The sequence below is a fragment of the Pseudomonas fluorescens genome, assembly GCF_000802965.1.
Classification (GTDB): domain Bacteria; phylum Pseudomonadota; class Gammaproteobacteria; order Pseudomonadales; family Pseudomonadaceae; genus Aquipseudomonas; species Aquipseudomonas fluorescens_A.
Genome location: NZ_JSAK01000008.1, coordinates 1 through 57671 on the forward strand (window position 1 = coordinate 1; position 57671 = coordinate 57671).

Here is a 57671-nt window from a genome sequence, read left to right on the forward strand (position 1 = left end):
AGTGGGGCGAATTATAGACACCTGAGATCTGCCGTCAACCCCTTATTTCAGGTTTATTCGGATTTGAGCGTAATACGCGCAAATGCCTTCTTGCCTGCCTGGCAAACATGGGTCGCGCCCAGCGCATATATAAAGGTGCGATCGACAACTTCACCATCAATACGCACACCGCCAGAACCGAGCAGATCTCGAGCCACAGCCGAGTTCTTTACCAAGCCTGCCTTATTAAGGACGGCAGCGATCGGCATATCTTCAGTAGCGGTCAATTCAATCTCAGGCAGATCGTCTGGCAGCTCGCCATCTTTCATACGGTTGCCCGCCGCACGATGGGCGTTGGCCGCTGCTTCTTCACCATGGAAGCGAGCAACAATCTCTTCGGCCAGCTTGATCTTGATGTCACGCGGATTGGCGCCCGCCTCCACATCAGCGCGGAATGCATTGATCTCATCCATGGAGCGGAAGCTGAGCAGTTCGAAGTAACGCCACATCAGCGCATCGGGAATGGAGACCAGCTTGCCGTACATCACGCCCGGCGCTTCCTGGATACCGACGTAGTTGCCCAACGACTTGGACATCTTCTTCACGCCATCCAGCCCTTCCAGCAACGGCATGGTCAGAATGCATTGAGCTTCCTGACCATAACCACGCTGCAGTTCACGCCCCATCAACAGGTTGAACTTCTGATCGGTACCACCTAACTCGACATCTGCACGCAAGGCGACGGAGTCATAGCCCTGAACCAGCGGATAGAGGAACTCGTGAATGGCGATTGGCTGATTGGTTGTGTAGCGCTTGTCGAAGTCATCGCGCTCGAGCATACGAGCCACGGTGTACTGCGAAGTCAGGCGAATGAAGTCGGCCGGCCCCATCTGATCCATCCAGGTGGAATTGAATGCCACTTCGGTCTTGGCCGGATCGAGAATCTTGAAAACCTGAGTCTTGTAGGTCTCTGCGTTCTCAAGAACCTGCTCGCGAGTCAGCGGAGGTCGCGTCGCACTCTTGCCGCTCGGATCGCCGATCATTCCTGTGAAATCGCCAATCAGGAAGATCACCTGGTGACCCAGCTCCTGGAACTGGCGCAGCTTATTAATAAGCACGGTGTGCCCAAGGTGCAAATCCGGGGCGGTCGGATCGAAGCCAGCCTTAATACGCAGCGGCTGGCCGCGTTTGAGCTTTTCGATCAGCTCGGACTCGACCAACAGTTCTTCCGCACCACGTTTAATCAGCGCTAGCTGCTCTTCAACCGACTTCATAACAGACCCGCAAGGCTCGAATTCAAAGGGGACCAACCATACAAGATCACGCGTCAAATACAAAGTTTGGTCGGCGCAATGACGCCAATCCGCTGGCAGAGTGTCCGCGGACTTGCTTCAGGGATGATTTGGTTATATTTTATACAGTTATTTCATCTTCATCATGTCATTCATCTTTTCCAATTCCTTTTTCAAAGTCAAAACACTACTTATGACCAAAGAATCGTCTAAAGCGCCTCCGCTTTACCCGAAGACCCACCTGCTCGCAGCGAGTGGCATCGCCGCGCTTCTGAGCCTGGCGCTTCTGGTATTCCCTTCCAGTGATGTTGAAGCCAAAAAGACAACCCTGAGCCTTGAACTGGAAAGTCCTGCTGAACAACTGACACAAGATCAAGACGCTGCTGAGGCCCTCCAAGCCACAAATGAGCCAGCAGCTTCTCCTTTCGCGCAGATCGACAACAGCGCAGAAGACACCCAGGAAACTGCTCAAGCAGCACCAACACCAGCCCCAACACCTGCGCCGGCCATCGAAGAAAAGAAGGCGCCAAACCACAGGGAAGTGATCGTCGCCAAGGGCGATACCCTCTCCACGCTGTTCGAGAAGGTCGGTCTTCCAGCCATTTCAGTGCATGACGTACTGGCCAGCGACAAGCAGGCCAAGCAGTTCAGCCAGCTCAAGCATGGGCAGAAACTCGAATTCGAATTGAGCCCCGACGGCCAGTTGGCCAATTTGCACAGCAAAGTCAGCGACCTCGAAACCATCACTCTGACCAAGAATGACAAGGGCTACTCGTTCAACCGCATTACCGCCAAACCGACCGTACGCTCCGCCTATGTTCATGGCGTGATCAACAGCTCGCTGTCGCAGTCTGCCGCTCGCGCCGGCCTGTCCCACAGCCTGACGATGGACATGGCCAGCGTGTTTGGCTATGACGTCGATTTCGCCCAGGACATTCGCCAGGGTGACGAATTTGATGTGATCTACGAACAGAAAGTCGTCAACGGCAAAGCGGTCGGCAATGGCCCGATCCTGTCCGCACGTTTCACCAACCGCGGCAAGACCTACACCGCTGTGCGTTATACCAACAAACAAGGCAACAGCAGCTACTACACCGCTGATGGCAACAGCATGCGCAAGGCGTTCATCCGTACTCCTGTGGATTTCGCTCGCATTAGCTCGAAGTTTTCCATGGGCCGCAAACACCCGATCCTGAACAAGATCCGTGCCCACAAAGGCGTTGACTACGCAGCACCACGCGGTACGCCAATCAAAGCCGCCGGTGACGGCAAAGTCTTGCTGGCCGGGCGCCGCGGTGGTTACGGCAACACTGTGATCATCCAGCATGGCAGCACCTACCGTACGCTGTACGGCCACATGCAGGGTTTTGCCAAAGGCGTGCAGACAGGCAGTAATGTCAAGCAAGGCCAGGTGATCGGTTATATCGGCACTACCGGACTTTCTACCGGCCCGCACTTGCACTACGAATTCCAGGTCAACGGCGTTCACGTCGACCCGCTGGGGCAGAAAGTGGCAATGGCCGATCCGATTTCCAAGGCTGAACGCGCTCGCTTCCTCGCACAGAGTCAGCCGCTGATGGCGCGCATGGATCAAGAGAAATCCACCATGCTGGCGTCGAAGCGCTAAGCCATGGCGCTCTATATAGGCGTGATGTCCGGAACCAGTCTCGATGGCCTGGACATCGCGCTGGTCGAGATAGCCCCGGCGATCAGGCTGATCGCCACCCATTACATCCCAATGCCCGAATCCCTGCGCACCGAGCTGCTTGGCTTGTGCGCCAGCGGTCCGGACGAGATTGCCCGCTCCGCCATCGCCCAGCAGAATTGGGTGAAGCTGGCAGCACAGGGCATTCACACCCTCCTTGATCGACAGCACCTCAAACCCGAAGACGTTCGCGCGATTGGCAGCCATGGCCAAACCATCCGCCATGAACCGGCGCGCGGGTTCACAGTGCAGATCGGTAATCCGGCGCTTCTGACCGAGTTGACCGGCATCACCGTGGTCAGCGACTTCCGCAGCCGTGATGTTGCGGCTGGCGGGCAAGGCGCCCCGCTGGTCCCTGCCTTTCACGAAGCCTTGTTTGAAGAGCGCATTGGCAACCGCGCCGTTCTGAACGTCGGCGGATTCAGCAACCTCAGCCTGATCGAACCCGGCCAACCTGTTGCCGGTTTCGACTGCGGGCCGGGGAACGTGCTGCTGGATGCATGGATTCACCAGCAACGCGGCGAAAACTTTGATCGTGATGGCCAATGGGCCGCCAGCGGCAAGGTTGAACCGGTTCTGTTGAAGGAATTGCTCAGCGATCCATTCTTCGTAACCAAAGGCCCGAAGAGTACCGGCCGGGAAGTGTTCAATCTGCCTTGGCTGACACACCACCTGGCACAGTTACCCAGCTTCGCCGCCGAAGACGTGCAGGCAACGCTACTGGAACTGACTGCACTGACCATCATTGAGTCACTGCAAAGCGCCCAATCGGACACTCAAGAACTGCTCGTCTGTGGTGGCGGCGCGCACAATGCCACGCTGATGAAGCGCCTGGCCGAATTGCTGCCGAACGCAGAAGTCAGCAGCACCGCGACGTACGGCGTAGACCCCGACTGGGTCGAAGCCATGGCCTTCGCCTGGCTGGCCCGCTGCTGCCTCGAAGGCATCGCCGCCAATCGCCCGAGCGTCACCGGCGCCCGCGGCTTGCGCGTACTCGGCGCCATCTACCCCGCATAAACGCCAGACAGCAAAACGCCGCAGGGCCCTGAAGCCATGCGGCGCTTGGTGAAGCAGGTGCGTTGATCAGATCGAGAACGACGAGCCGCAGCCACACGTGGTGGTTGCATTCGGGTTCTTGATGACGAAACGCGAACCTTCGAGACCTTCCTGATAATCCACCTCGGCACCGGCCAGGTACTGGAAGCTCATGGGGTCAACAACCAGACTTACACCTTCGCGCTCGACGATGGTGTCGTCATCGGCCACTTCTTCATCGAAGGTGAAGCCGTACTGAAAACCTGAACAACCGCCGCCCGTAACGAATACGCGCAGCTTCAAGCGATCATTCCCCTCTTCATCGACCAGGCTCTTCACCTTGTGCGCGGCACCGTGGGTGAATTGCAAAGCCGTGGGGGTGAAGGATTCGACGCTCATGCTGACTATCTCCCGGCGTTACGCCGTCATATTGCGTGATGACGCGCATTATCCGCTTCTCCTAGAAAAGCGGTCAACTATTGTTATGGTATATCAACCAACCCGTTCGCCGACCCAGAATGCAAAAAGGCCCGTTCTACGGGCCTTTTTGCCATGGGAAATAAACCGTTACGGCAGCATCCCAGCGTGGGACAGACCAAAGCGCTCATCCAACCCGAACAGGATGTTCATGTTCTGCACCGCCTGACCCGACGCGCCCTTGACCAGGTTATCGATCACCGACAACACCACCACCAGATCACCATCCTGCGGACGATGCACCGCAATACGGCACACGTTGGCGCCGCGCACGCTGCGGGTTTCCGGGTGGCTGCCGGCCGGCATGACGTCGACGAACGGTTCGCTGGCGTAACGCTTTTCAAACAGCGCTTGCAGATCCACCGAGCGATCCACAACAGTTGCGTACAGTGTCGAGTGGATACCCCGGATCATTGGCGTCAGGTGCGGAACGAAAGTCAGGCCGACATCCTTGCCCGCTGCGCGACGCAGACCCTGGCGAATTTCCGGCAAGTGACGGTGACCTTTGACGGCATAAGCCTTCATGCTTTCCGACGTCTCGGAGTACAACGAACCTACAGCTGCGCCACGACCCGCACCGCTGACACCGGATTTGCAGTCGGCAATCAAACGCGACGTATCGGCCAGACCGGCTTCAAGCAACGGCAGGAAACCCAGCTGCGTGGCAGTCGGATAGCAACCCGGAACAGCAATCAGGCGCGCCTTCTTGATTTGCTCGCGGTTAACTTCTGGCAGCCCGTAGACCGCTTCGTCCAACAGTTCCGGCGCGCCGTGCGGCTGGCCGTACCACTTGGCCCATTCATCTGCATCTTGCAGACGGAAGTCAGCCGACAGGTCGATGACCTTGGTCCCGGCCGCCAGCAGCTCACCTGCCAGGGCATGTGCAACGCCGTGCGGCGTGGCGAAGAACACCACGTCGCAGGCACCAAGGGTCTTGATGTCCGGAACGCTGAACGCCAGGCCATCGTAGTGGCCTCGCAGGTTCGGGTACATGTCGGCCACGGCCAGGCCAGCCTCGGATCGGGAAGTGATGACAACCACTTCTGCTTGCGGATGCTGTGCCAACAGACGCAGCAGTTCGACACCCGTGTAACCCGTGCCGCCGACGATACCGACCTTGACCATAAACCTGCCCTCAACGAACCCACTGGAAAGCCGTCGATAATAGGGGCCGCGCTCGCCTGCGACAACCGTCAAGGTGACGTGCGGGCGCTCAAGCCTCTACTATTCCCGCTACCGTGAATTGGGGAATAACTAAAAATGCTTTTTCTGTGGCTCAAAGCGCTTCACATCGTCAGCATCGTTTGCTGGTTTGCCGGCCTGTTTTACTTGCCGAGACTCTTCGTTTACCACGCACAAAGCGAAGACACCGTCAGCAAGGAACGTTTCAGTCTCATGGAGCGCAAGTTGTATCGCGGCATCATGGGGCCTTCGATGATCGCTACGCTGATTTTCGGCGGCTGGCTGATCAGCCTTAATCCGAGTGCCTATTTCGGCCAGGGCGGCTGGATGCATGCCAAGCTGACTTTGGTGGTCCTGCTGATCGGCTATCACCACATGTGCGGCGCACAGGTGAAGCGTTTTGCCCGTGGCGAAAACACCCGCAGCCATGTCTTTTTTCGCTGGTTCAATGAAGTGCCGGTTCTGATATTGCTGGCAATCGTAATTCTGGTCGTCGTTCGGCCGTTCTAAATCCAATAGACACCACTTACCGGGGTACTTCCAATGTCGCTGCCCGCTCTGCTTGAACAACGTTTGCGCTTGCCTGTTGTGGCGGCGCCGATGTTCCTGATTTCCAATCCGCAACTGGTGCTCGCCTGCTGTCGTAATGGCGTAGTCGGCAGTTTCCCCGCGCTGAATCAGCGCGAAAGCAGTGGCTTCAAGGCCTGGCTGGAAGAAATCGAAGCGGGACTGGCGACACTGGAGAACCCCGCGCCGTACGCGGTGAACCTGATCGTCCACAACAGCAATCCGCGACTGCAGGCGGACCTGGAGATCTGCATCGAGCACAAAGTGCCGATCGTGATCACCAGCCTCGGCGCCGTTAAGGAGCTGGTCGATGCGGTCCACAGCTACGGCGGCCTTGTATTCCATGACGTGACGACCCGTCGTCATGCCGAGAAAGCCGCCGAAGCCGGCGTGGATGGCTTGATTGCCGTCGCCGCCGGCGCGGGCGGGCATGCCGGAACCTGGAGCCCGTTCTCGCTGATCGCCGAGATCCGCCAGTTCTTCGACAAGACTTTGCTGCTGGCCGGTTGCCTGAACCATGGCCACGAAATTCTCGCCGCACAATTGCTCGGCGCGGATCTGGCCTACTTCGGCACGCGATTTATCGGCACCACCGAAAGTCATGCGCCTGACGCCTACAAAGAGATGCTGCTGACGGCCAGAGCGGCAGACATCATCCATACTCCAGCGGTATCGGGCGTACCGGCGAGTTTCATGCGCCAGAGCCTGGAGGCCGCCGGTTTCGACATGGCAGCCCTGCAAAACAAGGGTGAAGTCAATTTTGGCTCCAAGCTCAAACCCATCAGCGATGAAGCCAAAGCCTGGAAAACCGTGTGGTCCGCGGGCCAGGGCGTGGGTGAAATCGATGATCTGCCGAGCGTCGATCAACTGGTGGTGCGCCTCGACGCCGAATACCGCCAGGCACTGGAGCACGCGGCGCAACTGCCCAAGCGCTGGCCACGATGAAAGAAACTCGGGCCAGCCGCATCTGACTGGCCCTACACTCCGTAACTCAATACTCGCGACAAGGATGCCTCGGCAATGAGCGAAAACCGTTTCAAGATCGTCTTCGACGGCACGCTACTGCCAGGCGTTGATATCGCCACCGCCAAACTCAATCTCGCTGAGCTGTACAAGAGCGAAGTCGCCGCCGTCGAGCGACTATTCAGCGGCAAACCGGTCGCCCTCAAACGTGATTTGTCACAGGACGACGCACAGACCTACCTTCAAGCACTAAAGAAAACCGGCATCGATGCCCGTGTCGAGCCCGAGTCCTCGATCGATCTGAAGCTGTCCGATCTCCACGACCACACGCCAGCCGCGATCGCAGCGGAACCCGAATCCCCTTACGCACCGCCGCAAGCCAACGTTGGCGAACGCATGCCCGAGTACGCCACGCTCAAGCCCTTCGGCGTCGAAGGCCGCATCGGACGCCTGCGGTTCCTCGCATGGTCGATGGTGCTGAGCCTGGTGACGATTGCTGTGGTCGGTGTATTTGCCTTGGTCGGCCTGGCGCTCGTCAGCACCGATTCGACCGCCGGACTGATCTTCGGCGGCCTTCTGGCATTCATTCTGTGCGTTGTCTTCCTTATCGCCAGTATCCTGATCACTGTTCAGCGCCTGCATGATATCGGCTGGTCCGGCTGGCTATGGCTGCTGAACCTGGTGCCATTCGTTGGCAGTTTCTTCCCGCTGCTGTTGTTGCTCATACCGGGAACCCACCTTGCCAATCGCTATGGCGCCCCGCCACCGCCCAACAGCACGGCAGTCAAGGTGCTGTCGTCGTTGTGGATCGTGTTGATTGCGCTGCTTATCGTCGGTGCAATGGCCGGCGGTATCTCGGCCATTCAGGACGAATACGAAAACACCCTTGAAAGCAGTTACCAAAGTGGCTCGGTCACCACCGATGAGATCGACGTCGAGGTCGAACCCACACCAATTTCCGCCGACGATGCAGCCGAAGAAGCCCAGCCCCCTGTAGACTCTGCGAAAGAATGAACAGCGCTCCCCGCCCGTGACACCTGCGTCGCGGCGCGGAGCTGTTGCGATGGAGAACTGCATGACCCGTTATGCTCTGATCACTGGCGCCTCCAGCGGTATCGGCCTGGCCATGGCCGAAGCGTTGGCCCGGCGCGGCCGCAGCCTGATCCTGGTGGCCCGACAACGTGATCAGCTGGAAAGTATTGCGATTGAACTGACCCAACGTTTTGGCGTGGAAGTGTTGTTCCGTGCCTGTGATTTGGGCGAGCCGCTGCGGCTGTCCGGGTTCCTGCTGGAACTGGAAGAAGGCGACCGGCAAATCGATCTGCTGGTGAACTGCGCCGGCATCGGCACCTGCGGCCCGTTCCTGGCGCAGGACTGGATGACCGAACAGGACCTGATCGAAGTAAACATTCTGGCGCTGACCCGCCTGTGCCACGCCATCGGTAACAGCATGGCCTTGCAGGGTGGTGGGCAGATTCTGAATGTCGCCTCGGTCGCGGCATTCCAGCCTGGTCCGTGGATGAGCACTTACTACGCCAGCAAGGCTTATGTGCTGCACTTTTCCGAAGGCCTGCGCGTCGAGCTGAAAAAATGTGCGGTCAAGGTATCGGTGCTCTGCCCCGGCCCCACCCGCACGGCGTTTTTCCGTACCGCACAACTGAACAGCGACAAACTGGCCAACAGCAATTTGCTGATGAGCCCGGAAGAAGTCGCGCTCTATACCGTGCGAGCCCTGGAGAAAAATCGCGCAATCATTATCCCGGGACGACGCAACCGCTGGTTCGCCGCCCTGCCCCGGTTCAGCACGCGGTGGCTGACCCGGACAATCGCCGGCATGGTCATCAAGGCCTACTGCCCGCGCTAATCGACCTGCAAGGTAAAAGGCTGGGCTCGGGCAACACCCATGAGTACACTCGGGCCAGCCCAAACAACGGAGAAAACAGCTGTGGATACTCTGTTCACCAAGATCATCAACCGGGAAATCCCGGCGAAGATCATTTACGAGGACGACCAGGTTCTGGCCTTCCACGACATCGCCCCACAGGCGCCGGTGCACTTTCTGGTGATCCCGAAGAAACCGGTGCGCACCTTGAACGACCTGACCGAGGACGATAAAGCATTGGCCGGGCATATCCTGTTCACTGCCCAGCGTCTGGCCCTGGAGCTGGGCTGCGAAAAAGGTTTCCGCGTTGTCATGAACTGCAATGAAGAAGGTGGGCAGACTGTCTATCACATTCATATGCACGTGCTGGGTCAGCGTCAGATGCACTGGCCGCCGGGCTGACTCTCAGGCTGCCCTTGTAGGAGCCGGCTCGCTGGCGATGGCGTCATTGAGATCGCCATCGCCAGCAAGCCGGCTCCTAAACGTTTGGTGGTGACCTCACACATGACCCAACGCAAACCTTCCCCGGCCGATTGGGTTAAACTGGCCGCCGAGATTCCCCCCGGAGGTCAGCATGACTACCCAACGTCACTACTCGCCGATTGACCGTCTTCTGCTGCAAGCCGATGCCGCGATGCGTACCTTGCTGCCCTTCAGCGGCCAGCCGTACCGTCCGTCGCCCGCCATCGTGCAGCCGGACGCGAAAATGAGCGACGAAGACACCCGGCACGTTGCCGGCCTGATGCGCATCAACCACACCGGTGAAGTCTGCGCCCAGGCGCTGTATCAAGGGCAGGCCCTGACCGCCAAGCTGCCGCAAGTGCGCGCCGCCATGGAACATGCCGCCGAAGAAGAAGTCGACCATCTGGTCTGGTGCGAACAACGCATCCATCAGTTGGGCAGCCACACCAGCATTCTCAATCCGCTGTTCTACGGCATGTCCTTCGGGATTGGCGCGGTGGCCGGGTTGATCAGCGACAAAGTCAGCCTGGGCTTCGTTGCCGCAACGGAAGATCAGGTGTGCAAACACTTGAACGAACACCTTGAGCAACTGCCGGCCGAAGATGAAAAGTCCCGGGCGATTCTTGAGCAAATGCGCATTGATGAAGAGCAGCATGCCGAAAGTGCGCTGGAGGCTGGCGGCTTCCGTTTTCCGGCGCCGGTGAAGTTCGGGATGAGCTTGTTGGCCAAGGTGATGACCAAGAGTACTTATCGGATCTGACCTTTCGGTCGCCTGATCTGGCCTCTTCGCGAGCAGGCTCGCTCCCACATGGAGCCACATTCAAAGAATAAAAAAGGCGACTGCCGTTAGGTAGTCGCCTTTTTTGTGCCCGGAAATCTTAGTTCGGCATGTTGCGTGCGTAGAAGATTTCGAGCATTTCGTGTTTCACGCGATCGGTCACCTGGGCACGTTGCTCAGGGGACAGGTTGTTGGTCGCGTCGCCGAACAGGTAGTTGTCCAGCTCGAAGTTTTTCAGCAGCATTTTGGTGTGGAACAGGTTTTCCTGATACACGTTCACGTCGGTCATCTGGTACGCGTCGCGGGTGTCTTCGGAAAGGTAGTTCTGAATCGAATTGATCTCGTGGTCGATGAAGTGCTTCTTGCCTTCAACGTCACGGGTGAAGCCGCGCACACGGTAATCCACGGTCACGATGTCCGAATCGAACTGGTGAATCAGGAAGTTGAGCGCTTTAAGCGGTGAAATGACCCCGCAAGTCGACACGTCGATATCCACACGGAAGGTTGCGATACCGTCGTCCGGATGGATTTCTGGGTACGTGTGCACCGTGATGTGGCTCTTGTCGAGGTGGGCCAGGATGATTTCGGGCAACGGGCCCGGGGACTCTTCGATCTGGCTGTCGGTCGGGGTCACCGGTTCTTCAGAAATCAGAATCGTGACGCTGGCGCCCTGCGGCTCGTAGTCCTGACTGGCAATGTTCAGGATGTTGGCACCAATGATATCGACAACTTCAGTGAGGATCTGCGTCAGGCGCTTCGCGTTGTACTCTTTATTGATGTACTCGACGTAAGCCTGTTGGTCTTGCGGGGTTTCCGCGTAGCAGATGTCATAGATGTTGAAGCTCAAGGTCTTTGTCAGGTTATTGAACCCGTGGAGCTTGAGTTTGCTTTTCACCGTTAAAAACTCTCTATGTATTGCGGCCCGGCCGCGTGATCAAGCATGCCCGTCAGATGCGAACGACGCACCTGCGTAGGACGGTTAACACCTCTTCGCGATGGCGATTTTGGTTGTCTGTTCGGGTGTGCGGCCTGTCGGCTGACGGGCCACTACCCTGAAAAAAGTGGCGCATTATGCAGACGTCAGCTTGGGATCGCCAGAGTCTGCACTGCTTTTATGATAGTTGAATGTCGATTCAACCGAGTTCGATGATTTCGTAGTCGTGGGTAATCTCAACGCCGGCCGCGCCGAGCATGATCGAGGCAGAGCAATACTTCTCCGCAGACAGCTCGATGGCACGCTTGACCTGCGCTTCTTTCAGCCCACGGCCCTTGACCACGAAGTGCATGTGGATCTTGGTGAACACCTTTGGATCTTCGGTCGCGCGCTCGGCTTCGAGGAAAGCTTCGCAGCTCTCAACGGCCTGGCGTGATTTCTTGAGGATGCTGACCACATCGAAATTGCTGCAACCGCCGACACCCAGCAGGAGCATTTCCATCGGCCGGACACCCAGGTTACGACCGCCGGCATCGGGCGGACCGTCCATGACCACGACATGACCGCTACCGGATTCGCCGAGGAACATGGCTTCGCCAGCCCATTGGATGCGTGCCTTCATCGCCAAGACTCCACTGTATAAAAAAGGGTCGCCAGCTTAGCACAGGCCCCGTGATTGACAGTGTCCGCCTTCCTAGGACATAACCACCGGCCTTGTAGGTAAATGCTCGAATATTGCAGGAAGTGTCTGTTAAGCTGACGCCAATTCGCTGGCGCATAGCCAGCTTTAGCGAGTCTTTCGCTTTTCTTAAAAAATCCAAAACATACCGTGCAGTCTTTTCGGGATACAACCATGGTTGCTATTGCCCCAACCCCCAAGATCAAGAACCTCGACAAGTTGCTGATGCATTGCCAGCGCCGTCGCTATCAGGCCAAGAGCAACATCATTTGTGCCGGCGACCGCTCGGAAACCCTGTTCTTCATCATTAAAGGTTCGGTCACCATCCTGATCGAGGATGACGACGGTCGGGAAATGATCATCGCCTACCTGAACGGCGGGGACTTTTTCGGTGAGCTGGGGCTGTTTGAACAGGCAGGTCAGGAACAGGAGCGCAGCGCCTGGGTGCGTGCCAAGGTCGAATGCGAAGTTGCGGAAATCAGCTACGCGAAATTCCGTGAACTATCCCAGCAGGATCCAGACATTCTTTACGTGTTAAGCGGACAAATCGCACAACGTCTGCGGAACACCACGCGCAAGGTCGGTGACCTGGCGTTTTTCGATGTGACGGGGCGTGTCGCCCGCTGCCTGCTGGAACTGTGCAAGCAACCAGATGCGATGACTCACCCTGACGGCATGCAGATCAAGGTGACCCGTCAGGAAATCGGGCGGATTGTCGGGTGTTCCCGGGAGATGGTTGGTCGCGTGCTCAAGGATCTGGAAGAACGCAACCTGGTGGACGTCAAAGGCAAGACGATGGTGGTCTTTGGTACGCGCTAAGCGCTGAACATCTGCGCCAGCATCTGCCGGTAAAGTTCGTCGAGACGCTCCAGTGCATTGGGTGCCGTGAACTTTTCATGCAGTGCGATGTGGCTTTCCGCTCGCACCCGTTGCTCCAGACCGCAGGCTTCGTTGAAACGATTGACCGCTGCGACCATCGATTCACGTTCGTTGTCGATCAGCATTGCACCATGCACCAACCCCACCGGGCGCTGACCGCCCTGGCTCTGGCGCCAGCGCTGGGCCGTACCAACCATCTTGCGTCCGTCGAGATTGACGTTGAAGCGACCGTCGCAGAATGCGCCTTCGATTTCACCGAGCGACGAAGCGCCGCCTAACTCATCCAGCAACTGACAGATCGGATCGCACAGACGCCGGTAACCGGACTCGATGCGGTTCAGATCCCCTTCGCTGCGCGGTGGTGCGTAAACCAGGGCGATGTTGATCGTCGAGGCGGATTGCGGCACCGGCTCACCTCCGGTTTCGCGTAACAGTACTGGCCAACCGGCAGCGGCGGAGACTTCGCAGGCGTGGTCGAACCCGGGCAGACGATTCAAACGACGCGGCATGACCAGTGCCCGATCGCTCGGCTGCCAGAACAGCAGGCCGAATTCCGAATCGCCAGCACAGACGGATGCCAATAGATCCTGTTCGGCTTGCAGGCCGGCTTCGATGGTCAGAGAAACAGGTGAGGTCACAAGGTACTCCGTAGGACAAAAAGTCTGTGGTGTCTTATGCCGCCATCGCGAGCAGGCTCACTCCTACAGGGTTTGAGGGTGGCCACAATGTATGTGTATTGCCGCAATCAACCTGTAGGAGTGAGCCTGCACGCGATGCTTTTTTAGTCCAGTGTAGAACCGCTGACCGGAATGCCACGCTCAGGGAAAAACAGACGCTGCAATTCAGTACCTGGATTCTCGGCGCGCATGAACGCCTCGCCCACCAGGAACGCGTAAACGTCGCTGATTTCCATTAGCTCGACATCGGCACGGTTGAGGATGCCGCTTTCGGTAATCACCAGACGATCACGCGGGATACGCGGCAGCAGATCGAGGGTGGTTTCCAGGCTGACGTCGAAGGTGTGCAGGTTGCGGTTATTGATGCCGACCAGCGGGGTGTCGAGGGTTTTCAAGGCCCGCTCCAGCTCATCGCCATCGTGGACTTCAACCAGCACATCAAGACCGACGCCTTTGGCCACGGCGGCCAGTTCGGCCATTTTCACGTCGTCCAGCGCGGAGACGATCAACAGCACGCAGTCGGCGCCGAGGGCGCGAGCTTCGACGATCTGGTACGGATCGATCATAAAGTCCTTGCGGATCACCGGCAGTTTGCACGCTGCGCGAGCTTGCTGCAGGTACGCGTCGGCACCCTGGAAGTAATCGATGTCGGTGAGTACCGACAGGCACGTCGCGCCGCCCTTCTCGTAGCTTCTAGCGATGTCGGCAGGAACGAAGTTCTCGCGAATTACGCCCTTGCTTGGCGAAGCCTTCTTGATTTCGGCAATGACTGCCGGCTCTTTCAGCTTGGCCTGGGCCAGCAAAGCCTTGGCAAAACCACGGGGTGCATCGGCCGCCTTGGCCAGACTTTCCAGCTCGGCGAGGCTTACGCGAGCGCTGCGCTCGGCAACTTCTTCAACCTTGCGCGACAGAATGTTTTCCAGAACCGTCGGTACACTCATCCCTCATTCTCCACTTTGAATACCGCGGTAAATGCACCCAGCTCCTCGAGTTTTTCCCGAGCGAGGCCTGTGTGCAGCGCATCGTGCGCCAGGGCAACACCCTCTTTCAAACTGCTCGCATGGTCGGCGGCGTACAACGCGGCACCGGCATTGAGCATGATCATCTCGGCAGCTTTCTGACCGTTTTCGGTCTTGCGCTTACCCAGTGCATCGCGAATCAGTTCCAGGGACGCCGCCGGGCTTTCCACCGCCAGGCCATGCAGGCTCTGGCTCTTCATGCCCAGGTCTTCCGGCTCGACCCAATACTCGGTGATCTGGTCATCTTTCAGTTCGGCGACAAAAGTCGGGGCTGCCAGGCTGAATTCGTCCAGGCCATCCTTCGAATGCACCACCAGCACGTGCTTGCTGCCCAGACGCTGCAGGACTTCGGCCAATGGCCGGCACAGCGCTTGAGTGAATACGCCCACCACCTGATGTTTCACGCCAGCCGGATTCGTAAGCGGGCCGAGCATGTTGAACAAGGTGCGCAGGCCGAGCTCGCGACGCGGGCCAGCGGCGTACTTCATGGCACTGTGGTGAGTCTGGGCAAACATGAAACCGATGCCGACGTTATCGATGCAGCGCGCCACTTGAACCGGCGTCAGGTTCAGGTAGATACCGGCTGCTTCCAGCAAATCGGCACTGCCGCTTTTACCCGAGACCGCACGGTTACCGTGCTTGGCCACGGTGCAACCGGCCGCCGCGACCACGAAGGAAGACGCGGTCGACACGTTGAAAATATTCGCACCGTCACCGCCGGTGCCGACTACATCGACCACGCCATCGAGGGTCTTGAGTTCGACCTTGTCCGCCAGCTCGCGCATCACCGAAACGGCACCGACGATTTCGTCGATGCTTTCGCTCTTCATGCGCATGGCCATCATGAACGCGCCGATCTGCGCCTCAGTGCATTGGCCGGTCATGATTTCGCGCATCACATCGCGCATTTCATCGGTGCTGAGGTCGAGGTGATCGACGATACGGCCCAGGGCTGTCTTGATATTCATGAAAAGTCCTTAGCGCGTGCCGCCGGTTTGTTTGAGGAAGTTGGCGAAGAGCTCGTGGCCCTGCTCGGTGAGGATCGACTCAGGGTGAAACTGCACGCCCTCGATGTTCAGGGTCTTGTGGCGCAGGCCCATGATCTCGTCGATCGAACCGTCTTCGAGCTGGGTCCAGGCGGTCAGTTCGAGGCAGTCTGGCAAGGTTTCGCGCTTGACGATCAATGAATGATAGCGGGTGACGGTCAACGGATTGTTCAGGCCGGCGAAGACGCCTTTGTCCTCGTGGAACACCGGGCTGGTCTTGCCGTGCATGACCTGGCGGGCACGGACCACATCGCCGCCAAAGGCCTGGCCGATGGATTGATGGCCCAGGCATACACCGAGAATCGGCAGCTTGCCGCCGAAGTGCTTGATCACGTCAATCGATACGCCAGCTTCATTCGGGGTGCAAGGGCCGGGAGAAACTACGATGCGCTCGGGGTTGAGGGCTTCGATTTCAGCAATGGTGAGCTCATCGTTGCGCACGACTTTGACCTGGGAGCCCAGCTCACCAAGGTACTGCACAACGTTGTAAGTAAAAGAGTCGTAGTTATCGATCATCAGCAACATGGCGTTAAGAACCTCTTGAATTCACTGACTGATACAGCCTTCGAATGATTGACCCGCAGCGTTCTGCACTTTGGCGGTCGCTGGAATCGCGAAGCAAAGCGCAAGGTCTTGCGAGTAAAGAAGGCGAAGCGGTAAAGATCCGGCCGGGCCGGCAGAAGGATTCAGGCGCGCCAACGCCAGCGGGCGTGTGCCTTGATGACTTGATCCAGTAGTTTGCTGACGATCAACACGGGGAAGGTCTCATTTATACGTCTCGGCACAGTAACTTAGCTGGGCAGAGCGTGCAATATGGGGCGATGGAAGCGAGTGAAACATTCGCCAGGTTCGCGCCGAATGGCATCAGGCTCTATAGTTTTTTGGCACTGTCGTTTCACCCACTAAAACAATAATCAAACGGACTTGCTCATGATCAGACAGACGCTGTTTGCACCGCTTGCCGGTTGCCTGCTCGCCATGGCCTGCGCTCAGGCGATCGCGGCGCCCAATCCTTACTCGAACTTCATCGTTTTCGGCGACAGCCTCAACGATGCGGGGCAGTTCACCGACACGGGCGGCCCTGCCGGTTCGACCCTGCGCTTCACCAACCGCACCGGGCCGACGTATCAGGACGGCAGCGGCGAAGTCTATGCCGCCAACTCAACCCAACTGCTTGGGGGCAGGCTCGGTTTCTCGCCGGACGAGACCGCCGCTTCGACTTCAGCCGCACGCGCCGCCCAGGGTTTGCCCGATGGCAACAACTGGGCTGTTGGTGGCTATCGCACCGATCAGATCCTCGCTTCAATCACCACCGTATCCGCCACGGGTGAACGTGCGCGGGCGGGTTACTTGCCGGCCAATAATCTGCGCGCCGACCCGAACGCGCTGTATTACCTCTCCGGCGGTGGCAACGACTTTCTTCAGGGCCGTGTGCAAAGTGGCGCTCAGGCGAATGCCGCTGCGGACCGCCTGGCCAACAGCGTTCAGGTCCTGCAAACAGCCGGTGCCCGGTACATCATGGTCTGGCTGTTGCCTGACCTGGGATTGACACCGGCCATCAATGGCAGCCCTTTGCAGGGACCTACCTCGCAACTGAGCGCGGCGTTCAACCGGCAACTGGTCACTCGACTGGCGGGGATCGATGCCGAAATCATTCCGCTGAACATTCCACTGTTGTTGCAGGAAACCTTCGCCGATCCAGCGCGATTCGGTTTTGCTACGGGCCAGAACCTGACGGCGACTTGCTTCAGCGGCAACGGCTGCACGGAAAACCCGACCTTTGGCATCAACAGCGCCACCCCGGACCCGAGCCAATTGATTTACAACGATGGGGTGCATCCGACCGAGGCCGGACAAAAGCTGGTGTCCGACTACGCCTATTCCTTACTCGCGGCGCCTTGGGAGCTGACGCTGCTGCCGGAAATGGCCCACGCCACACTACGCGCGCATCAGGATGAACTGCGCAGCCAATGGCGATCCGACTGGGAGAACTGGCAGGCCGTTGGCCAATGGCGCGCTATCGTCGCGGGCGGTGGTCAGCATCTCGATGTCGATCACCAAAGCAGCGGTGCCGATGCCGATGGCGACGGCTACAGCTTGAACATCGGCGGCAGCTATCGCCTCAATGAAGCCTGGCGCGTGGGTGTGGCGGCAGGCTTCTATCGTCAGAATCTGGACGCCGGCGATAACGATTCGGACTACAAACTCAACAGCTACCTGGCCACGGCATTCGCCCAGTTCCAGCAGAACCGTTGGTGGGCCGATGCCGCGTTGACCGGCGGCAAGCTGGATTACGACAATCTAAAACGCAAATTCGATCTGGGCGGCGGCGAAGGTGCGGAGAAAGGCGACACCGACGGCTATCTCTGGGCCTTCAGCACACGCGTTGGCTATGACATTGCGCAGCCGGGCAGTGAGTGGCACCTGTCGCCGTTCATCAGCGCCGATTACGCGAAAGTGGAAGTCGACGGCTACTCGGAAAACAGCAGTCGTTCCACGGCGCTGACCTTTGATGACCAGAAACGCGATTCGAAACGTCTGGGCGCCGGGTTGCAGGGTAAATACCAGATCACCCCGCAGACTCAAGTGTTTGGCGAATATGCCTACGAACGCGAGTACGACGATGACACCCAAGACGTGAACATCGCGCTCAACAGCCTGCCATCCCTCGACTTCACGCTGGATGGCTATACCCCTCAAACCCACATGAACCGCGTGAGCCTTGGCGTCAGCCACAAGTTGACGGCCGATCTGGCCCTGCGCGGCGGGTATACGTTGCGCAAGGATGATGACTTTACCCAGCAAGGCATCAACGTAGGCGTTGCGCTGGATTTTTGATTCAGGAAACAGCAGGCAAAAAAAACGCGGCGCCTTCACGGGCGCCGCGTTTTTTTTGTGACCACGCTTACCGTGGCGAGGTAGCTTGCTCCCGCTGGCCTGCGAAGCGGGCCCATGACGACTGCTGCGCAGCCGAGCGTCGGAACGCCGCCCGGGAAAGCTCGCTCGCAACAAGGGTTAGAGGTGAACTCAGGCGTCCGGGGTCTGTTCGGCCAGGGCCACGGCGCGGAACATCGCGCGACGCTTGTTCAGGGTTTCTTCCCATTCCAGCGCCGGCACCGAGTCGGCGACGATGCCGCCACCGGCCTGCACATGCAGTTCACCGTCCTTGATCACCGCCGTGCGAATCGCGATGGCGGTGTCCATGTTGCCGTTCCACGCGAAGTAACCGACGGCGCCGCCATAGACGCCACGCTTGACCGGTTCCAGTTCGTCGATGATTTCCATCGCGCGAATCTTCGGTGCGCCCGACAAAGTGCCAGCCGGCAGGATCGCCCGCAGTGCATCCATCGCCGTCAGCCCTTCCTTCAATTGGCCGGTGACGTTGGAAACAATGTGCATCACGTTGGAGTAACGCTCGATGACCATCTTCTCGGTGAGCTTCACCGAACCGACTTCCGACACCCGACCGGTGTCATTGCGGCCCAGGTCGATCAGCATCAGGTGTTCGGCGATCTCCTTGTCGTCGGACAGCAGGTCTTTTTCCAGCGCCAAGTCAGCTTCTTCGTTGGCCCCGCGCGGACGAGTGCCGGCAATCGGGCGCACGGTGATCAGGTTGTCTTCGACCCGCACCAGCACTTCCGGCGAACTGCCGACGACGTGGAAGTCGCCGAAGTTGAAGAAGTACATGTACGGCGTCGGGTTAAAGCAACGCAGTGCGCGGTACAGGTCGATGGGTGCAGCCTTGAAGTCGATCGACATGCGCTGGGACGGCACGACCTGCATGCAGTCACCGGCCAGGATGTATTCCTTGATGGTGTCGACGGCTTTTTCGTAATCGTCCTGGGTGAAACTGGAGCGGAACACCGGATCAGCTGCTTGCTGCTTGCTGAAATCGAGGCCACGGCGTGGAGTGATCGGCTGACGGAGTTTTTCCAGCAGCTCTTCAAGGCGTGCGCGACCTTGCTCGAAGGCGTCTTCCTGCGCCGGGTCGGCGAGGACGATGGCGTGCATCTTGCCGGCAAGGTTGTCGAACACCACTACCGCGTCGGAAACCATCAACAGAATATCCGGCACGCCCAGCGGATCCGGGTTCGGGCACTTGCCCAGACGCTTCTCCACATAACGCACGCAGTCGTAACCGAAGTAACCCACCAAGCCGCCGTTGAAACGCGGCAGGCCGGCGATGGTCGGTACGTTGTAGCGGGCCTTGAAGGCTTCGACGAACGCCAACGGGTCTTCCACGTCGTGGCTTTCGGTCTCGACGCCGTCAATGGTCACGCTGACGTGATGATCGTGAACCCGCAGCACGGTGCGGCACGGCAGGCCGATGATCGAGTAACGGCCCCATTTCTCGCCGCCCTGAACGGATTCCAGCAGGTAGGAGTTGGGTTCGTCGGCCAGTTTCAGGTAGATCGACAGCGGCGTGTCGAAGTCGGCCAGGGTTTCGCAGGCAAGCGGGATGCGGTTGTAGCCGGCAGCGGCCAAACGCAGGAATTCTTCGCGGATCATGAGGTGCCTCGTGGCTTGAGGTTCTAACAGTCAGGTATGCAAACGCGCCGGTTTACCGGCCAGGATCAAGTCAGGCGCGCCAACGCCAACGGGCCAGGGCCTTGATGACTTTCATCCAGAGTTTGCGAGTGACCACCACGATGGAATTTCCAGAAGGGGGTTGAACAGCGTCGGCCAACGTTATCTCAGCGGCCGGGCCCAGGCAACCGCGAATTAACTCGCGCAGATCATCAATCACCAGCGCTGGCGACTCTTCGGCGATCGGACGACCGTGGTTGTAGCCATAACTCAGGGCCACGCACTTGACCCCCGCTGCTTTCGACGCCAGCACATCGCTGCGCGAATCGCCGACGAACAAGGACTGCGACGCCGGGATGTTGGCCATTTTCATCACGAAAAACAGCGCGGCCGGATCGGGTTTTTTCTGCGGCAGGGTGTCGCCACCGATGATCCATTTGAAGTAACGGCCGATCTTCATCTGATCCAGCAACGGCGCGACAAAGCGCTCCGGCTTGTTGGTGATCAGCGCCATTTCCACGCCTTGCTTGTTCAACCACTTGAGGGTGTCGCGCACGCCGGGGTAAACCACCGTCAGCCCGTGACCGGCCGCATAAAAGCCATTGAACAATTCCAGGGCGTGCTCGGCTTCGACCTCATCGACACCCTCGGCGTCGATGTGATTGGCCAACGCCCGGCGCACCAACATGTGTACGCCGTTCCCCACCCACTCACGCACCGATTCGATGCCGGCAGCTGGACGCCCGAGTTTGAGCAGCATGTTATCCACAGCCGCCGCGAGGTCGGGGACCGAATCGATCAACGTGCCATCCAGATCGAACATCACCAGACGCGGCAGACGGCCCGGGAACAGCTGCTCAAAGCCACTCATGGGCGGGCCAGCGCCAGTTCGGAACGCATCTTCTCGATGACTTCCTGATAATTCGGCGCATTGAAAATCGCCGAACCGGCGACGAAGGTGTCAGCACCTGCCGCCGCGATTTCACGAATGTTGTTCACGTTCACGCCGCCGTCGATTTCCAGGCGGATGTCGCGACCGGAAGCATCGATCAACGCACGCGCTTCACGCAGTTTGTCGAGGGTGCCAGGGATGAACTTCTGCCCGCCGAAGCCTGGGTTGACGCTCATCAGCAGGATCATGTCGACCTTGTCCATCACGTACTTGAGCACGTCCAGCGGCGTCGCCGGATTGAACACCAGGCCCGACTTGCAGCCGCCTTCGCGGATCAGTTGCAGGGAGCGGTCGACGTGCTGGGTGGCTTCCGGGTGGAAGGTGATGTAAGTCGCGCCGGCCTCGATGAAATCACCGACGATGCGGTCCACCGGGCTGACCATCAGGTGCGCGTCGATCGGCGCGGTGATGCCGTACTTGCGCAGCGCCGAGCAGACCATCGGGCCGATGGTCAGGTTCGGCACGTAGTGGTTGTCCATGACATCGAAGTGCACGAAGTCGGCGCCAGCGGCCAGGACATTGTCCACTTCTTCGCCCAGGCGGGCGAAGTCGGCGGAGAGAATCGACGGAGCAATTACGAAGGGCTGCATGACGCACCTTTTCTGAGCAGAATCACGATGGCGCGCATTGTAGCCTCATGCTTTGACGCGCGCACTGTGACCGCGATGATCAGTAGGCCGCTCGGTAGATCTTCTCGATATCGATAGCGCTCAGTTTGCGCGGATTATTGCGCATCAGGCGCTCGATACCTGCGGCTTCAACGGCCATGGCCGCAATCGCATCTTCCGGAACGCCGAAACTGCGCAGGCCCGCCGGGATTTCCACCGCCGCGCATAGTTCGGTCATCGCCTCCACGGCCTTATCGGCCGCTTCATTGGCGCTCAGATGAGCGGTCTTCACGCCCATGGCTTCGGCAATATCCTGCATGCGTTCGACGCAAGCCATCTTGTTCCAGGTCATGACATACGGCAGCAGCAAGGCGTTGCTGACGCCGTGGGCAATGTTGAAACGCCCGCCCAGCGGATACGCCAGCGCATGCACGGCGCCAACCCCGGCATTGCCGAACGCCATGCCGGCCATCAGGCTGGCGGTGGCCATGTCTTCTCGGGCCTGCAGGTTGGACGGATTGGCGTAGGCCTTGGGCAGCGCCTTGGCGATCAGCTTGATCGCGCCGATGGCCAGGGAGTCGGTAATCGGTGAGGCATTGACCGACAGATAGGATTCGATGGCATGCACCAAGGCATCGACACCACTGGCGGCGGTGACGCCGCGCGGGCAGGTCAGGGTCATTTGCGGGCTGACCAGCGCAACGTCCGGCAGCAGATAGTCGCTGACGATGCCCTTCTTCAACTGCGCGACCTTGTCGGAAAGGATCGCCACATTGGTCACTTCCGAGCCGGTGCCGGCGGTTGTCGGGATGGCGATCAACGGCGGGCCTTTGCGCGGCACCTGATCGACGCCGAACAAATCCTCCAGCGCGCCGTGATAGCCGGCATACGCCGCAACACTCTTGGCAATGTCGATGGCACTGCCGCCGCCCAGGCCGATCAACCCATCATGACCGCCGTCGCGGTAGACGCGCATGCAGTCCTCGACGATGGCGATTTCCGGGTCGGGCAGCACCCGGTCAAAAATCTCGTAGGTGCGACCACCCAGTTGCGCCAGCGCCAGCTCGACGGTGCCGGATTTGACCAGCGCGGCGTCGGTGACGATCAGTGGGTTGTCGATGTCCAGACGTGTCAGTTCCGCCGCCAGTTGCTCGATGGCCCCTGCGCCGGTGATCAGTTTGTGAGCGATTTTGAAAGAGGAAAGACTCATGTGCGCAGCCTCTTATAGGAGTGGGAGCTGGGCACAATAGTAGCTGGGGATTGGGCGTTGTCTGCTATTCAGGTCGTGAATGACCGGTGAGTCCAAACACCCCATACAACAACTGTAGGAGCCGGCTTGCTGGCAATGCGCGTGTCATTCAACTGATTCATCAGCTGACAGTCCGCTTTCGCCAGCAAGCCGGCTCCTACAAGGGAGTACTTCAGACCTGGGCGGTGCGCAGTTTTTCGCTGCGGCCACGCAGCCATTCCAGGGTCAGCAGCAGGATCACCGAGAAGGCGATCAGCAGCGTCGCGGCGGCGGCGATGGTCGGGCTGAGGTTTTCGCGGATGCCGCTGAACATCTGCCGTGGCAGGGTTGCTTGTTCAGGGCCGGCGAGGAACAGCGTCACCACCACTTCATCGAACGAGGTGGCGAAAGCGAACAGCGCGCCGGAAATCACCCCGGGAGCGATCAATGGCAAGGTCACCCGACGGAACGCCGTCAGCGGCGAAGCACCGAGGCTGGCGGCGGCGCGTACCAGGTTTTGGTTAAACCCTTGCAACGTCGCCGACACGGTGATGATCACGAATGGCACACCCAATACTGCGTGCACCACGATCAGCGAGAAGAAGCTGTTACCCAGGCCCAGCGGCGCGAAGAACAGATAACTGGCGACACCGATGATCACCACCGGCACCACCATCGGCGAAATGACCAGCGCCATCACCAGCGGTTTGCCGGGGAAGTCGCCGCGAGTCAGGCCGATAGCCGCCAACGTGCCGAAGACCATGGCCAGCACTGTGGCCGCCGGGGCGACGATGATGCTGTTCTTCAGGGCGCGCATCCACTCCGCCGAAGCGAAGAAATCGTGATACCACTGCAGCGAGAAACCTTGCAGCGGGTACACCAGGAAGCTGCCAGAGTTGAACGACAGCGGGATGATCACCAGCACCGGCAGGATCAGGAACAACAGAATCAAGCCGCAGAGAATCCGCAAGCTGTAGAACCACACCCGCTCGATGGGCGACATATAAGGACTCAGCATCTCAAACTCCCCTTAGCTCAGGCGCAGGCGGCTCGCGCCTACCAGCCAGCTGTAAATCAGATAAAGCACGACCGTCGCCAGCAACAGCAGACCACCGAGTGCCGTCGCCATGCCCCAGTTGATGCTGGTGTTGGTGTAGAAGGCGACGAAGTAGCTGACCATTTGATCGTTAGGGCTGCCCAGCAGCGCCGGGGTGATGTAGTAGCCGATGGCGAGGATGAACACCAACAGGCAACCGGCGCCGACACCGGCATAGGTCTGCGGGAAGTACACCCGCCAGAAGCTGGCAAACGGGTGGCAGCCAAGGGAAATCGCGGCGCGCATGTAGGTCGGCGAGATGCCTTTCATCACGCTGTAGATCGGCAGAATCATGAACGGCAACAGGATGTGCACCATGGAGATGTAGACGCCAACACGGTTGAACACCAGTTCGATCGGTTTATCGATGATGCCCATGGCCATCAGGCCGCTGTTGATCAGGCCGCCCGATTGCAGCAGCACAATCCACGCCGCAACGCGCACCAGGATCGACGTCCAGAACGGTAGCAGCACCAGGATCATCAGCAGGTTGCTCTGGCGCGACGGCAGATTGGCCAGCAGATAAGCCAGTGGATACGCCAGCAGCAGGCAGATCACGGTGATGACCAGGCCCATCCAGAAGGTACGGGCGAAGATGTCGAGGTAGATCGCCTGGTCCGGGGTGGCCGGGGCGATTTCGCCGAGGTCGTCGATGCGGTGATCGACGGCCGCCAGCAAGTAATACGGCGTGATGCTGCTGGTATTGCGGCGCACTGCTTGCCAGTAGGCCGGATCGCCCCAGCGCTCGTCGAGACCTTCCAGCGCTTCTTTATAAGAGGCCGGTTCAGTGGCGAACGGCAAGGCGCGGGCGGTTTTGGTCAGCAGGCTGCGGTAGCCGGCCAGCTCCATGTTCAGGCGTTTGGACAAATCGCCGAGGGTTTGATTCTTGCGGGCTTCAGCGAGGTCTTCGCTGGCAGCCTTGTAAACCGGTTCAGCGGGCAGGCCGCGGCCGTCCCAACTGGCGATGGCGGACACGGTGCGCGGCATGCCGCCGACCACTTCCGGGTTACCCACGCTTTTGTAGAGCAGCGCCGCGATCGGCACCAGGAACACCAGCAGCAGGAACAGCACCAATGGCGCGATCAAGGCCTGGGCTTTCCAGCGGTTGACCCGCTCGGCGTGCTTGAGCCGCTGCTTCAAGGTGGGGTCAGTGCCCGTGGTCACGGGAACGGCGATAGCCATGGCGTACTCCGGAAATCTTTGATCGTTACAGAGGGCGGCGTACCGCCTCTGTTGTGTTGAAACACCGCAACGTGCGGGAGCGGAAACCTGTGGCGAGCGAGCTTGCTCGCGCTGGGCTGCGAAGCGGCCCCAAAATTATGTTGGCAATGCCAATTTTGTGAGTGCTTCGCACTCAAGCGGGAGCAAGCTCCCTCGCCACAAAGTCCGCCTTCAATTGAAGGCTTGGTTATTTCGCAGCCCAGGAATTGAAGCGCTGTTCCAATTGCTCGCCGTTGTCAGCCCAGAAGCTGACGTCGATCTGCACCTGGTTGGCGATGTTTTCCGGGGTGGTCGGCATGTCTTTCAGGACATCCTTGGCCAGCAACGGTACGGCTTGGGTGTTGGCCGGGCCGTAGGCGATGTTTTCCGAGTAAGTCTTCTGTTGCTGTGGCTGTACCGAGAAGGCGATGAATTTCTTCGCCGCTTCGGCGCGCTTGGGGTCCAGGCCTTTTGGAATCGCCCATGCGTCGAAGTCGTAGATGCCGCCGTTCCACACTACTTTCAGGTTGCTTTCTTTCTGCACCGCAGCGATACGGCCGTTGTAGGCCGAGCTCATGACCACGTCACCGGAAGCGAGGTATTGCGGTGGTTGTGCGCCAGCTTCCCACCACTGGATGCTTGGCTTGAGTTCGTCGAGTTTCTTGAACGCGCGGTCCTGACCATCTTTGCTGGCCAGCACTTTGTAAACGTCTTTCGGCGCAACGCCGTCGGCCATCAAGGCGAATTCCAGGGTGTACTTGGCGCCTTTACGCAGGCCACGCTTGCCCGGGAATTGCTTGGTGTCCCAGAAATCCTTCCAACTGGTCGGTGCGGTTTTCAGCTTGTCGGCGTTGTAGGCCAACACGGTTGACCACACGAAGAAGCCCACGCCGCACGGCTGGATAGCGCCTTTGACGTAGTCTTCGTTCTTGCCGAAAAGGGCTGGGTCGAGTTGCTCGAACATGTCTTCGTCGCAACCGCGGGACAGTTCTGGCGATTCAACTTCCACCAGGTCCCAGGACACGCTCTTGGTGTCGACCATGGCTTTGACCTTGGCCATTTCACCGTTGTACTCGCCCGCCACGATCTTGCCGTTGCCTGCCGCTTCCCACGGTGCGTAGAAGGCTTTGACCTGCGCGGCCTTGTTCGCGCCGCCAAAGGACACGACGGTCAGGTCCGGGCCAGCCGCCATTGCGCTGGCCGCCCCCATCATGCCCAGTGCCAGAGCGGTGAATTTCAGGGATCTCAACATTTATTGTTCTCTCCACGTGCAGGGTTGGTGTTGTTGAAGCAGGGGGCGATCAATGCGCCTCTAGAAGTGGGTCGAGCGCGCGAACGTGTTCGACCTGCCAGCCAAGCGGTACCACGTCACCCACCGCCAGCCCGGGATCGAGTTCGGCAATCGGTTGTTTCACGAAGAAGTCGGTCTTGCCACAGACTTCCAGGCGAACCCGGACGTGGTCGCCCAGATAGATGAATTCCGCCACCCTTCCCGAGAAGCGGTTGACGCAGGACTCGCTGGAGCCATTGAGGCTCACGCGTTCCGGACGAATCGACAGGGTGACGGGCTCGCCGGTCTTGCCGACATTCACCGCCAGCGCTTCAACTTTTTCACCACGGCCCAGTTCGACCACGCAGCGGTCGCCGGTCTGGCTGTGCAGACGGCCATTAAGACGGTTGTTCTCGCCGATGAAGTTGGCGACAAAGGTGTTTTTCGGCTCTTCGTAGAGCGTGCGCGGAGGCGCGATCTGCTGGATTTCGCCTTGATGGAACACCGCTACGCGGTCGGACATGGTCAGGGCTTCGCCCTGGTCGTGGGTCACGTAGACCACGGTCACGCCCAGACGCTGGTGCAGGTGTTTGATTTCCATCTGCATGTGTTCACGCAGTTGTTTGTCGAGTGCGCCGAGGGGTTCGTCCATCAGCACCAGTTGCGGCTCGAACACCAGCGCCCGGGCCAAGGCCACACGCTGCTGCTGGCCGCCGGACAGTTGTGCCGGGTAACGCTGGGCGAAGGTATCGAGCTGGACCATGCTCAGGACTTTTTTGACCTTGGCGCTGACGTCGCTTTTGTTGAGCCCGCGTACGGTCAGCGGGAACGCCAGGTTTTCGGCGACAGTCATGTGCGGGAACAGCGCATAGTTCTGAAACACCATGCCGATGTCACGCTTGTGCGGCGGCACGTTATTGATGGCTCGACCGGCCAGCAGGATTTCCCCGGCAGTCGGTGTTTCGAAACCGGCGAGCATCATCAGGCTGGTGGTTTTGCCGGAGCCGGACGGCCCGAGCAAGGTGAGGAATTCGCCTTTGCGAATGTCCAGGTTGAGGTCTTTGACGATCAGGTTCTCGCCGTCGTAGCTCTTCTGCACTCCACGAAAGCTGACCAGAACATCATTGGCCCCTGCACTTGAATCGACCTGGCTCATACCCACACCTTTGTTATTGATGACTGCTGTGGACTAAGCCTAGTGGACGCTGCTGACCGCGCAAATCGGGGGGCAAGAGAGAATCGCCTCAGCCGGATGGAAGGTTGGGGGTAGGGATTGCCCTACAAGGATGGCGCGTTTTGGCAAACGCAGCGGCAAGCTGTTGGCTACAAGCCGCAGGCAACGGCAAAAGCGATGGGGCGGGATGTCGTAAATGGATATGGCGTTACGCAATTCCCTGTAGGAGCTGCCGCAGGCTGCGATCTTTTGATCTTGTTTTTCAAAAGCAAAGTCAAAAGATCGCAGCCTGCGGCAGCTCCTACAGGGTGCAGAGTCAGAGAAGTTTGTGTTCCATCGCGTACTTCACCAATTCTGCCAGCGAAGTGATGTTGAGCTTCTGCATCAGCCGCGCCTTGTGGGTGCTGATGGTCTTGCTGCTCAAAGCCAATTGCTGGGCGATGTCGTTGACGTTGGCACCCTGGGCCAGGCGTTCGAACACCGAGAACTCTCGCTCCGAGAGCAACGAATGCAACGGCCGTGAATCGGTCAGGCCGACTTCAAAAACCATGCGGTCGGCCAGGTCCGGATCGATATAGCGCCCGCCCGCAGCGACCCGGCGGATGGCGGTCAGCAACAGAGCCGGATCGCTGTCCTTGGTCGCATAACCCGCCGCGCCGACCTTCAACGCCCGCGCCGCCATTTGTGCTTCGTCGTGCATCGACAACACGAGAATTACCGGTGGATTGTTCAGCGCGCGAATCCGTGGAATCGCCTCAAGGCCATTGACGCCGGGCATGGAGATATCCAGCAGCACCACTTCGCAGGGCACATGCCGCAAGGTCTCGAGCAACTGCTCGCCATTGCTCGCCTCCCCTACCACCAGCAAATCCTTGGCCAGACCGATCAATTGCTTGATGCCTTCGCGGACGATGGTGTGGTCTTCGGCTACCAGTACACGGATCACTTGCCTCTCCTCACTCAATAAATGCATTGATGCCGAAAAGATCGCAGCCTTCGGCAGCTCCTACAGGGGATTCGCGCTCGGTGTAAAAGCTGCGATGTTTTAGCGATCCAGCGGCACTCGCACAATCAGGGTCGTACCCTCCCCCGGCTCACTCTCAAGCGACAACTGCCCGCCCATGATCAACACCCGCTCGCGCATGCCGACCACCCCAAAGGAGGTTGACCTGCCAGCCGTCGGGACAAATCCTACGCCATCATCGCTAATGGTCAGACACAACTCGTCGCCTTCCAGCACCAGTGTCAGTTCGACAGTATGCGCTTGGGCATGCCGCATGACATTGGTCAGTGCTTCTTGAAGGATGCGAAACAGGCCGATCGCCTTGGCATCGCTGAGCACCGGCAAATTGTCCGGCACCTGCACCAGGCAAGGAATCTGCGTGCGCGCTTCGAAGCGGCGGGCCTGCCATTCAATGGCAGAGGCAATCCCGGCATCGAGAATCGGCGGGCGCAATGCCGTCGCCACATCGCGGACCAATTGGAACAGCTGCGCGATCAAGCGCTTCATGCTGTTCAAGCGCTCGTTCAGACCAGGGTCAAGTTGCGCGTAGGCCAATTCGCACATGGACGTTTCCAGCTTTAGCACGGTCAACATCTGACCTAGTTCGTCATGAACTTCCCGGGCGATGCGGGCCTTTTCCTCTTCTCGCACGCTTTCCAGGTGCGCAGACAATTCACGCAACTGCTCCCGCGAACTGGCCAATTCCAGCTCGATGCGCTTGCTCTCGCTGATGTCCCAGACAATGCCGTCCCAGACGTAGGCACCGTCCTCCAATCGACGAGTTATCGCCTTGATTTCCGCCCAGCGTTGTTCGCCCTGGCGCGTCAGGATTCGCCCTTGCCAGAACCAATCGCTATCGGTGTCCAACGCATGATCCTGGGTCCGGTGATAGCTGGCCTTGTCGTCCGGATGCACCAGGCTGCGCAGGCCTTTGTCGCGATGGGCCAGAACGGCCGGCGCATAGCCGACCAGGTTCTCGCTGCCCTCACTGATGTAGGCAAAGTCGATCTGACCTGTCACCGGTGCGCGTTCCAGACGAAAGACCAGGCCGGGCACATTCGCCGCGATCCCTTGCAGCCGTGCCTCACTTTCCTGCAACGCGGCCAGGGCGCGCCGGCGGTCTGTGACGTCGGTGAGGTAAACCACCAGGTATTCGCCATCGCGAAAACGCAGGAAGCTCAGCGAAACATCCGCCGGCAGGATGCTGCCATCGGCGCGCACACAATTGGTTTCGAAACTTTGCGGCGCGTCATCGCTGGCCCTGGCGCTTTTCCACAGGTTCAGCCAGCGGTCCATGTGCAGGCCCGGTTCGAAGTCGATCAATGGCCGGTGGATGATCCCGCCCGGTTGATAGCCGAGCATGGTTTCGGCCGCGCGGTTGGCGTAACGCACGTGGCTGTCCCAGTTGACCCAAAGGATGCCGACGGTGCTCTGGTCGATGGAAAACTGTGTAAGGCGCAGGGCCTCCTCGCTGGCGGCGCGCAAGGCAATATCCTCCTGCGCCGCCGCCAATCGGTGTTCGAGGCTGTGCTGCTGACGGCGTTGCCAGAACACGATGGCCATACTGCTCAGCGCCAGCACCAACAACAGCAGGCAAAGGTTTTGCCAGAAACCCGGCGACTCGGTGAGCCGTGGATACTTGGGTTGCAGCCATTGGTTATGCAGTTGCTCCAGGTCCTTGGCCGGGATCGCCCGCAACGCACTTTCGACAATTTCGGCCAGCTCCGGCCGGTCACGCCGAGTCGCCACCCGCAGCAATTGCGGCAAGCCGATATCGCCAACCACCACCAGCCCGGCAAACTCCGGCTCGACCGACAGACGCCCCAACTGCGCTTCATCGACCACGGCGTAACCGGCCTGCTGACTCAACAACAGTTGCAGCGCCTGACGTTCAATGGGTACGCCCTGGAGGTTCAGGTGTGGGTAGTTGCTGCGCAGGTAATCGGCGGTGGCACTGGGCATGCGCACGGCGACGCGGGTCTGGCTGTCGAGTTTTTCCAGTTCCACTGCACCGGTACTTTTCTGGTCACTGACCACCAGTTGTGGCACACGCATGTACGGATCGGAAAACTGCCAGAGACGCAGGCTACCGGGGGTTTGGGTCATGCCCGGCGCAATGTCGATCTCACCTGCACGCGCAGCGGCTTCCAGTTGTTCAAGGTCGGAAAAGTTACGCCAGTTCAACTCTACCTTGAGCGCCTTGGCCAGCCATTTCATCAGCTCGACGTTGACCCCGGAGAGTCGCTGCAAGCGCCGATCGTATTGCGCATAAGGCGCTTGCAACACCAGCCCGACGCGCAATTCTCCCTGCTGCGCCAGCCATTGCTGTTGCTTGGGCGACAACGTTGCGACGTGCGCCGGGGGCACGACGGCCGCCCAGCCCATCAAGGGAAACCACAAACAGCCGATAACCCACAGGCAGCGAAAACGCATCATCGAACTCTCACACACTGACAAATACTGACCAACCCATTAGGCTGCCGGAATAACTTCTGGCCTGGAATAACCGATGCCCCCTGTCTACCGCCTGGCACTGCCAGCATTGTGCCTGTCGCTGATCCTGCCATGCGCTTTTTCCGTCGAGGCTGCCGACCCGGCGCCTGCCGCCACAGAAAAAGCCGCCGAAGAAAAACCAATCGAACGCCAGCCGCTGCCTGAGCGTAGTCAGGAAGAAGCGACTGCACTCGAACGAAAAATACCGGCCAATGAACAGCAACAACTGCAAGCAGGCAGCGACACCTTCCTGGCCTTGTGGAAACCGGCCAATACCGCCGAACCCCAAGGTGCGGTGATTATCATCCCCGGCGCCGGCGAAACCGTTGACTGGCCGCAAGCAATCGGCCCGCTGCGGCGCAATTTGCCGGACGCCCAATGGAGCAGCCTGAGTATCACCTTGCCGGACGTGCAAAGCGACGCCATTGCGCCCCGCGTCGTCGAAGCTCCACCCGCGCCCAAAACACCGGACGCCGGCAGCAAGGACTCAACCACCGCCGCCCCCATCGAGCAAGCAGCCGGCGGTGAAGCGGACGTAGCTGACAAGGCCATCGCTGAAACCAGCGAAGAACAGAGCAAGGTCGACGCCGAGCGCATTTTCGCCCGCATCGACGCAGCCATTGCATTCGCCGAACAGCAAAGCGCTCGCAGTATTGTGGTGTTGGGGCATGGCACTGGCGCCTACTGGGCCGCGCGCTATTTGAGTGAAAAGCAGACATCGCAGGTCGAACGGTTTGTCATGGTAGCGGCGCAGACACCGGTTAAGGCCAAGCCCGAACTGGATGAACTGACGCCCACTCTGAAGCTGCCTGTTGCAGACATTTTCTACATGGATAAACCGCTGGATCGCAACGCGGCGCTGGCCCGCTTGCAGGCCAGCAAACGCTTGAAGGCTTCGGCGTTCAGCCAGGTTTCGCTCAAGGCGTTACCGGGAAATTCCAAAGCGCAGCAGGAACAGCTGGTTCGACGGGTGCGGGGCTGGTTGAATCCGCAGAATGCGGCGAACTGACAGACCGCGTTGCCCCATCGCTGGCAAGCCAGCTCCCACAGAATTTATGTCGACCACAAAATTTGCGTACGACTCAAATACTGTGGGAGCTGGCTTGCCAGCGATGGCGCCATTGAAAACAACACCCAACTGTCCTGCTAGCGAAAATCCCGCCGCTGTCGAATCAACTTGTAGGCACTATGCAGCTCTCGAGTCTTCTCTGTGGCCTCGCGAACCTGCAAATCCGTCGCACCGCCGCCGGCAATCTTGTCCGGGTGATGGCGGCTTAACAGGCGACGATAGGCTCGCTTGATCTGCGCCGGTTCACTGGTGGCCGACACACCCAATAGCCGCAAGGCGTCCTGATAGGTTGCACCTTTGTTGGCCACAGCGCGTTTCTGCGGCTCATAGTCAGTCGCCAACGCCCGCACCTGATGCGTCGACCAGCCGAGCCACTTGCCCCATTGGATGATCAGTTCGCGCTCTCGATTGCCAGCCCGACCATCCGCCCAAATCATCCGCCAACAGGCGCGCAACACGCCTTCAGCCGCATGGGGTTGAGTACTCAGGCGCCGCAGATAACCACGCAACCGGTCGTTTCCCGACTTGCCGCGGTTGAAGGCGGCAATGGCCCGACGCTGGGCCGACTCGCTCATTTCCAGCGCGCGCATTTCCTGGCGCGCCTGCTGGATATGCCCCTCCACTACCCGCCCGTCGCACTTGGCCAGCCTTCCAAGCAGCACGAACAGCAGTTCATCGTTACGCAGCGCCGGGCGACCGCCGAGTTTTTCAAGCAGGTGCGCCCAACTCTGCAGATGCATGTGCCGATCCAGCGCCTGCCCCAACAAAGCACCCAGCATGGCCCCCGGAATGCTGGCGATGGCATAACCCGCTCCGGCTCCAACAAGAGTCCCTGGCCATAGCATCTCAGCGTCTCGCTTCAATCAAGGTTTCAGCTTCGGCCAAACGCTCGTGTGTGCCGACATCCACCCACAGCCCATTCATGCGCTCGCCGGACACCTGCCCGTTTGCCATTGCGGTTCGAAGCAGCGGTGCCAGCTTGAACGCCCCGGCGGAGCAACCCTCGAACAGTTGCGGATGCAGCACCGCGATGCCGCTGTAGGTGAGCGTAGCCGCTCCCGATTGGCCGTCGCGAACTTGTCCGTCAATCAGCTGAAAATCCCCGGCCGGATGATGGGCCGGGTTGTTCGCCAGCACCAGGTGAGCCAGGCCCACTATCGGTTGATGCAGCACGCTGAAGTCGTAATCGGTCCAGATATCACCGTTAACCACCACAAAAGCCTCATCGCCCAGCAATGGCAACGCGCGGAAAATCCCGCCGCCGGTTTCCAGCGGCTCGCCTTCCGGCGAGTACTGGATGCTGACGCCATAGCGCGAGCCATCGCCCAGATAATCTTCGATCTGCTGACCGAGCCAGGCATGGTTGATCACGATCTCGGTAAAACCGGCCGCGGCCAGCGCACGCAGGTGATACTCGATCAGCGGCACCCCGCCGGCACGAACCAGCGGTTTGGGCGTGGTCAGGGTCAGCGGCCGCATGCGCTCGCCCTTGCCCGCCGCCAGAATCATTGCTTTCATGCCTTAACTCCAGCACGCAGACTGGCCAGCAACACATCCAGCTCGGCCAATTCAGGACGGCGGGCGATCACTGCATCTATATAAGCAAAGAAGCGCGGCACATCGCCCAGGTAGCGCGGCTTGCCATCGCGATGGCAGATGCGGGCGAAGATGCCGATCACCTTCAAATGGCGTTGTACGCCCATCAAGTCGCTGGCGCGCAGGAAATCTTCGAAGTCTGACTGCACAGGAATGTTCAACGCCGAGGCTTGCTGCCAGTAACTTTCCAGCCATCCGCGCACACGCTCTTCGGGCCAGCTGAGGAAAGCATCCTTGAACAGGCAGGTCACGTCGTAGGTCACCGGGCCGTAGACCGCGTCCTGGAAATCCAGCACGCCGGGATTCGGCTCGCTGAGCATCAGGTTGCGGGGCATGTAGTCGCGATGTACCAAAACCTTCGGCTGAGCCAGGGCACTGTCGATCAGCAAATCGCTGACTTGCTGCCAGAGCACTTGCTGTGCCGCGTCGAGCTCGATACCCAACTCGCGCTTCACGTACCACTCAGGGAACAATTCCAGTTCACGGCGCAACAACGCCACGTCATAGCTCGGCAGTGGCGCAACCATTGGCAACTGCTGAAAAGCCAGCAGTGCTTGCAGGGCATCGCTGAACAAATCGTCGGCATTTTCGCTGTCGATGACGTCCAGATAGGTCTTGTTGCCCAGGTCATTGAGCAAAAGAAACCCGCGATCGAGGTCTTCGGCATAAATTTTCGGCACATTTATTCCGGATTTCGCCAGCAAAAAAGCGATATCCACGAAGGGTTTACAGTTTTCCTGGGGCGGCGGTGCATCCATCACGATGAAACTTCTGCCCGCGCCTTCCCAACGGAAATAACGCCGAAAACTCGCGTCACTACTGGCCGCGGTCAACGTGGCCGGGGGTATGGCACCCCAACCCTGTTCTGCAAAAAGGATCGCCAATTGCTCATCGAGCCAAACTTTCAGGTGTTGCAAACGTACATCTTGGTCAGGCATTGCAAGGGTCTCCGACGGCGCTAGCCGTCAAGCGGGTCATGCTTTATTATCCAGCATCTTTTTCAGACCATCGAGAGGCGTGCGGCCCACACCGCGGGCAGATGGCACGCAGGAAGCCCGGACTAATAAGATGGCATTGAAATCCCCCGCGTTTCGTAAAAAATTTCCGTTGTTGGTAACCGGCAGTTTGCTGGCCTTGCAACCTCTAGCCACTTCCTTCGTGGTCGCCGCGGAACAGTATGACTGCTCAGTCTCTGCTTCGGGTGCCTGGGACTGTGCGCCAAAATCGCCAGCGGCGGCATTGCCACCGCGCCCAGTCCACGACGGCAGCGCAGTCAGCGCAACCGGCGAGTCTCCATCCGAGACCGGCTCCAGCGACGACACTGGCGCCAAGCCGGCTCTCGTTACCGAGTCCAAGGGCCGTGGCATGAAGTCGCGTAGCGAAGACTACAGTCACCTCGACTGGGTTCCGCGCGAACAGCTTACCGCAGCGCAACTGGCCGAAACCGGTCCTTATTGCTCTGGTTCCTATATCGAACCGATTCGTCCTGGCATGAATGACAAGACGAATAAAAGCGACGCACCTACCTTTATCGGCGCGAAAGCCTCCCGCTATAAGCAGGATGAGCAAGTCGCGACCCTGGCCGGTGACGTGGTCATGCGTCAGGGCAGCATGCAGGTCGAAGCCGACGAAGCCAACCTGTACCAGGCCGAGAGCCGCGGCGAACTGAGCGGCAACGTCCGTATTCGCGACAACGGCGCACTGATCGTCGGCGACCACGCCGACGTGCAGCTCGACACCGGCGAAGCCAAGGTCGATAACGCCGAATACGTGATGCACAAGTCCCGTATTCGCGGTAACGCGCTGTACGCCAAGCGTGCCGAAAACGCGATCATCCGCCTCAAGGACGGTACGTACACCACGTGCGAACCGAACAGCAACGCCTGGCAGCTCAAGGGCAACAACATCACCTTGAACCCGGCCACCGGCTTCGGTACCGCAACCAACGTGACATTGCGGGTCAAGGACATTCCGGTCCTGTACACGCCGTACATCTACTTCCCGATCGACGATCGTCGCCAGTCCGGCTTCCTTCCTCCGACCATCGGCAGCGGCAGCGATACCGGCTTCCTGCTCGTCACCCCGTACTACTTCAACCTGGCGCCGAATTACGATGCCACGTTGTATCCGCGGTACATGAGCAAGCACGGCCTGTTGATGGAAGGCGAGTTCCGTTACCTGACCAAGTCCAGCGAAGGTCAATTCGGCGCAGCGTATCTCAACGACGAAGACACTGATCGCAGCAAGCAGACCGACTACCAGAAAAACCGCTACATGTATAACTGGCAACACAAGGGCGGACTCGATTCGCGCGTATTGACCCAAGTTGATTACACCAAGATCAGCGATCCGTATTACTTTCAGGATCTACAGACTGACCAGATTGGCGTAAAAAGTGCCGACTACGTGAACCAGCAGGGCGCCGTCACTTATCGCGGCGACAACTATACCGCTCGCGTGAATGCCCAGGCTTATCAGCTGGCGACCGTTTCCAACATCACGCCGTATGATCGTCTCCCGCAGATCACCTTCGATGGTGCGCTGCCCTATCATCCAGGCGGCCTCGATTTCTCGTACAACACCGAACTTGTGCGTTTCGACCGGGATCTTCAAAACGGCAATTTTACGAACGAAGACGGTTCTGTAGATCCACGCCTGGACAACAACGTTCAAGGCCTGGCTCGCGCCACCGGTGACCGGCTCAACCTGGCGCCAGCCGTCAGCTTGCCGCTGAACTGGACTTACGGCTTCGTGAAGCCGACGCTCAAGTATCAGTACACCCAGTACCAACTGGATCTGGACAGCATCGGCAAAACACAGATCGTGGCTCAAGACCAAGCTGCCGCCGCAGCCGGGACGGAGAACTTCAACGGCAACTTCGACAGCAACCAGAACCGTGGCGTGCCGATTGCCAGTATCGACAGCGGTCTGTATTTCGATCGCAATACTCAATGGTTCGGTAAAAACTACCGCCAGACCCTGGAACCACGCCTGTTCTACCTCTACGTGCCAGAGAAGGACCAGGTAGATATTCCAGTATTCGACACCAGCGAATACACCTTCAGCTATGCATCGCTGTTCCGTGACAACCGCTTCTCCGGTTCCGACCGTGTCGGCGACGAGAACAAACTCTCGCTGGGTATCACCAACCGCTGGATCGAAGACGATGGCTTTGAGCGTCAACGCATTAGCGTAGGCCAGGCAATGTACTTCAAGGACCGCGAAGTCCAGTTACCAGGTGTCAATCCAAAAGTCCGTGCCGACGCGCAAGCCGGCGTTTCGCCATATGCGCTGGAGTACGAATACCGCTGGAACCGCGACTGGCGTACCACGGCCGACTACAACTGGGACCCGGACAGCCACAGCCCTCGCTCGGGCAGCGCGATGTTCCACTACCAGCCTGAAGACAACCCGAACAAAGTCATCAACGCAGGTTATCGCTATCGTAACGACCAGGTGATCTACAACCAGAACACCGGTCAATGGCAATTCGGCGGTAACTACGGCACCCCGGGCCAGCCTGGCTACGTGAAGGATTACTACAAAATCGAACAGCACGACTTCTCGGTGATCTGGCCGATCGTGCCGCAATGGAACGCCATCAGCCGTTGGCAGTATGACTACAACCGCAATCGTACCCTGGAAGCCTTCGGTGGTTTCGAGTACGACAACTGCTGCTGGAAACTGCGCCTGATCAATCGTTACTGGGTTTCCTACGACGAATTCAGTCAGGACGCGCCGGAAAACGAAAAAGGCGACCATGGCATCTTCCTACAAATCGTTCTGAAGGGGCTCGGCGGCCTGACTGGCGCCAAGGTAGAGAGTTTCCTCGACAAAGGCATCCAAGGTTATCGTGAACGTGAAGACCAAGCTTTCTGATTGTCTGCGCCCGCTGCTGCTGGGCGCGCTGTTCCTGGGTACCGCGGCCAACGCCGCGGTACAGTCCATCGATAAAGTGGTGGCTATCGTCGACAACGACGTGGTCATGCAGAGCCAACTGGACCAACGCGTCCATGAAGTTCAGCAGACCATCGCCAAGCGTGGCTCTGCCGTGCCGCCGGCCAGCGTGCTGGAGCAACAGGTGCTTGAACGCCTGATCGTCGAGAACCTGCAACTGCAGATCGGCGAACGTTCCGGCATCCGCATCACCGATGAAGAACTGAACCAGGCTGTCGGCACCATTGCCCAGCGCAATAACATGTCGGTCGAGCAGTTCCGCGCTGCACTGACTCACGACGGCCTGTCTTACGAGGACGCTCGTGACCAGATCCGTCGCGAGATGGTCATCAGCCGCGTGCGTCAGCGCCGTGTGGCAGAGCGCATCCAGGTGTCCGAGCAGGAAGTGAAAAACTTCCTTGCTTCAGACATGGGCAAAATGCAGCTGTCCCAAGAGTTCCGCCTGTCCAACATCATGATTGCTACTCCGGAAAGCGCCAATTCCGACGCGATTCAGAGTGCCGCCAAGCAGGCTGACGCGGTTTACCAGCAGCTCAAGCAAGGCGCTGACTTCGCACAATTGGCCCTCGCCAAATCCGCCAGCGAAACCGCACTGGAAGGCGGCGACATGGGCTGGCGCAAAGCCGCTCAGCTGCCACCTCCGTTCGATCACCTGCTGAGCACCATGGCCGTTGGCGATATCACCCAGCCAATGCGTACGCCAGGTGGCTTCATAATCCTGAAGATCACCGACAAGCGTGGCGGTGAAGCCCAGGTGCGCGACGAAGTGCATGTCCGCCACATCCTGGTCAAACCAAGCCCGATCCGTGACGAAGCAAAAACCAAGGCCCTGGCCGAGTCGCTCTACAGTCGCATCGAGTCGGGTGAAGACTTCGGCGAACTGGCGAAAAGCTACTCGGAAGACCCGGGTTCCGCGCTCAACGGCGGCGATCTGAACTGGATCGACCCGAGTGTATTGGTTCCGGAGTTCCGCGAAGTGATGGCCAAGACCCCGCAAGGTCAGCTGTCCAAGCCGTTCCAGACGCAATACGGCTGGCACGTTCTGGAAGTGCTGGGCCGTCGTGCCACCGACAGCACCAACCAGGCTCGCGAGCAACAAGCGATGACCGTACTGCGTAACCGCAAATACGACGAAGAGCTGCAAACCTGGCTTCGTCAGATCCGTGACGAAGCGTACGTCGAAATCAAACTCCCTGGCGTCGACCAGGCAGCGCAGTGAAACCCCAACGTTTCGCGCTGACACCCGGCGAACCGGCCGGCATAGGTCCTGACCTGTGCCTGCTGCTCGCCTCGCAAGCCCAGCCACATCCCCTGATTGCCATTACCAGCCGTGACCTGCTCGTTGAGCGGGCCGCGCAGCTGGGTGTGGTGGTCGACTTGCTGCCCGTGTCGCCGGACCATTGGCCGGATGCACCTGCTCCCGCCAACAGCCTGTATGTCTGGGATACGCCGCTCAATGCCAAGGTTGTCGCCGGGCAACTCGACAAAGCCAATGCCGCTTTCGTCCTGGAAACCCTGACTCGCGCAGGCCAAGGCTGTCTGGATGGGCATTTCGATGGAATGATCACCGCCCCGGTGCACAAGGGTGTGATCAATGAATCCGGCATCGCTTTTTCCGGGCACACGGAGTTTCTCGCTGACCTGACCCATACTGCACAGGTGGTGATGATGCTCGCCACCCGCGGGTTGCGCGTGGCGCTGGTCACTACGCACCTGCCCCTGCGCGAGATTGCCGATGCAATCACCCCGGAGCGTCTGGAGCGGGTCACGCGAATTCTGCACGCCGACCTGCAACAAAAATTCGGCATCGCCCAGCCGCGAATCCTGGTGTGCGGGCTCAACCCCCATGCCGGTGAAGGCGGACACCTGGGTCATGAAGAAATCGACATTATCGAACCCACATTAGAGCGCCTGCGCGGCGAGGGCATGGACCTGCGCGGCCCCCTGCCCGCCGACACTCTGTTTACCCCAAAATATCTGGAGCACTGCGACGCAGTGCTGGCGATGTACCACGATCAGGGCCTGCCTGTGCTGAAATACAAAGGCTTCGGCGCAGCAGTCAACGTGACCCTCGGTTTGCCGATCATCCGCACTTCGGTTGACCACGGCACTGCCCTGGATCTGGCCGGCAGCGGCAAGATCGACACCGGCAGCCTGCAAGTCGCCCTGGAAACCGCCTATCAGATGGCCGAGACCCGTTTATGACCGAGCATTACCAACACAAGGCGCGCAAACGCTTTGGCCAGAACTTCCTGCACGACGCCGGCGTTATCGACCGCATCCTGCGCTCCATCCATGCCAAGGCCGAAGACCGTTTGCTGGAAATCGGTCCTGGCCAGGGTGCGCTGACCCAAGGCCTGCTCAACAGTGGTGGGCAACTCGATGTGGTGGAACTGGACAAGGACCTGATCCCGATCCTCAACCAGCAGTTCGCCGGCAAGAGCAACTTCAACCTGCATCAGGGTGACGCGCTGAAGTTCGACTTCAACAGCCTGAACGCCGCGCCTGGCAGCCTGCGTGTGGTCGGCAACCTGCCGTACAACATCTCCACCCCGCTGATTTTCCACCTCCTGCACAACTCGCACCTGATTCGCGACATGCACTTCATGCTGCAAAAGGAAGTGGTCGAGCGTCTGGCAGCGGGGCCTGGCGGTGGTGACTGGGGTCGGTTGTCGATCATGGTTCAGTATCACTGCCGGGTTGAGCATCTGTTCAACGTTGGCCCGGGCGCGTTCAACCCGCCGCCGAAAGTCGACTCGGCCATCGTCCGCCTGGTGCCTCACGCCGTACTGCCGCACCCGGCGAAAGATCACCGGTTGCTGGAACGCGTCGTACGCGAAGCGTTCAATCAGCGTCGCAAGACCCTGCGCAACACCCTCAAGTTGCTGCTGAGCAACGATGAAATCGAAGCCGCCGGCGTCGATGGCAGCCTGCGCCCGGAACAGCTCGATCTGGCAGCGTTCGTGCGCTTGGCTGACAAGCTCAGCGAACAAGCCCTACAGAAACCCGCGGACGTCTGACAGAGCGCAAGCGTTATCGGGTAGGACACCAGCGCCCATGTCTGGTTTACTACCCGATACTTGGCCTAGACTGAACTTCATCAGCTACGCCCCGCGTCCCGCTTCGTTTTTAAGGCCTCTTGCATGTCCGATCCTCGTTATCAGGTCGACGTCAGCGTCGTCACCCGCTATCTGGCAGAACAATCGCAACCCGAACACGACCGCTTTGCCTTCGCGTACACCATTACCGTGCACAACAATGGTGAATTACCCGCCAAGCTGTTGTCACGGCATTGGGTGATCACAGATGGCGACGGGCATGTCGAAGAGGTTCGCGGTGCGGGCGTCGTTGGCCTGCAACCGCTGATCGAGCCAGGCGAAAGCCATACCTACAGCAGTGGCACTGTCATGACGTCCAAAGTCGGCACGATGCAGGGTACCTACGAGATGCTCGCCGATGACGGCAAGCACTTCGATGCCATCATCGCCCCGTTCCGCCTGGCGGTCCCCGGAGCCTTGCACTGATGGCAACCTATGCCGTCGGTGACCTGCAAGGCTGCCTTGACGCATTGCAATGCCTGCTCAAGAAAGTCGCCTTCGACCCGGCAAGGGATCGTCTGTGGCTGGTGGGCGACCTGGTCAACCGTGGCCCGCAGTCGCTGGAAACCCTGCGCTTCCTCTATAGCATCCGCGAATCGCTGGTTTGCGTACTGGGCAACCACGACCTGCACTTGCTGGCGGCCGGAAAGAACATCGAACGCCTGAAGAAATCAGATACCCTGCGCGAGATTATCGAAGCACCGGATAGCGCCGATCTGCTGGAGTGGCTGCGTCAGCAAAAACTCCTGCACTACGACGAGCAACGTAACGTTGCGCTGGTACACGCGGGCATTCCGCCGCAATGGTCTCTGCGCAAAGCCCTGAAGTGCGCCGCCGAGGTCGAGACCGCCCTGCGCGACGACAACCTGCTGCCGCCCTTCCTCGACGGCATGTACGGCAACGATCCGGCGAAATGGGACAGCGACCTCAAAGGCGTGACACGTCTGCGGGTGATCACCAACTACTTCACGCGCATGCGCTTCTGTACCGCCGAAGGCAAGCTTGACCTCAAGAGCAAGGAAGGCCTCGACTCCGCGCCACCAGGCTACAAACCCTGGTTCCAGCACATGGACCGCAAGACCAAGGATGTGAAGATCATCTTTGGTCACTGGGCAGCGCTTGAAGGCAAAGTCCTTGAGCCGGGCATCTCGGCCCTCGACACCGGCTGCGTCTGGGGCGGTGCCTTGACCCTGATGAATGTCGACACCGGCGAACGCTTGTCCTGCAAATGCGACGAACATGGCCATGCGGTCGTGCCGCCAGTCGCCCCACAAAATTCCGAACCATCGTCAGCCAGCGCCCCGCGCTAGACTGCGCTTTCAGCCGAGCCACAGGAGCCCGCCATGAGCGAATTCAAACGTATCCCCCCGGAACAGGCCCAGGCCCTGCGCGAACAAGGCGCAGTGGTGGTCGACGTCCGCGATCCTGCGACCTTTGCGGCGCTGCACATCAGCGGCTCGAAGCATCTGGACAACCACTCTCTGCACGCCTTCATCCAGGGTGCCGACCTTGATGCTCCGACCGTGGTGGTCTGCTACCACGGCAACTCCAGCCAGGGCGCAGCCGCCTACCTGATCAGCCAGGGCTTCTCCGACGTCTACAGCATGGATGGCGGTTTCGAACTGTGGCGTACGACTTATCCTTCGGAAACGGCGCAAGGCACCTCCGAATAATTTTTTTGTCATGCGCAAGGCCCCGGCTCCCGCGGGCTAGCGCGGTGGCAGACGAACGGTCTGCCACAACTAATTACGTATCTCGCCTTTACCTCCCGAATTCCCAACTATCCTTAAGCGCAGGCCATCCAAAACAGGGGAGAGCCGGTACACCGGCGCGCGGGTCATCGGGAGTAGCTTTCGGAGTCGTCAGCTTCGAAAGGTTTCTGGGGGGTAAACAGCAACTGCCTGTTCGGTTGCTGCCAGCATCGACTGAGTGATCCGGCGTCGGCTCCACGTATCGAGCGAGGTGACGTCATGAGTATCTTTAGCCACTTCCAACAACGCTTCGAGTCCACACGCCAGGAAGAACTCTCGCTGCAAGAGTATCTTGAGCTGTGCAAAAAGGACCGCAGCGCCTACGTTTCCGCCGCCGAGCGTCTGCTCCTGGCCATCGGTGAACCGGAGCTGCTGGACACCTCGACCAACTCGAGGCTGTCGCGAATCTTCTCCAACAAGGTGATCCGCCGCTATCCGGCCTTTGAAGACTTCCACGGGATGGAAGAATGCATCGACCAGATCGTGTCGTATTTCCGCCATGCCGCTCAGGGCCTGGAAGAGAAGAAACAAATCCTTTACCTGCTCGGCCCCGTCGGTGGCGGCAAATCGTCCCTGGCCGAGAAGCTGAAACAGCTGATCGAAAAAGTGCCCTTCTACGCGATCAAGGGCTCGCCGGTTTTCGAATCGCCTCTGGGTCTGTTCAACGCCACTGAAGATGGCGCGATTCTCGAGGAAGATTTCGGCATTCCACGGCGCTACCTCAACACCATCATGTCGCCATGGGCCACCAAGCGCCTGGCCGAGTTCGGCGGCGATATCAGCCAGTTCCGCGTGGTGAAGCTCTATCCGTCGATCCTCAACCAGATCGCCGTGGCCAAAACCGAGCCGGGAGATGAAAACAACCAGGACATCTCGGCACTGGTGGGCAAGGTCGATATCCGCAAACTGGAAGAATTCCCGCAAAACGACGCCGACGCCTACAGCTACTCGGGCGCACTGTGCCGGGCCAACCAGGGCTTGATGGAATTCGTCGAAATGTTCAAGGCGCCGATCAAGGTGCTGCACCCATTGCTGACAGCCACCCAGGAAGGCAACTACAACAGTACCGAAGGTCTCGGCGCGATTCCGTTTACCGGGATCCTGCTGGCCCACTCCAACGAATCGGAGTGGCACACCTTCCGCAACAACAAAAACAACGAAGCCTTCATCGACCGCATCTACATCGTCAAAGTGCCGTACTGCCTGCGGGTCAGCGACGAAGTGAAGATCTACGACAAGCTGCTGTTCAACAGCTCGCTGGCCAAGGCCCATTGCGCGCCCGACACCTTGAAGATGCTGGCCCAGTTCACTGTGCTCTCACGTCTCAAAGAGCCGGAAAACTCCAACATCTACTCCAAGATGCGCGTGTATGACGGCGAAAACCTCAAGGACACCGATCCGAAGGCCAAGTCGATCCAGGAGTATCGCGACAACGCCGGTGTCGACGAAGGCATGAACGGTCTGTCGACCCGCTTTGCGTTCAAGATCCTGTCCAAGGTCTTCAACTTCGATCCCCACGAAATTGCTGCCAACCCGGTGCACTTGCTCTACGTGCTGGAACAACAGATCGAACAGGAACAGTTCCAGGCGGAAACTCGCGAGCGTTATCTGCGCTTCCTCAAGGAATACCTGGCGCCGCGTTATATCGAATTCATCGGCAAGGAGATCCAGACCGCCTACCTCGAGTCTTACAGCGAGTACGGCCAGAACATCTTCGATCGTTACGTGCTGTACGCCGACTTCTGGATCCAGGACCAGGAATACCGCGACCCGGAAACCGGCGAAATCCTCAACCGCGTAGCGCTTAACGAGGAACTGGAGAAAATCGAAAAACCGGCCGGCATCAGCAATCCGAAGGATTTCCGCAACGAAATCGTCAACTTCGTACTGCGCGCCCGGGCCAACAACAATGGCAAGAACCCAACCTGGCTCAGCTACGAAAAACTGCGGGTGGTTATCGAGAAGAAAATGTTCTCCAACACCGAGGATCTGCTGCCGGTCATCAGCTTCAATGCCAAGGCCAGCAAAGAGGACCAGCAGAAGCACAACGACTTTGTCACACGAATGGTCGAACGCGGTTACACCGACAAACAGGTACGACTGCTGTCCGAGTGGTACTTGAGGGTCAGAAAGTCCCAGTAAGGGAGCTGCAAGCGGCTAGCGACACGACACCTGCGAAAACGCGTTGTTTGCGTAATTGTGGCCATATGTCGCGCGCCGCTTGTTTCTGAAGCTTCTGTCTTGCAGCTTGAAGCTTATGACTCGAAGCTCCCCGGAGGGCCTATGAGCTATGTGATCGACCGACGTCTCAATGGCAAGAACAAGAGCACGGTGAACCGTCAGCGGTTTCTGCGGCGTTACCGTGATCACATCAAAAAAGCCGTCGAAGAGGCGGTCAGCCGGCGCTCCATTACGGATATGGAACACGGCGAGCAAATCAGCATTCCCGGTCGCGACATCGACGAGCCGGTGCTCCACCACGGGCGCGGTGGCAAGCAGACCGTCGTGCATCCAGGCAACAAGGAATTCACCAGCGGCGAGCACATTGCCCGTCCGCCGGGTGGCGGCGGCGGCAGAGGGCCTGGCAAGGCCGGCAACTCGGGCGAAGGGATGGACGAATTCGTCTTCCAGATCACCCAGGAGGAATTCCTCGAGTTCATGTTCGAGGATCTTGAGCTGCCGAACCTGGTCAAGCGCAACCTGACCGGTACCGATACCTTCAAGACCGTTCGTGCCGGGATCAGCAACGAGGGCAACCCGTCGCGGATCAACATCATCCGCACCCTGCGCTCGGCCCACGCACGGCGCATCGCCCTGTCCGGCAGCAGCCGGGCGAAACTACGCGAAGCCAAGGAAGAACTCCTGCGACTGAAGCAGGAAGAACCTGACAACTTCGGCGATATTCAGGATCTCGAAGCGGAAATCGAAAAACTCAGTGCGCGGATTCACCGCGTGCCGTTTCTCGACACCTTCGACCTCAAGTACAACCTGCTGATCAAACAACCCAACCCAAGCTCGAAAGCCGTCATGTTTTGCCTGATGGACGTCTCCGGCTCCATGACCCAGGCGACCAAGGACATCGCCAAGCGCTTCTTTATCCTGCTGTACCTGTTCCTCAAGCGTAACTACGACAAGATTGACGTCGTGTTCATTCGCCACCACACCAGTGCCCGCGAAGTGGATGAGGAAGAGTTTTTCTATTCCCGCGAAACCGGCGGGACCATCGTCTCCAGCGCCTTGAAACTGATGCAGGAGATCATGGCCGAGCGCTATCCGAGCAACGAGTGGAACATCTACGCCGCCCAGGCTTCCGACGGCGACAACTGGAACGACGACTCGCCAATTTGCCGTGACATCCTGATCAACCAGATCATGCCGTTCGTGCAGTACTACACTTACGTTGAGATTACCCCGCGCGAACATCAGGCCCTGTGGTTCGAGTACGAGCGCATAGCCGAAGCCTTTTCTGACACTTTTGCCCAGCAACAACTGGTCTCGGCCGGGGATATCTATCCGGTCTTCCGTGAACTCTTCCAGCGCAGGTTAGTGACATGACCGCCAAAGAGCAGAAGCGCCAACCCATTTCCACCGGCTCCGAATGGACGTTCGAGTTGATCCAGGCGTACGACAAGGAAATAAGTCGTCTGGCGGCCCGTTACGCACTCGACACGTATCCCAACCAGATCGAAGTGATCACCGCCGAGCAGATGATGGACGCCTACGCCTCTGTCGGCATGCCGCTGGGCTATCACCATTGGTCCTACGGCAAACACTTCCTCAGCACCGAGAAATCCTACAGCCGCGGGCAGATGGGCCTGGCCTACGAAATCGTGATCAACTCGGACCCGTGCATCGCCTATTTGATGGAAGAAAACACCATCTGCATGCAGGCGCTGGTCGTGGCGCATGCCTGCTATGGGCATAACAGCTTTTTCAAAGGCAATTACCTGTTCCGCACCTGGACTGACGCCAGTTCAATCATCGATTACCTGGTGTTTGCCAAGCAGTACATCATGCAGTGCGAAGAGCGCCATGGGATTGATGCCGTGGAGGATCTGCTCGATTCCTGCCATGCCTTGATGAACTACGGGGTCGATCGCTACAAACGCCCGTATCCGATTTCCGCCGAAGAGGAGCGTCGTCGGCAAAAGGATCGGGAGGAACATTTGCAGAAGCAGATCAATGATCTGTGGCGCACTATTCCAAAGGGCGCGGATAAATACAGCGACAAGGACACTGCACGCTTCCCCGCCGAGCCCCAGGAAAACATTCTGTATTTCATCGAAAAACATGCCCCGCTTCTGGAGCCGTGGCAACGGGAAATCGTGCGGATCGTGCGCAAGATCGCCCAGTATTTTTATCCACAACGCCAGACCCAGGTGATGAACGAGGGCTGGGCAACGTTCTGGCACTACACCCTGATGAACGACCTCTACGACGAAGGCCTGGTCACCGACGGTTTCATGATGGAGTTCCTGACCTCCCACACCAGCGTGGTATTCCAGCCTGGTTTCGACAGCCCTTACTACAGCGGCATCAACCCCTATACGTTGGGTTTTGCCATGTACCGCGATATCCGGCGCATGTGCGAAGAACCTACCGACGAAGACCGTCGCTGGTTCCCGGAACTGGCGGGCAGCGACTGGCTGTCGAGTATCAAGTTCGCCATGAGCAGCTTCAAGGATGAGAGCTTCATCCTGCAGTACCTCTCACCCAAGGTGATTCGCGACCTGAAGCTGTTCAGCATCCTCGATGACGATCAGAAAGACGACCTGCTTGTACCGGCGATCCACGACGAAGACGGTTATCGCATCATTCGTGAAACCCTGGCGGCCCAATACAACCTGGGCAATCGCGAACCCAACATACAGATCTACAGCATCGACCGGCGCGGCGACCGCTCCCTGACCCTGCGCCACCAGCAACACGACCGCAAACCATTGGGCGAGTCCACCGAGGAGGTGCTCAAGCACTTGCACCGCCTCTGGGGCTTCGACATTCATCTGGAGACCCTGCAAGGGGACCAGGTGATGAAAACCCACCACGTGCCGCCCAGGAGCGAGCACAGCGAAGGTGATTACGGCCGGCTGGACCTCGCCGTCATTCATCTTTGATCCTGTTTTGTGCCTCCGAAAGCTTGACGCAACGGTTATCCTGTCGAGCTAACGGAGGTTTTTTATGCGGATCTATAAAGTTGGCGGGGCGGTTCGCGATCGCCTGCTGGGCAAACCGGTTACCGACATCGACTGGGTCGTCGTTGGCGCCACCACCGAGGAAATGCTTGCCAAGGGTTTTCGCCCGGTGGGCGCGGACTTCCCGGTATTTCTTCATCCCAAAAGCGGTGAGGAATACGCCCTCGCCCGTACCGAGCGCAAAAGTGGACGCGGTTATGGTGGATTCACTTTCCACGCCAGCCCCGAAGTCACCCTCGAAGAAGACCTGATCCGCCGCGACCTGACGATCAATGCCATGGCTGAGGATGATCAGCAGAATTTGACCGACCCCTACCACGGCCAGAGCGATCTGGAAGCACGCTTACTCCGACACGTTTCTCCCGCGTTCGCTGAAGATCCTCTCAGGGTGCTGCGTGTGGCGAGATTTGCAGCACGTTATGCCGGGCTTGGCTTCACCGTCGCCCCGGAGACCCTGGAGTTGATGCGTCAACTCAGTGAATCCGGTGAACTGGAAGCGCTGACGGCGGAACGAAGCTGGAAAGAAATTTCCCGCGCCTTGATGGAAGAGCAACCACAGGTATTCATTGAAGTGCTGCGCGCGTGCGGAGCTCTGAACGTGTTGATTCCTGAAGTCGATGCACTTTTCGGCGTGCCGCAACCGGAAGCTCATCACCCGGAAATCGACACCGGTGTGCATACTCTGAGCGTGCTGGAGCAAGCCGCCCGACACAAACAACCGCTGACTGTGCGCTGGGCCTGCCTGCTGCATGACTTGGGTAAAGGCCTGACGCCGGAGGAAGAATGGCCTCGGCATATTGCTCATGAGTTCAAGGGACTGAAGCTGATCAAAGCAGTCAACGAACGTTTCAAGGCGCCGAGAGATTGCCAGGAACTGGCGCTGCTGGTGGGCGAATATCACACCCACGGCCATCGCGCCCTGGAGCTGAAGCCTTCGACCTTGCTGGAGTTGCTGCAAAGTTTCGACGTCTACCGCAGACCGCAACGGTTCGAGGAATTCATCGCGGCGTGCGAGATGGACGCGCGCGGGCGCAAGGGACTGGAGGAGAGAAGTTACCCACAGGCGGATTATCTGCGTGGCGCGGCAAACGCGGCGCGTAGCGTGGCGGTTCAGCCGTTGCTTGAGAAGGGATTCAAAGGGCCGGAGCTGGGTGAGGCGATCAAGCGTGAGCGACTCAAGGCGTTGAAGGTTTACAAGGAAAGCGTGTAAGCAGAATCAAAAGATCGCAGCCTTCGGCAGTTCCTACACAGGAATATGTGTTTCTCTGTAGGAGCTGTCGAAGGCTGCGATCTTTTTGCCTTACAACAAACTCGAAGGCGTCAGCTGATCCCCGCGCCACTCAAACGCCACCGGCGCCAACACCTGATCAATTTGCGCTTCACGCCACAACGTCGCGAAGCTTTTGCCTACGCCCGGATGCACCCGATCCGGCGCAATCAGCGACAATGGCCACAACACAAACGCATTTTTCAGAATTTCCGCACGCGGCAGAATCAAGCCATCGAAGTTGCCCACCAGGTCACCGAACAGCAACACATCAATGTCCAGCGGCAGCCCTTTGCGGTCCGGAGCATAACGACCGTTATCGGCCTCGATGAATTTCAGTCGGCGGTCCAGTTCTATCAGCGGCAGGTCGGTATAGGCCGACACCACGAAATTGAAGAACGGCCCGCTCTTGATCCCCACCGGCTGACTTTCGAAGACCGCCGAGCAACGGATGTCCACCAGAAAACCCGCCAAGGCATCCAGGCCGGCGTGCAAATGGGCTTCGCGCTCGATATTGCTACCGAGCCCGAGATACACCTGAGTCAGCGACATCCGCGCTCGATCTCCACGCCCACGCCGCCGGTAGCGGCAGGCACTGCACCTGGCTTGGTCAGTTTGAGGCGCATCCAGGTGATTTTGAATTCGCTCATCAGTACTTCCACCAGACGCTCGGCAAAAGTCTCGACCAATTGGTACTGGGCCTGCTCGGCAAACGCCTGGATGCGCGACGAAACGCTCGCGTAATCGAGCGCCAGGGTCAGGTCGTCACCGGCGGCAGCCGGACGATTATCCCAGGCGAAACTCAGATCAAGACGCAAGCACTGTCGGATGCCTCGCTCCCAGTCGTAGGCACCAATTACGGTGTCGACTTCCAGGCCCTCGATAAACACTCTGTCCAAGCACTTTTCTCCGCTACACGACAAGGGCGCAATGCGCCGTTAGAATCAGGGCGTCCTCGCCCGGAATAGTTAGCATGTTTTGGTTACTGGCGATCCTCGCCTACCTGCTCGGCTCTCTGTCCTTCGCCATTTTGCTCAGCCGCCTGACCGGAAACCCCGATCCGCGAATGAGTGGCTCGGGCAATGCCGGCGCCACCAATATGTTTCGTCTGGCCGGCAAAAAGCTCGCCATCCTGACCTTGCTCGGCGACCTCTGCAAAGGTCTGTTGCCTGTGCTGATCGCCGGTATTGCCGGACTTTCGCTGCAAGATCAGGCCTGGATCGGCGTCTGCGCCGTCATCGGCCACCTGTTCCCACTGTACTTCCGCTTTCGCGGGGGCAAAGGCGTTGCCACCTCTGCCGGGATGTTACTGGGCCTTTACCCGCCCGCCGCACTGTTGGCGGTTTGCGCCTGGGTGCTGACGTTCTACCTGACCCGCACCAGCTCGCTGGCCGCGCTGATCGCCACTCCCCTCACCCTGCCATTGCTGGCCTGGCAAGAACCGGCGGCGCTACTGCCCATGAGCGCGCTCACCGGGATGATCGTCTGGCGTCATCGCGGCAATCTACGCGACCTGTTTGCGGGGCGCGAACGGCATTTCTAGATGCCGGACATGAGCGCCGCTCATCACAGTGCCGACAACTGCTCCATCGGCCAACGTGCCTGAACACTGATCGCCAGACTTTCCTGCTGACCCGCCTGCAAACGCTGGCAACCGGCGAAGGCAATCATTGCGCCGTTGTCGGTGCAGAACTGTGGACGGGCATAAAAAACATCGCCCTTCATGTCACCGAGCATTTTTTCCAGCGATGTACGCAGCGCCTTGTTGGCACTGACGCCGCCAGCGATCACCAGGCGCTTCATGCCAGCCGCTTTCAGGGCACGCTTGCACTTGATGGTCAAAGTCTCCACCACGGCCTGCTGGAACGCCAGCGAGATGTCGCAACGGACTTGCTCGCTGTCGTCCCCGGCGCTCACGCACTGCTGCCAGGTGTTCAAGGCGAAGGTTTTCAAGCCGCTGAAGCTGAAATCCAGGCCTGGGCGGTCGCACATCGGACGCGGGAAGAGGAAACGTCCTGCAACCCCTTGCTCCGCCAGGCGCGCGATTTCCGGACCGCCGGGATAATTGAGGCCCATCATCTTCGCGGTTTTGTCGAACGCTTCGCCTGCGGCGTCGTCCAGCGTCTCGCCCAGCAAGGTGTATTGACCGATTCCGTCGACCTGAACCAACTGCGTATGGCCGCCCGAGACCAACAAAGCGACGAACGGGAATTCAGGTGGTTGCGACTCCAGCATCGGTGCCAGCAAGTGACCTTCCATGTGGTGCACGCCCAGCGCCGGAATACCCCAGGCAAAGGCCAGCGCCTGAGCGCAAGAAGCGCCCACCAGCAACGCACCCACCAGGCCAGGACCCGCGGTGTAAGCGATGGCGTCGATCTCGGTCGGCACACAGTCGGCTTCGGCCAACACCTGACGAATCAAGGGCAGCATGCGTTTGACGTGGTCACGGGAGGCCAGCTCCGGCACCACACCGCCGTAGGCGCGGTGCAGGTCGATCTGGCTGAACAGCGCGTCGGCCAGCAGGCCGCGTTCACTGTCATATAATGCGACACCGGTTTCGTCGCAGGAGGTTTCTAATCCCAGTACTAGCATGGGTTTGCGCCTTGTTTAGGCTGAATTCGAAGGCGCGCATAATAGTCGCCGCGTGATGCCCCGACCAGCGGTTTTCGATCAGAGGCTTTGCATTCCGTGCGATGAGGGGTTAACATCCGCAACCCTTAAAAACCGACGTCTTCAAGTGCTCTTTTGCCGCGAGGATGTTGACCCCGGTAATGAATGAAGGTAGCTCTGGATGCCAGCCGTCAAAGTAAAAGAGAACGAACCCTTCGACGTAGCTCTGCGTCGTTTCAAGCGCTCCTGCGAAAAAGCCGGTGTACTGGCTGAAGTTCGTAGCCGCGAATTTTACGAGAAGCCAACTTCTGAGCGTAAGCGCAAAGCAGCAGCCGCTGTTAAGCGTCACGCCAAGAAAGTTCAGCGCGAACAGCGCCGCGCCGTTCGTCTGTACTAATACACAGACGATCGTAGCAAGCTTCTGCCAAGCCCGGCCCTCAGCCGGGCTAATGGCATTTGCGTAAAACGCTTGATGCTTCACCGTCGAAGCCGCAGATGCGACCGAGACAAATCTGCTTCACTACGTCAGACCTGGCTCTTTTGCCAGCGGTGCACGTCTTTTCTGACGAGCCTTTCAAGGCTACTGACGAGCACACCCACTGATTCCTCTCACGACGATCAGCCCAAGGCACCGCTTGCGTGCCAGATTGTGAGCTATCCGAGACTCTCGACGGGTCGCAGCCGGATTCAGCGCAACATTTTCAAATAGTCGAATACTGATGAGCATTAACGTCAGTGGATTTTCGGCAGATACACTTCCCGATAGCGATAACGCAGACGACACTGGTCGAGCCGCACACTTTGCGCGCCTCAAACAATGACCCGTTCGGCCGCCCTTCGTTTTGGGTCCCTTTCAGCGCAGATGACGAGAACGCCATGGCCGGGCTAATTCCCCAGAGCTTCATTGACGACCTTCTGAACCGCACCGACATCGTCGATGTAGTCAGCTCGCGCCTGCAATTGAAAAAAGCCGGCAAGAACCACACTGCCTGCTGCCCGTTTCACAAAGAGAAAACGCCGTCTTTCAGCGTAAGCCCCGACAAACAGTTCTATTACTGTTTCGGCTGCGGTGCTGGCGGTAACGCCCTCGGCTTCATCATGGACCACGACAACCTGGATTTCGTCCAGGCCGTCGAAGAACTGGCCAAATCCGCCGGCATGGAAATCCCGCGCGAGGAAAGCGGCCGACCGCACAAGCCACGGCAGCCGACTGATTCGCCGCTGTACCCGCTGCTCACCGCCGCGGCCGATTTTTATCGTCAGGCCCTGAAAAGCCATCCATCGCGCAAAGCCGCCGTGGATTACTTGAAAGGTCGCGGGCTGACCGGCGAAATCGCCCGGGACTTCGGTCTCGGCTTTGCGCCGCCAGGCTGGGACAATCTGTTCAAGCACTTGAGCAGCGATACCCTGCAACAAAAAGCCATGATTGATGCCGGCCTGCTGATCGAGAATGCCGAAACCGGCAAACGCTATGATCGCTTCCGTGATCGCGTAATGTTCCCGATCCGCGACAGCCGCGGACGCATCATTGCCTTCGGTGGCCGGGTACTGGGCGACGACAAGCCGAAATACCTGAACTCACCGGAAACCCCGGTATTCCATAAAGGCCAGGAACTCTACGGCCTGTATGAAGCGCGCAAAAACAACCGCAATCTCGACGAAATAATCGTCGTCGAAGGCTACATGGACGTCATCGCCCTCGCCCAACAAGGCCTGCGCAATGCCGTCGCGACGTTGGGCACCGCCACTAGCGAAGAGCATTTGAAGCGGCTGTTTCGCGTCGTGCCGAGCGTGCTGTTCTGCTTCGACGGCGATCAGGCGGGTCGCAACGCCGCATGGCGCGCCCTGGAAGCAACATTGTCGAGCCTGCAGGACGGACGGCGCGCGCGCTTTCTGTTCCTGCCTGAAGGCGAAGACCCGGACACACTGGTCCGCTCAGAAGGCACTGACGCCTTTCGCGCACGTATCAACCAGCACGCGCAGCCACTGGCCGATTACTTCTTCCAGCAACTCACCGAAGAAGCAGACCCGCGATCACTTGAAGGCAAGGCGCACATGGCCACACTTGCCGCGCCGCTGATCGACAAGGTGCCGGGAGCCAACCTGCGCACCCTTATGCGTCAGCGCTTGCTGGAAATCACGGGTTTGAGCGGTGAAGCGGTCAGCCAACTGGTACACAGCGCACCTCAGGATGCGCCGCCGACCTATGACCCAGGCATGGATTACGACGCCATGCCGGACTACGCCGACTTCCATCAGCCCCAGGAAGCTTACGCACCACAGCAGGAATGGACGCCGAAGAAGCCCGGTGCCGGCGGCAAGAAATGGGACAAGAAACCCTGGAGCAAAAACGGCAAGCGCGGTGATCGCGATGAGTCGTATGCCCCGCGCACACCGGTGGCAGTGGAAGCCCCGACGCTTATCGCGCTGCGTACGCTTATCCACCACCCACAGCTGGCCGGCAAAGTCGAAAGCGCCGATCATTTTGCCAACGAGAGCAACACCTATGCTCAGGTACTGATCGCATTGATCGAGGCTGTGCAAAAAAATCCTAAGCTAAACTCTATTCAGCTAATGGCTCGCTGGCACGGCACCGAGCAAGGACGCCTGTTGAAAGCTCTCGCAGAAAAGGAATGGCTAATTGACGGCGATAACCTTGAACAACAGTTTTTAGACACCATTACTAGGTTATCCGCGGGTCAGCATACGCAGACCCTCGATGAACTTATCAAGAAAGCAAGGCAGCCGGGATTGACGGCTGAAGAGCAAATTCAGATAGCAAAGCAGATGCGCGACCTTTTAAAACAGAATGTTTCCGCATCAAACCCGACCTCAACTGGCGCGTGAGGTCATAGCTCAGGTATAATCCTCGGCTTGTTTTTTGCCCGCCAAGACCTTCAGTGGATAGGGTGTTATGTCCGGAAAAGCGCAACAGCAGTCTCGTATCAAAGAGTTGATCACACTGGGTCGTGAGCAGGGCTACCTGACTTACGCGGAGGTCAACGACCACCTGCCGGAGGATATTTCAGATCCGGAACAGGTGGAAGACATCATCCGCATGATCAACGACATGGGGATCAACGTATTCGAGGTTGCGCCAGATAAGGATTCCCTTATGCTGGCCGACGCCGATACCGACGAAGCCGCGGCCGAAGAGGCAGCAGCAGCGTTGGCAGCGGTCGAGACCGACATTGGTCGCACTACCGACCCGGTGCGCATGTACATGCGCGAAATGGGTACTGTAGAGCTCCTCACACGTGAAGGCGAAATCGAAATCGCCAAGCGTATTGAAGAGGGCATCCGTGAAGTGATGAGCGCAATCGCGCACTTCCCTGGCACGGTTGATCATATTCTCTCCGAGTACACCCGCGTCACCTCCGAAGGTGGCCGCCTGTCCGACGTCCTGAGCGGTTATATCGACCCGGACGACGGCATTGCGCCGCCTGCAGCCGAAGTGCCACCGCCGGTCGACCCGAAAGCCGTGAAAGCGGACGACGACACCGACGACGATGACGCCGAAGCTTCGGACGACGAAGAAGAAGCCGAAAGCGGTCCGGATCCGGTCATCGCTGCACAGCGTTTTGGCGCTGTTGCCGATCAGATGGAAATCACTCGCAAAGCGCTGAAAAAGCACGGTCGCAACAACAAGGCGGCGATTGCCGAACTGTTGGCGCTGGCTGAGCTGTTCATGCCGATCAAACTGGTTCCGAAGCAATTCGAAGGCCTGGTCGAGCGTGTTCGCAGTGCCCTGGACCGTCTGCGTCAGCAAGAGCGTGCAATCATGCAGCTCTGTGTTCGTGATGCTCGCATGCCGCGTGCCGATTTCCTGCGCCAGTTCCCGGGCAACGAAGTCGACGAAAGCTGGTCCGACGCATTGGCTAAAGGCAAAAGCAAATACGCTGAAGCCATTGGTCGCGTGCAACCGGACATCATTCGTTGCCAGCAGAAGCTGACCGCACTGGAAACCGAAACCGGTTTGACGATCGCCGAGATCAAGGACATCAACCGTCGCATGTCGATCGGTGAGGCCAAGGCCCGCCGCGCGAAGAAAGAGATGGTTGAAGCGAACTTGCGTCTGGTGATCTCCATCGCCAAGAAGTACACCAACCGTGGCCTGCAATTCCTCGACCTGATCCAGGAAGGCAACATCGGTTTGATGAAAGCGGTAGACAAGTTTGAATACCGCCGCGGCTACAAATTCTCGACTTATGCCACTTGGTGGATCCGTCAGGCGATCACTCGCTCGATCGCCGACCAGGCCCGCACCATCCGTATTCCGGTGCACATGATCGAGACGATCAACAAGCTCAACCGTATTTCCCGTCAGATGTTGCAGGAAATGGGTCGCGAACCGACCCCGGAAGAGCTGGGCGAACGCATGGAAATGCCTGAGGACAAGATCCGCAAGGTATTGAAGATCGCTAAAGAGCCGATCTCCATGGAAACCCCGATCGGTGATGACGAAGACTCCCATCTGGGTGACTTCATCGAAGACTCGACCATGCAGTCGCCAATCGATGTTGCTACCGTTGAGAGCCTTAAAGAAGCGACTCGCGAAGTTCTCTCCGGCCTCACTGCCCGTGAAGCCAAGGTTCTGCGCATGCGCTTCGGTATCGACATGAATACCGACCACACCCTCGAGGAGGTTGGTAAGCAGTTCGACGTGACCCGTGAACGGATTCGTCAGATCGAAGCCAAGGCGCTGCGCAAGCTGCGCCACCCGACGAGAAGCGAGCATCTGCGCTCCTTCCTCGACGAGTGATCACAAAACCCCCGGCCCAGGCCGGGGGTTTTGCTTTATGCCGATAAAAACCCCCGCGCTGCGCCCCTTCCGCCGATTTGCCCGTCTACACTCGAAGCATTCCCCCGAGCCATAACGAGACCGTTATGCCCAGACTGCCGACCGTGCTTTTTTTGCTGTCGCTGATGACCTGGACCGCAACGGCTGGCGCGCTGACTCTGACCGACGAAGAACGTAGCTGGCTTGCGGCCCACCCGGACTTGCGCCTGGGTGTGGATGCGTCATGGCCACCTTTTGAGTTTCGCGATGATCAGGGCCGCTATCAGGGCCTTGCAGCGGACTATATCGACCAGATTCGCCAACGATTGGCCATCAAGCTCACGCCCATTGAGCCCGTAAACTGGTCGGTCGTGCTGGAGCAGGCCAAACAAGGCAAGCTGGACCTGTTACCCGGCATCATGTCGACCCCGGAACGCCAGAACTATCTGTCGTTCACCCGCCCCTATCTGGACTTCCCGATTGTCATCCTGGCCCATGTCGGCGGCCCTCAGCCACGGAAAATCGAGGATTTATACGGGCTGAAAATCGCCGTGGTGGAAAACTACGCACCCCATGAGCTTTTGCGCACGCACAACCCCGATCTGAATCTGGTAGCAATGCCTAACGTCAGTTCGGCGCTGCAAGCGCTCGCAACCGATGAGGTGGATGCCGTGGTGGGCGATCTCGCTTCCAGCGTGTGGAGCCTGCGCCAGCTCAAGCTCGATGGGCTGTATGTCAGCGGTGAAACCCCCTATCGCTATCAATTGGCTATGGGGGTGCCCCGGGAAAACAAGATGCTCGTTGGCATTCTCGATAAGGTCCTGGCAGACATGAGCCCGGCCGAAATCAGCGCCATTCAAGAACATTGGGTCGGCAATGTCCTCGATCATCGAACATTCTGGTCCGACCTGCTGGTCTACGGCTTGCCGGGACTGCTACTGCTGATCATCGTGCTGGCAGTGGTCATCCGGATCAACCGTCGCCTGAGTTCGGAAATTGCCCGTCGGGTGGATCTGGAACAGGAACTGCGCAGCAGCGAGTATCACTACCGTGGACTGGTGGAGAGCCTGTCGGCCGTCGCTTGGGAAGCGCGGATGAGCGACTTCACTTACAGCTACGTGTCGCCCCACGCTGAGGACCTGCTCGGCTATCCCCTTTCCCACTGGCTGATTCCGGGCTTCTGGCGCAACATCATTCACCCGGCCGACCTCACCCGCGCGCAGAGTTTCTGCGATCACGAAGTG

Annotated in this window: 52 protein-coding genes (1 of these 52 running past the window's edge); 27 read left to right on the forward strand and 25 right to left on the reverse strand. The window is 58.9% G+C overall.

Going from position 1 to position 57671, the window contains the following annotated elements; genetic code table 11:
- Positions 1-53: 53 nt before the first annotated feature.
- A complete protein-coding gene (gene tyrS, locus NL64_RS06530) occupies positions 54-1253 on the reverse strand; it encodes a tyrosine--tRNA ligase (protein WP_034147345.1) in 1200 nt (399 codons plus the stop codon).
- A 211-nt stretch (positions 1254-1464) separates the two neighbouring features.
- Here tyrS and NL64_RS06535 point away from each other — a divergent pair, with 211 nt between their 5' ends.
- Positions 1465-2898 carry a peptidoglycan DD-metalloendopeptidase family protein gene (locus NL64_RS06535; protein WP_034147743.1) on the forward strand — a complete coding sequence of 478 codons (1434 nt, stop codon included), beginning with the start codon at positions 1465-1467 and terminating at the stop codon, positions 2896-2898.
- A 3-nt stretch (positions 2899-2901) separates the two neighbouring features.
- Entirely contained in the window at positions 2902-3993 is a 1092-nt protein-coding gene (locus NL64_RS06540) for an anhydro-N-acetylmuramic acid kinase (RefSeq protein WP_034147346.1), read from the forward strand.
- A gap of 66 nt (positions 3994-4059) precedes the next feature.
- Here the strand turns inward: NL64_RS06540 and erpA are convergent, their stop codons facing one another.
- Together erpA and argC are read right to left on the reverse strand one after the other, a co-directional pair.
- Entirely contained in the window at positions 4060-4410 is a 351-nt protein-coding gene (erpA, locus tag NL64_RS06545) for an iron-sulfur cluster insertion protein ErpA (protein WP_007906865.1), read from the reverse strand.
- 168 nt (positions 4411-4578) lie between these two features.
- The gene (argC, locus tag NL64_RS06550; protein ID WP_034147347.1) at positions 4579-5613 is read right to left on the reverse strand and encodes an N-acetyl-gamma-glutamyl-phosphate reductase; all 1035 of its coding nucleotides are present in this window, start codon (positions 5611-5613) and stop codon (positions 4579-4581) included.
- A gap of 135 nt (positions 5614-5748) precedes the next feature.
- On the opposite strand from argC, the gene hemJ reads away from it, so the two are divergent.
- The 6 genes from hemJ to coq7 all read left to right on the forward strand — a co-directional run bounded on the left by hemJ (position 5749) and on the right by coq7 (position 10304).
- The gene (hemJ, locus tag NL64_RS06555; RefSeq protein WP_034147348.1) at positions 5749-6180 is read left to right on the forward strand and encodes a protoporphyrinogen oxidase HemJ; all 432 of its coding nucleotides are present in this window, start codon (positions 5749-5751) and stop codon (positions 6178-6180) included.
- Positions 6181-6213: 33 nt separating this feature from the next.
- The gene (locus NL64_RS06560) at positions 6214-7182 is read left to right on the forward strand and encodes an NAD(P)H-dependent flavin oxidoreductase (RefSeq protein WP_034147349.1); all 969 of its coding nucleotides are present in this window, start codon (positions 6214-6216) and stop codon (positions 7180-7182) included.
- A 75-nt stretch (positions 7183-7257) separates the two neighbouring features.
- Entirely contained in the window at positions 7258-8214 is a 957-nt protein-coding gene (locus NL64_RS06565) for a DUF805 domain-containing protein (RefSeq protein ID WP_034147350.1), read from the forward strand.
- A 61-nt stretch (positions 8215-8275) separates the two neighbouring features.
- On the forward strand, positions 8276-9064 hold the full coding sequence (locus tag NL64_RS06570) for an SDR family NAD(P)-dependent oxidoreductase (protein ID WP_034147351.1): 789 nt from the start codon (positions 8276-8278) through the stop codon (positions 9062-9064).
- Positions 9065-9145: 81 nt separating this feature from the next.
- Positions 9146-9484 carry a histidine triad nucleotide-binding protein gene (locus NL64_RS06575; RefSeq protein ID WP_008027110.1) on the forward strand — a complete coding sequence of 113 codons (339 nt, stop codon included), beginning with the start codon at positions 9146-9148 and terminating at the stop codon, positions 9482-9484.
- A gap of 172 nt (positions 9485-9656) precedes the next feature.
- Positions 9657-10304, forward strand: a complete 648-nt coding sequence (gene coq7, locus NL64_RS06580) for a 2-polyprenyl-3-methyl-6-methoxy-1,4-benzoquinone monooxygenase (RefSeq protein WP_034147352.1) — start codon at positions 9657-9659, stop codon at positions 10302-10304.
- A gap of 118 nt (positions 10305-10422) precedes the next feature.
- On the opposite strand, the gene speD is transcribed toward coq7, so the two are convergent.
- Complete coding sequence (speD, locus tag NL64_RS06585) at positions 10423-11217, reverse strand: adenosylmethionine decarboxylase (protein WP_034147353.1); 795 nt, start codon at positions 11215-11217, stop codon at positions 10423-10425.
- Positions 11218-11455: 238 nt separating this feature from the next.
- The gene (locus tag NL64_RS06590) at positions 11456-11878 is read right to left on the reverse strand and encodes an OsmC family protein (protein ID WP_008061600.1); all 423 of its coding nucleotides are present in this window, start codon (positions 11876-11878) and stop codon (positions 11456-11458) included.
- A 231-nt stretch (positions 11879-12109) separates the two neighbouring features.
- On the opposite strand from NL64_RS06590, the gene crp reads away from it, so the two are divergent.
- A complete protein-coding gene (crp, locus tag NL64_RS06595; protein WP_034147354.1) occupies positions 12110-12754 on the forward strand; it encodes a cAMP-activated global transcriptional regulator CRP in 645 nt (214 codons plus the stop codon).
- On the opposite strand, the gene NL64_RS06600 is transcribed toward crp, so the two are convergent.
- The 4 genes from NL64_RS06600 to NL64_RS06615 all read right to left on the reverse strand — a co-directional run bounded on the left by NL64_RS06600 (position 12751) and on the right by NL64_RS06615 (position 16081).
- Positions 12751-13452: a lipoate--protein ligase family protein gene (locus NL64_RS06600; RefSeq protein ID WP_034147355.1), complete on the reverse strand. Its 702-nt coding sequence runs from the start codon at positions 13450-13452 to the stop codon at positions 12751-12753. The two genes, crp and NL64_RS06600, sit on opposite strands and share 4 nt — an antisense overlap.
- Positions 13453-13595: 143 nt before the next feature.
- Positions 13596-14432: an indole-3-glycerol phosphate synthase TrpC gene (trpC, locus tag NL64_RS06605; protein WP_034147356.1), complete on the reverse strand. Its 837-nt coding sequence runs from the start codon at positions 14430-14432 to the stop codon at positions 13596-13598.
- Positions 14429-15478 (reverse strand): anthranilate phosphoribosyltransferase, encoded by a 1050-nt coding sequence (gene trpD, locus NL64_RS06610; protein WP_034147357.1) that lies wholly within the window; start codon positions 15476-15478, stop codon positions 14429-14431. Before trpD ends, trpC begins: the two co-directional genes overlap by 4 nt.
- A 9-nt stretch (positions 15479-15487) precedes the next feature.
- Positions 15488-16081 (reverse strand): aminodeoxychorismate/anthranilate synthase component II, encoded by a 594-nt coding sequence (locus NL64_RS06615; protein ID WP_034147358.1) that lies wholly within the window; start codon positions 16079-16081, stop codon positions 15488-15490.
- A gap of 405 nt (positions 16082-16486) precedes the next feature.
- On the opposite strand from NL64_RS06615, the gene estP reads away from it, so the two are divergent.
- Positions 16487-18394: an esterase EstP gene (gene estP / locus NL64_RS06620; protein ID WP_034147359.1), complete on the forward strand. Its 1908-nt coding sequence runs from the start codon at positions 16487-16489 to the stop codon at positions 18392-18394.
- A gap of 189 nt (positions 18395-18583) precedes the next feature.
- Here estP and trpE read toward each other — a convergent pair whose 3' ends face one another.
- The 10 genes from trpE to NL64_RS06670 form a co-directional block, all read right to left on the reverse strand.
- Entirely contained in the window at positions 18584-20065 is a 1482-nt protein-coding gene (gene trpE, locus NL64_RS06625; protein WP_034147360.1) for an anthranilate synthase component I, read from the reverse strand.
- A 70-nt stretch (positions 20066-20135) separates the two neighbouring features.
- Positions 20136-20954 carry a phosphoglycolate phosphatase gene (locus tag NL64_RS06630; RefSeq protein ID WP_034147361.1) on the reverse strand — a complete coding sequence of 273 codons (819 nt, stop codon included), beginning with the start codon at positions 20952-20954 and terminating at the stop codon, positions 20136-20138.
- Positions 20951-21625, reverse strand: a complete 675-nt coding sequence (gene rpe / locus NL64_RS06635) for a ribulose-phosphate 3-epimerase (RefSeq protein ID WP_034147362.1) — start codon at positions 21623-21625, stop codon at positions 20951-20953. Before rpe ends, NL64_RS06630 begins: the two co-directional genes overlap by 4 nt.
- Positions 21626-21704: 79 nt before the next feature.
- Positions 21705-22853 (reverse strand): iron-containing alcohol dehydrogenase, encoded by a 1149-nt coding sequence (locus NL64_RS06640; protein ID WP_034147363.1) that lies wholly within the window; start codon positions 22851-22853, stop codon positions 21705-21707.
- Between the two features lie 211 nt (positions 22854-23064).
- On the reverse strand, positions 23065-23889 hold the full coding sequence (locus tag NL64_RS06645) for an ABC transporter permease (RefSeq protein WP_008061581.1): 825 nt from the start codon (positions 23887-23889) through the stop codon (positions 23065-23067).
- Positions 23890-23901: 12 nt separating this feature from the next.
- The gene (locus tag NL64_RS06650; protein ID WP_034147364.1) at positions 23902-25149 is read right to left on the reverse strand and encodes an ABC transporter permease; all 1248 of its coding nucleotides are present in this window, start codon (positions 25147-25149) and stop codon (positions 23902-23904) included.
- A 226-nt stretch (positions 25150-25375) separates the two neighbouring features.
- Positions 25376-26419: an ABC transporter substrate-binding protein gene (locus NL64_RS06655; protein ID WP_034147365.1), complete on the reverse strand. Its 1044-nt coding sequence runs from the start codon at positions 26417-26419 to the stop codon at positions 25376-25378.
- A 49-nt stretch (positions 26420-26468) separates the two neighbouring features.
- Positions 26469-27593 carry an ABC transporter ATP-binding protein gene (locus NL64_RS06660; RefSeq protein ID WP_034147366.1) on the reverse strand — a complete coding sequence of 375 codons (1125 nt, stop codon included), beginning with the start codon at positions 27591-27593 and terminating at the stop codon, positions 26469-26471.
- 334 nt (positions 27594-27927) lie between these two features.
- The gene (locus NL64_RS06665) at positions 27928-28557 is read right to left on the reverse strand and encodes a response regulator (protein WP_020798801.1); all 630 of its coding nucleotides are present in this window, start codon (positions 28555-28557) and stop codon (positions 27928-27930) included.
- A 99-nt stretch (positions 28558-28656) separates the two neighbouring features.
- Positions 28657-31050: a PAS domain-containing sensor histidine kinase gene (locus NL64_RS06670; RefSeq protein WP_034147367.1), complete on the reverse strand. Its 2394-nt coding sequence runs from the start codon at positions 31048-31050 to the stop codon at positions 28657-28659.
- A 73-nt stretch (positions 31051-31123) separates the two neighbouring features.
- Here NL64_RS06670 and NL64_RS06675 point away from each other — a divergent pair, with 73 nt between their 5' ends.
- A complete protein-coding gene (locus tag NL64_RS06675; protein ID WP_034147368.1) occupies positions 31124-32116 on the forward strand; it encodes an alpha/beta hydrolase family protein in 993 nt (330 codons plus the stop codon).
- 137 nt (positions 32117-32253) lie between these two features.
- On the opposite strand, the gene NL64_RS06680 is transcribed toward NL64_RS06675, so the two are convergent.
- Genes NL64_RS06680 through NL64_RS06690 form a run of 3 tightly spaced genes read right to left on the reverse strand, consistent with a single transcriptional unit; the run spans position 32254 to position 34710 of the window.
- Positions 32254-33021 carry a DnaJ domain-containing protein gene (locus NL64_RS06680; protein WP_034147369.1) on the reverse strand — a complete coding sequence of 256 codons (768 nt, stop codon included), beginning with the start codon at positions 33019-33021 and terminating at the stop codon, positions 32254-32256.
- 1 nt (position 33022) lies between these two features.
- Positions 33023-33694, reverse strand: a complete 672-nt coding sequence (murU, locus tag NL64_RS06685; protein WP_034147370.1) for an N-acetylmuramate alpha-1-phosphate uridylyltransferase MurU — start codon at positions 33692-33694, stop codon at positions 33023-33025.
- On the reverse strand, positions 33691-34710 hold the full coding sequence (locus NL64_RS06690; RefSeq protein ID WP_034147371.1) for an aminoglycoside phosphotransferase family protein: 1020 nt from the start codon (positions 34708-34710) through the stop codon (positions 33691-33693). Before NL64_RS06690 ends, murU begins: the two co-directional genes overlap by 4 nt.
- 130 nt (positions 34711-34840) lie before the next feature.
- On the opposite strand from NL64_RS06690, the gene NL64_RS06695 reads away from it, so the two are divergent.
- The 11 genes from NL64_RS06695 (at position 34841) to NL64_RS06745 (ending at position 48980) form a co-directional block, all read left to right on the forward strand.
- The gene (locus NL64_RS06695; RefSeq protein ID WP_034147372.1) at positions 34841-37651 is read left to right on the forward strand and encodes an LPS-assembly protein LptD; all 2811 of its coding nucleotides are present in this window, start codon (positions 34841-34843) and stop codon (positions 37649-37651) included.
- Positions 37626-38948, forward strand: a complete 1323-nt coding sequence (gene surA, locus NL64_RS06700; protein WP_172668649.1) for a peptidylprolyl isomerase SurA — start codon at positions 37626-37628, stop codon at positions 38946-38948. The genes NL64_RS06695 and surA overlap by 26 nt, the downstream gene beginning before the upstream one ends.
- A complete protein-coding gene (gene pdxA / locus NL64_RS06705; RefSeq protein ID WP_034147374.1) occupies positions 38945-39934 on the forward strand; it encodes a 4-hydroxythreonine-4-phosphate dehydrogenase PdxA in 990 nt (329 codons plus the stop codon). Before surA ends, pdxA begins: the two co-directional genes overlap by 4 nt.
- Positions 39931-40749, forward strand: coding sequence for a 16S rRNA (adenine(1518)-N(6)/adenine(1519)-N(6))-dimethyltransferase RsmA (gene rsmA, locus NL64_RS06710; protein ID WP_034147375.1), 819 nt, complete (start codon positions 39931-39933; stop codon positions 40747-40749). The genes pdxA and rsmA overlap by 4 nt, the downstream gene beginning before the upstream one ends.
- Before the next feature lie 123 nt (positions 40750-40872).
- Positions 40873-41253, forward strand: a complete 381-nt coding sequence (gene apaG / locus NL64_RS06715; RefSeq protein ID WP_034147376.1) for a Co2+/Mg2+ efflux protein ApaG — start codon at positions 40873-40875, stop codon at positions 41251-41253.
- Entirely contained in the window at positions 41253-42137 is an 885-nt protein-coding gene (locus NL64_RS06720) for a symmetrical bis(5'-nucleosyl)-tetraphosphatase (RefSeq protein ID WP_034147377.1), read from the forward strand. Before apaG ends, NL64_RS06720 begins: the two co-directional genes overlap by 1 nt.
- A 33-nt stretch (positions 42138-42170) precedes the next feature.
- Positions 42171-42500 carry a thiosulfate sulfurtransferase GlpE gene (glpE, locus tag NL64_RS06725; protein WP_008027054.1) on the forward strand — a complete coding sequence of 110 codons (330 nt, stop codon included), beginning with the start codon at positions 42171-42173 and terminating at the stop codon, positions 42498-42500.
- Between the two features lie 297 nt (positions 42501-42797).
- On the forward strand, positions 42798-44720 hold the full coding sequence (locus tag NL64_RS06730; protein WP_008027052.1) for a PrkA family serine protein kinase: 1923 nt from the start codon (positions 42798-42800) through the stop codon (positions 44718-44720).
- Positions 44721-44861: 141 nt separating this feature from the next.
- Positions 44862-46133 carry a YeaH/YhbH family protein gene (locus NL64_RS06735; protein ID WP_034147378.1) on the forward strand — a complete coding sequence of 424 codons (1272 nt, stop codon included), beginning with the start codon at positions 44862-44864 and terminating at the stop codon, positions 46131-46133.
- The gene (locus NL64_RS06740; protein WP_034147379.1) at positions 46130-47692 is read left to right on the forward strand and encodes a SpoVR family protein; all 1563 of its coding nucleotides are present in this window, start codon (positions 46130-46132) and stop codon (positions 47690-47692) included. Before NL64_RS06735 ends, NL64_RS06740 begins: the two co-directional genes overlap by 4 nt.
- Positions 47693-47756: 64 nt before the next feature.
- Positions 47757-48980 (forward strand): multifunctional CCA addition/repair protein, encoded by a 1224-nt coding sequence (locus NL64_RS06745; protein WP_034147380.1) that lies wholly within the window; start codon positions 47757-47759, stop codon positions 48978-48980.
- Positions 48981-49070: 90 nt separating this feature from the next.
- On the opposite strand, the gene folK is transcribed toward NL64_RS06745, so the two are convergent.
- Positions 49071-49589 carry a 2-amino-4-hydroxy-6-hydroxymethyldihydropteridine diphosphokinase gene (gene folK, locus NL64_RS06750; protein ID WP_034147381.1) on the reverse strand — a complete coding sequence of 173 codons (519 nt, stop codon included), beginning with the start codon at positions 49587-49589 and terminating at the stop codon, positions 49071-49073.
- Positions 49580-49936: a dihydroneopterin aldolase gene (gene folB, locus NL64_RS06755; protein ID WP_015097071.1), complete on the reverse strand. Its 357-nt coding sequence runs from the start codon at positions 49934-49936 to the stop codon at positions 49580-49582. The genes folK and folB overlap by 10 nt, the downstream gene beginning before the upstream one ends.
- Before the next feature lie 74 nt (positions 49937-50010).
- Between folB and plsY the strand changes: the two genes are divergently transcribed.
- Positions 50011-50580, forward strand: coding sequence for a glycerol-3-phosphate 1-O-acyltransferase PlsY (gene plsY, locus NL64_RS06760; RefSeq protein ID WP_034147382.1), 570 nt, complete (start codon positions 50011-50013; stop codon positions 50578-50580).
- Between the two features lie 23 nt (positions 50581-50603).
- Here the strand turns inward: plsY and tsaD are convergent, their stop codons facing one another.
- Positions 50604-51629: a tRNA (adenosine(37)-N6)-threonylcarbamoyltransferase complex transferase subunit TsaD gene (gene tsaD / locus NL64_RS06765; RefSeq protein ID WP_034147383.1), complete on the reverse strand. Its 1026-nt coding sequence runs from the start codon at positions 51627-51629 to the stop codon at positions 50604-50606.
- A gap of 199 nt (positions 51630-51828) precedes the next feature.
- On the opposite strand from tsaD, the gene rpsU reads away from it, so the two are divergent.
- The 4 genes from rpsU to NL64_RS06785 all read left to right on the forward strand — a co-directional run.
- Positions 51829-52044 carry a 30S ribosomal protein S21 gene (gene rpsU / locus NL64_RS06770; RefSeq protein ID WP_002551877.1) on the forward strand — a complete coding sequence of 72 codons (216 nt, stop codon included), beginning with the start codon at positions 51829-51831 and terminating at the stop codon, positions 52042-52044.
- 479 nt (positions 52045-52523) lie between these two features.
- Complete coding sequence (gene dnaG / locus NL64_RS06775; RefSeq protein ID WP_034147384.1) at positions 52524-54494, forward strand: DNA primase; 1971 nt, start codon at positions 52524-52526, stop codon at positions 54492-54494.
- Between the two features lie 67 nt (positions 54495-54561).
- Positions 54562-56409, forward strand: a complete 1848-nt coding sequence (rpoD, locus tag NL64_RS06780) for an RNA polymerase sigma factor RpoD (RefSeq protein ID WP_034147385.1) — start codon at positions 54562-54564, stop codon at positions 56407-56409.
- Between the two features lie 125 nt (positions 56410-56534).
- A protein-coding gene (locus NL64_RS06785) for a bifunctional diguanylate cyclase/phosphodiesterase (RefSeq protein WP_034147386.1) crosses the window boundary here: on the forward strand, positions 56535-57671 show its 5' end (the start). 2610 nt of this gene lie beyond the right edge of the window; 1137 of the gene's 3747 nt are visible here — the first part of the coding sequence; the start codon lies at positions 56535-56537; the stop codon falls past the right edge of the window.

What these genes read in the sequence shown, in the direction of transcription:
- tyrS (WP_034147345.1), bottom strand. Translation starts at nt 1,253, where the DNA reads ATGAAGTCGGTTGAAGAGCAGCTAGCGCTGATTAAACGTGGTGCGGAA.
- NL64_RS06535 (WP_034147743.1), top strand. Translation starts at nt 1,465, where the DNA reads ATGACCAAAGAATCGTCTAAAGCGCCTCCGCTTTACCCGAAGACCCAC.
- NL64_RS06540 (WP_034147346.1), top strand. Translation starts at nt 2,902, where the DNA reads ATGGCGCTCTATATAGGCGTGATGTCCGGAACCAGTCTCGATGGCCTG.
- erpA (WP_007906865.1), bottom strand. Translation starts at nt 4,410, where the DNA reads ATGAGCGTCGAATCCTTCACCCCCACGGCTTTGCAATTCACCCACGGT.
- argC (WP_034147347.1), bottom strand. Translation starts at nt 5,613, where the DNA reads ATGGTCAAGGTCGGTATCGTCGGCGGCACGGGTTACACGGGTGTCGAA.
- hemJ (WP_034147348.1), top strand. Translation starts at nt 5,749, where the DNA reads ATGCTTTTTCTGTGGCTCAAAGCGCTTCACATCGTCAGCATCGTTTGC.
- NL64_RS06560 (WP_034147349.1), top strand. Translation starts at nt 6,214, where the DNA reads ATGTCGCTGCCCGCTCTGCTTGAACAACGTTTGCGCTTGCCTGTTGTG.
- NL64_RS06565 (WP_034147350.1), top strand. Translation starts at nt 7,258, where the DNA reads ATGAGCGAAAACCGTTTCAAGATCGTCTTCGACGGCACGCTACTGCCA.
- NL64_RS06570 (WP_034147351.1), top strand. Translation starts at nt 8,276, where the DNA reads ATGACCCGTTATGCTCTGATCACTGGCGCCTCCAGCGGTATCGGCCTG.
- coq7 (WP_034147352.1), top strand. Translation starts at nt 9,657, where the DNA reads ATGACTACCCAACGTCACTACTCGCCGATTGACCGTCTTCTGCTGCAA.
- NL64_RS06590 (WP_008061600.1), bottom strand. Translation starts at nt 11,878, where the DNA reads ATGAAGGCACGCATCCAATGGGCTGGCGAAGCCATGTTCCTCGGCGAA.
- crp (WP_034147354.1), top strand. Translation starts at nt 12,110, where the DNA reads ATGGTTGCTATTGCCCCAACCCCCAAGATCAAGAACCTCGACAAGTTG.
- trpC (WP_034147356.1), bottom strand. Translation starts at nt 14,432, where the DNA reads ATGAGTGTACCGACGGTTCTGGAAAACATTCTGTCGCGCAAGGTTGAA.
- trpD (WP_034147357.1), bottom strand. Translation starts at nt 15,478, where the DNA reads ATGAATATCAAGACAGCCCTGGGCCGTATCGTCGATCACCTCGACCTC.
- NL64_RS06615 (WP_034147358.1), bottom strand. Translation starts at nt 16,081, where the DNA reads ATGTTGCTGATGATCGATAACTACGACTCTTTTACTTACAACGTTGTG.
- estP (WP_034147359.1), top strand. Translation starts at nt 16,487, where the DNA reads ATGATCAGACAGACGCTGTTTGCACCGCTTGCCGGTTGCCTGCTCGCC.
- trpE (WP_034147360.1), bottom strand. Translation starts at nt 20,065, where the DNA reads ATGATCCGCGAAGAATTCCTGCGTTTGGCCGCTGCCGGCTACAACCGC.
- NL64_RS06630 (WP_034147361.1), bottom strand. Translation starts at nt 20,954, where the DNA reads ATGAGTGGCTTTGAGCAGCTGTTCCCGGGCCGTCTGCCGCGTCTGGTG.
- rpe (WP_034147362.1), bottom strand. Translation starts at nt 21,625, where the DNA reads ATGCAGCCCTTCGTAATTGCTCCGTCGATTCTCTCCGCCGACTTCGCC.
- NL64_RS06640 (WP_034147363.1), bottom strand. Translation starts at nt 22,853, where the DNA reads ATGAGTCTTTCCTCTTTCAAAATCGCTCACAAACTGATCACCGGCGCA.
- NL64_RS06645 (WP_008061581.1), bottom strand. Translation starts at nt 23,889, where the DNA reads ATGCTGAGTCCTTATATGTCGCCCATCGAGCGGGTGTGGTTCTACAGC.
- NL64_RS06650 (WP_034147364.1), bottom strand. Translation starts at nt 25,149, where the DNA reads ATGGCTATCGCCGTTCCCGTGACCACGGGCACTGACCCCACCTTGAAG.
- NL64_RS06655 (WP_034147365.1), bottom strand. Translation starts at nt 26,419, where the DNA reads ATGTTGAGATCCCTGAAATTCACCGCTCTGGCACTGGGCATGATGGGG.
- NL64_RS06660 (WP_034147366.1), bottom strand. Translation starts at nt 27,593, where the DNA reads ATGAGCCAGGTCGATTCAAGTGCAGGGGCCAATGATGTTCTGGTCAGC.
- NL64_RS06670 (WP_034147367.1), bottom strand. Translation starts at nt 31,050, where the DNA reads ATGATGCGTTTTCGCTGCCTGTGGGTTATCGGCTGTTTGTGGTTTCCC.
- NL64_RS06675 (WP_034147368.1), top strand. Translation starts at nt 31,124, where the DNA reads ATGCCCCCTGTCTACCGCCTGGCACTGCCAGCATTGTGCCTGTCGCTG.
- NL64_RS06680 (WP_034147369.1), bottom strand. Translation starts at nt 33,021, where the DNA reads ATGCTATGGCCAGGGACTCTTGTTGGAGCCGGAGCGGGTTATGCCATC.
- murU (WP_034147370.1), bottom strand. Translation starts at nt 33,694, where the DNA reads ATGAAAGCAATGATTCTGGCGGCGGGCAAGGGCGAGCGCATGCGGCCG.
- NL64_RS06690 (WP_034147371.1), bottom strand. Translation starts at nt 34,710, where the DNA reads ATGCCTGACCAAGATGTACGTTTGCAACACCTGAAAGTTTGGCTCGAT.
- NL64_RS06695 (WP_034147372.1), top strand. Translation starts at nt 34,841, where the DNA reads ATGGCATTGAAATCCCCCGCGTTTCGTAAAAAATTTCCGTTGTTGGTA.
- rsmA (WP_034147375.1), top strand. Translation starts at nt 39,931, where the DNA reads ATGACCGAGCATTACCAACACAAGGCGCGCAAACGCTTTGGCCAGAAC.
- apaG (WP_034147376.1), top strand. Translation starts at nt 40,873, where the DNA reads ATGTCCGATCCTCGTTATCAGGTCGACGTCAGCGTCGTCACCCGCTAT.
- NL64_RS06720 (WP_034147377.1), top strand. Translation starts at nt 41,253, where the DNA reads ATGGCAACCTATGCCGTCGGTGACCTGCAAGGCTGCCTTGACGCATTG.
- glpE (WP_008027054.1), top strand. Translation starts at nt 42,171, where the DNA reads ATGAGCGAATTCAAACGTATCCCCCCGGAACAGGCCCAGGCCCTGCGC.
- NL64_RS06730 (WP_008027052.1), top strand. Translation starts at nt 42,798, where the DNA reads ATGAGTATCTTTAGCCACTTCCAACAACGCTTCGAGTCCACACGCCAG.
- NL64_RS06735 (WP_034147378.1), top strand. Translation starts at nt 44,862, where the DNA reads ATGAGCTATGTGATCGACCGACGTCTCAATGGCAAGAACAAGAGCACG.
- NL64_RS06740 (WP_034147379.1), top strand. Translation starts at nt 46,130, where the DNA reads ATGACCGCCAAAGAGCAGAAGCGCCAACCCATTTCCACCGGCTCCGAA.
- NL64_RS06745 (WP_034147380.1), top strand. Translation starts at nt 47,757, where the DNA reads ATGCGGATCTATAAAGTTGGCGGGGCGGTTCGCGATCGCCTGCTGGGC.
- folK (WP_034147381.1), bottom strand. Translation starts at nt 49,589, where the DNA reads ATGTCGCTGACTCAGGTGTATCTCGGGCTCGGTAGCAATATCGAGCGC.
- plsY (WP_034147382.1), top strand. Translation starts at nt 50,011, where the DNA reads ATGTTTTGGTTACTGGCGATCCTCGCCTACCTGCTCGGCTCTCTGTCC.
- tsaD (WP_034147383.1), bottom strand. Translation starts at nt 51,629, where the DNA reads ATGCTAGTACTGGGATTAGAAACCTCCTGCGACGAAACCGGTGTCGCA.
- rpsU (WP_002551877.1), top strand. Translation starts at nt 51,829, where the DNA reads ATGCCAGCCGTCAAAGTAAAAGAGAACGAACCCTTCGACGTAGCTCTG.
- dnaG (WP_034147384.1), top strand. Translation starts at nt 52,524, where the DNA reads ATGGCCGGGCTAATTCCCCAGAGCTTCATTGACGACCTTCTGAACCGC.
- rpoD (WP_034147385.1), top strand. Translation starts at nt 54,562, where the DNA reads ATGTCCGGAAAAGCGCAACAGCAGTCTCGTATCAAAGAGTTGATCACA.